We start from the raw sequence: 55,009 nt of genomic DNA on the forward strand, positions 1-55,009 counted from the left end.
AATGGCGGTCCGGTCGCGAAAGAGAGCATCCTCGATTCGATGTTCGAGCGGGTAATCGTCACGACGAACCGGGCTTGCACGGCGAACGACCCGCAGGGCACGGGCGGTGGGATTCCCGTGAAGGCAGGCGACCTGATGGGCCACCTGGGCCGCTATGACTCGCTCAACGAGTGTTCGGGCGGAACCCGGATGGCGCACATCGAGGTGTTCTGCGGCGAGGACATCAAACCGTTCATCAAGGCGGGACGCGCCTGGGTTGACACACACGTCGAGGAAACGCCCACCATCACGAATCAGTGGAATGACCTGGGCGTGTCGCAGGATCCGACCATTCTGCGCGTGGGCCGTGGAACGACGCTCTACCAGACCCACGCCAACGGGCAACCGGGCACGGACCCGAAACAGACCGATGTGATTCAGGTTTACCAGTTCGCCGCGCTGCCCCAGGACGATGTGCATATGTTCATGGAAAAGAACAACGGCAACGACGGGCACACACGGCGCTGGTGGAAGATGGCCGGTGCGGACGCGCTACGCAACCCGATTAGCGGATGGGTGCGCGAACAGAGCTTCGAGGGCGGTCGTGTGACCCGCGAGTCTGCGCAAAGCTGGACTGACTTCGAGTGCTACGACGAGGACCACGACCCGACACACACCATTTTCGCGACCACTGCGGACTATGTGGACTATGCGCTCGGCGGCGATACGCCCGGCGCGGGTTCACTTGGCAAGCTCAGCCCGCTGATGGCCGCGATCTACCGTGCGCTCTATCCGACGGGCGACGGCAGTCACGCGGCGGACGACCTTTGCAGCCTGGGACAGAGCGCCCAGGGCGGGTTTCCGTGGGCGGCGTTTCGCGCGTCGCGTCTTATTCCGAAACACGAAAGCGAATGGGCCAACCCGGCGAAGTGGCAGGCGCTTGTCGATGCCATCGAAGAGCGTACCGGGCCGAAGCCGGAACACGAAGAGGAAAAAAAGCGGATCGCCAACCTTGTGTGGTGGGACGAGGTAGCGGCTGGAATTCCCGGCTTCCCCGGTTCCGATGTGTATCACATCAATCCGATCGGGTTGGTGGGCAATTTTATTGCAGTCTCTACCGTCAATGCAGAGGATTTGGATTACTTGGCTCGCACCTTGTATGGCGAGGCCAGAGGCGAGAGCTATCAATCAAAACTCGCAGTGGCGTGGATAATTCGCAATCGAGTCCAAAGGGGACATAAAACGTATAAGCAGATAGTCACTGCACCATATCAATTCACTTGTTGGAGCGCCACAATCGACCCGGTGAACTACCACGCCATACATAATCCCACCGGCCCAGCCTGGGCTGACGCTCAGCGAGCGGCCGAAGAGGTGCTAAGTGCGCCCGATACCGCCAATATCATTCCTGGCGCAACGAACTACTATAGCCCCGGCGCACAAGCAGCGCTACACGCGACAAACCCAGCGCAATACCCCGCCGTGCCGCCGTTTGCCGCCCCCGAAAAGCGAGTCCAGAATCCCGAAGGAGTTAGCGAGCATGCGTATCGCTTTTATCGCCCGTAATATTGGTGCATTGTTGGTTGTCGCCGCAATTTGTAGTACAGTTTTTGCAAATCAAATTCATGAAATTACCAATTTCGCGAACAGCGACGCACAAATCGAAACAACTTGCTCGGAGAAAGATACCCCGACGGATAAATGCACCATCGCGCTGAAGAAAGGCGGGCACAGTAAAACATTAATGCACTATCCATTTCCGCCGTCGAATGTCGGGCTGAGCGATGGTGTATTTTCTATCTTGGTCCCATGCGGAACGGGGTGCGCTGCGACTTTCTTCTATAGTGAAAAATTTGGCCTCAGTAAACCGTTTTCATTTGTTCTCGCCGTCAATGCAAAGAATGACCTGGTGCTAAGCGCGTCCAATAATTCAATCTACGTATATAAGATATTTCAGGGCGGGTATGCCGCTGTGCCCGTTGCACGTATAAACCTAGGTCTCAAATCGGATACTGACGTTATGCAGTCCATAACCGACGCAGCAGCGGAAGGGAATGGCTTCGTGATTCACTACACCACGGAAGATGGAGAAGAAAAAATATTTCGCTGGGAAAACAAGAGTCCAGAACTGAACCGTAAATGATAAAACACTGGATATCAAATATCCGGCATATGTTCGTCGCTGAACTGCTCGTCGTCCGGTTGTAGCTTTACTGGCATCCGGATGTAACCCGAGTCAATCGGCGCAACCATAAACATGCGCCGCCCACTGTTGCATCATCGGGCGGCGCAGTTCGCACAAATCTGTGCGGTGATAGCTCGCTTCAACCTTGTTTGCGATGGTATGCGCGAGCGCCCGCTCGGCAAGGTCGCGTGCGTAGCCGTTTTCGCTGCACCAATCGCGAAAACTTGACCTATAACCGTGCGCAGTCGCGACGCGGCCCGGCGTATCGCTTTTCGCCTTCACCCGGCGCAATAGCGCCCTCAAGGTCATATCGGATAGCACCTTACCGCGCACCGAAGGAAACACAAACGTCTCGTGCTGCTTTTGTTCCTTCAACGTCTTGACGATATCGAGCGCCGCTGACGAAAGCGGAACGCGATGCGGTTCTCCCGCTTTCATTCTTGAAGCGGGAACCGTCCAGATACCGCCGTCGAGGTCGAACTCGCTCCACGTCGCTCCGCGTACTTCGCCGCTACGCGCCGCCATGAGAATCAGGAACAGTAAAGCCGCTCGCGTGTTGTCGCCGGGTTCGATATCAGACAATTGAGCCCTCACGAATGCCGGGATATCGCGCCAGGGCATCGCGGGTTGATGCTCTTTCTTCGCGTTCTGCTTCGGCAAAAGATGGTCTACCACGCTAACCGGGTTCGCCGAGATATGGCCGTGCGCCCAGCACCATTGCAAAGTCGCATGCATCCTTTGGCGGACGCGGCTGGCGGTCTCGGCTTTCTCCAACCAGATAGGCCGCAACACGTCCGCGCAGTCGGCGGGCATGATTGCATCGAGCGGTTTTCCGCCGAGCTTCGGGAACACGTAAGTCTCAAGCGTGCCAATCCATTGGGCGGCGTGCTTCTCGTTCTTCCATCCGGGTTTAAGTTCTTCGTGGACCTTACGCGCCGCTTTCTCGAAGGTGAGTGCGGCGGCGACGACGCTGGCGGCTTGCTGTTCGCGGTCGCGTTCTTCGATGGGGTCTTTCCCCGCGTCGAGTTGGGTGCGCATCGCGAGCGCCTTGTTGCGCGCGTCCAATATCGAGATTTCAGGAAAGACACCCAAGCCCGCGTCGCGGCGCTTGCCCGTTACCGGGCTGGTGAAGCGCAATATCCATTTACTTCCCGATTTGCCGGGAACGAGTAACAGCCCCGTTACCTTGCCGTCGAATACCGGCTATGTTGACTTCGTTGATCGCACCAGGTCCCCAAAATCATCCATCGCCCATTCCCTACCCCTGTGGCCGCTTGCTAGCTTGACAGTACCAACAGCTACAGAGGAGTTCGGAATGTCGTATCAGCAGGATTCGGACGGCATGCGCGTGGTACTGAGCACCCCGCAACTGGCAGCCGTACTGGGCCGCCAGTCGATCAGCCAGACAGAAATGCTTTCCAATCGTCTATGGGGCGGTTTGCAGGTCAGGTCTGGACAGGCCGGGATACCGTCACGCTGACCCAGCAGGGCACTACGAAGTTGGCCGACGCGATGAAGGCCAGTCCCGACATGGCGAACTGTATCGGCCTGTCGCTTTCGGCGGGCACACGATACTGAAGCATGTGGGGCGTACTGAAGCACAGTTGCGTGAGCGACTGGCACGCGAAAATGACTGATGAAAAATATGAAAACCTGGAGCAGTTAATCTTTGGGCGTTTTCACGAAGATTTTGACCTGTTCGGAGACACAATACAGGAGCTGGTATTGTCATACAAAGAAGGACGGTCAAAGGATGAGGTTGATGCAACAATATCCGAGATAGATGCGTTCAAAATCCATAATCCAGATGATCTGGACGCAGCGTTTAAAGATGAATTTGGTTACCAGTGTAATCCCCGTTTGTGGGGGCATACGGCTGCTTCCTTCCTTGATGAACTCAAGCGCCTCTTAAGCGAATAGTTCGCCTGTCGCCGCGCACCTATGCACCGCATCGAACCACCAGGAGGGTAATATGAAATGGAAAATTACTACGTGATAGAACCTGAAGTGGCGGGCGGTTTTGGGGAGCGCACGATAATCAACCGATCATCGGGAAAAATGGTGGTTACCCGGTTGCACTATGAACTTGAAGGATGGCTTGGCGATCCTCTATTGGAGAGCACACCTTGCTACATTGCCACAAAGGATCTGGCTCGCGAAATCGAAAATCGGCAATTATCGGGTGTCGAATTTGATTTCGTCGAAATAACATTGTCGGATCAATTCGAGAAAATCCATGCAAACAAGGCGGTCCCGGATTTTGTCTGGTTGAAAGCCGTTGGTGAACCGGGTAAGGATGACTTTGGCATTGGATCTGGATTGCGACTCGTTGTATCGGAGCGTGTGCTCGATATTTTGAAGCAATACGGGGTATCGCACGCCGCATCCATTACCTCTTATTGATTTACCTCCCCCCGTTGCAATGCAAGGACATGCGCCGCCCAGGCGTTCATCGCCCGGGCTCCATCTGCGGTAATGATATGGATTGCGAATTATTTACCCCGGTCCGGTCAGGCACCCGATTCGCCGCACGCACGGCAACGAACAGAAGCGCAACACCCCATCCCCGATCTGGCATTCGCCGTCGAGCGTTGTAAGATGACTCTTGTTCTCGAGGGCAACATGCGCCCGGACAATCGGGCGTATCCGAATCCGGTGGCTGGCGGGCGCGCTCGCCCCCGGTACAATCGCTTCTTTGATCTGGCGGCGCGGCTTCGCGAGCGGCGTCGCGCCCACTTCGGTTCACAGATGGCTATTTCCTACAAGTCCGCCGCCGACATCGAGCGTCTGCGCATTGCCGGCCGGCTCGCCGCCGACGTGCTCGCGATGATCGGCGAACACGTCAAGTCCGGCGTCTCCACCGACGACCTCGACGCGATCTGCAACGATTTCATCGTCAACACGCTGAAGGCGGTGCCGGCCAACGTCGGCTACCTGGGCTTTCCGAAAACGATCTGCGCGTCGGTCAACCAGGTGGTCTGCCACGGCATTCCGAGCCGCAACGAGATCCTCAAGGACGGCGACATCATCAACATCGACGTCGCCGTGATCAAGGACGGCTATTTCGGGGACACGAGCCGCATGTACACCGTGGGCACGCCGAGCCCGGTCGGGCGCCAGCTCATCGACACGACTTACGAGGCCATGCTGGCCGGCATCCGCGAGGTCAAGCCCGGGGCGACGCTCGGCGACGTGGGCCATGCGATCCAGCGCCGCGCCCAGGCCGACGGCTTTTCGATCGTGCGCGAGTACTGCGGCCACGGCATCGGCAAGGTCTATCACGAGGAACCGCAGGTGCTGCACTACGGCCAGCCGGGGCAGGGCCTGCGCCTGAAGCCGGGCATGGTCTTCACGATCGAGCCGATGGTGAATGCCGGCCGCGCGGGCACGTCCGTGCTGCGCGACGGCTGGACGGTGGTGACCAGGGACCGCTCGCTCTCGGCACAGTGGGAGCACATGGTGGCCGTCACCGACGACGGCTACGAGCTGCTCACGCCCTGGCCGGACGGCACCGGCGGCTACGAGTCGCCCTGACCCCGTCGGCCAGATGAGTGCATGACGGCTGCGCGGCCATCTGTAAAGGGCTGCGTGCACGCCGGGGCGGCCGTGAAGCGCCCGCGCGACGATCCGCCAGTTTTGTCAAATAAGGATTTGACTCCGGGGCGAGTTCGGTTAAAGCTACGTTTTACTGGTTTATAGGGGTTTACGACTGCATGAGTCCGTCACTGACCGTTCGCCGTATCGCTGCCGATCAGGGTGCCGTGCTCCGCGAGCTACGAACTGCGTCGTTGCGCGATGCGCCGTACGCGTTCGGCGATGCCACGCTCGAAGACGCACTCTCTGCGGATGCAGCGCTATTCGATGCGGCGGCGGCCCGGTACGCGGAGTCGCACTCCGGCACGTCGTTCATCCTGTACACCGAGGGCCATCCCGCCGGCCTCATCGGCGCGAGTTTCGAGAGCGCGCCGGCGCGCCGCGCGTTCGTTTCGGCGCTGTGGGTCGCTCCGGCCGTTCGGCATCTGCGCGGCGGCGAGCTGCTGCTCAATGCCGCCATCGACTGGCTCGTGGCCGAGGGCGCGACCCAGGCCTACGCCTGGATCACCGACAACAACACCACGGCCATGCGCTTTTACGAGCGTTTCGGCTTTGTTTCCACCGGCGACCACGCGCGCAGCAAGCAGTCCCCCGAGCAGTGGGAAACGCTGCTCATGCGCGATATCGCGAGCCGCTCGCTGAGCGCGGCGTCGCATTAGCGGCACGGGGGCCAGGGGCGCGCCGCTGCGTGGGCGCGCGCCCGGTTTCATCGTTCCCTTGTCGAAATGCCGCGTGCCCGTGCGCCTGATCGGGCGGCTCCGGTAGCGGATTGTCCGATCGATCCGCTAAAAATGATGGCCGTGCGCGTCGGCGCCTGTAAAATACGCAAAATTTTTCGCCGAAAGCCATGTCGCCCAGGAAATCGCCATATTTTGAACTGAAGAGCGGTTCAGTCGATACGCTGCTGTTCGTGGTCAAGACGACCGAGCTGGATGCCATGCGCGCCGAACTCACGCGGCGCTTCGAGGCTACGCCCGAATTCTTCGCGAACGATACGGTCGCCATCGACCTGCGGCGCCTGGCCGACGGCGAGCAGGTGGCGCTCGGCGACATCGCGCGCCTGCTCGAAAGCGTGCGCATGCGCCCGATTGGCGTCGTCGCCCAGCCTGCGCAGCATGGCTGGGCTGCCGAGGCGGGCCTGCCGTTTCTCGAGGCGCGCGACCGCCGCGGCGCCGGCGCGAAAGCGGCGGCAGACGAAGCCGGTGCTGCCGATGGCGCAACCGTCGCCGCAGCCGCCGCCGCCGCCGAAACTTCCGCTATGGCGCAGCCGCAGGCCGCGTCCGCAGCACTGGCGCAGCCCGAGCTCTTTTCCTCTCCCGACGAAACCCCCGCGGACGAAGCAAACGGGGCGGCGGCCGACGCCGGCGCATCGCGAGCGGCGCGCACGGAGCCGACGCTCGTGATCGACCGTCCGCTGCGCTCGGGCCAGCGTATCTACGCAAAGGGCGACGTGGTCGTGCTCGGCCTCGTCTCGAACGGTGCGGAAGTGATTGCCGAGGGCAACATCCACATCTACGCGCCGCTGCGCGGCCGGGCGCTGGCGGGCGTGCACGGCAATCACGACGCGCGCATTTTCTGCACGTGTCTCGAAGCGGAACTGATTTCGATTGCGGGTATCTACCGTACGACCGAAGTCCCGCTCTCCGGCGAGGTGGCCGGCAAGCCGGTGCAGATCCGGCTGGATGCGGAAAAACTGTTGATCGAACCGTTGAGGCTCACCTGACGCGCCGGCACAAACCGGAAGCACGGCGCGCGATGGGACCAAACTGAAGAAACTGACGAACACAAGGTTAAGGGAATGGCAAAAATCATTGTGGTGACTTCGGGCAAGGGCGGCGTGGGCAAGACGACCACGAGCGCGAGCTTCGCATCGGGCCTCGCGCTGCGCGGCCACAAGACCGCGGTCATCGATTTCGACGTGGGCCTGCGCAATCTCGACCTCATCATGGGTTGCGAGCGCCGTGTGGTGTACGACCTCATCAACGTGATCCAGGGTGAAGCGAACCTGAACCAGGCGCTCATCAAGGACAAGAAGTGCGAGAACCTCTTCATCCTGCCGGCCTCGCAGACGCGCGACAAGGACGCGCTCACGAAGGAAGGCGTGGAGAAGGTCATCAACGATCTCGTGGCGATGGACTTCGAGTACATCGTGTGCGATTCGCCCGCGGGCATCGAGTCGGGCGCGCTGCTTGCGATGCATTTCGCCGACGAAGCGCTCATCGTGACGAACCCGGAAGTCTCGTCGGTGCGCGACTCGGACCGCATCCTCGGCATTCTCTCCTCGAAGACGAAGCGCGCGATCGAAGGCAAGGATCCCATCAAGGAGCACTTGCTCATCACGCGCTACAACCCGAAGCGCGTGAGCGAAGGCGAAATGCTTTCGCTCACCGACATTCAGGAAATCCTGCGCATCGAGCTGATCGGCGTGGTTCCCGAATCGGAGGCCGTGCTGCATGCCTCGAACCAGGGCCTGCCGGCCGTGCACCTCGACGGCACCGATGTCGCCGAGTCGTACAAGGACGTCGTTTCGCGTTTCCTCGGCGAAGACAAGTCGCTCCGTTTCACCGATTACCAGAAGCCGGGCCTCTTTCAGCGCCTCTTCGGCAACAAGTAAGGGAGGCGCACGTCATGTCGTTTCTTTCGTTTTTTCTCGGCGAGAAGAAGAAGTCCGCCTCGGTAGCGAAGGAACGCCTGCAGCTCATCATCGCTCACGAGCGGGCAGGCGGCCATCCGCCCGCCGATTATCTGCCGGCGTTGCAGCGCGAACTGGTTGCGGTGATCTCGAAGTACGTGAAGATCTCCGATGAGGATATACGCGTGAGTCTCGAACGTCAGGACGACCTCGAAGTGCTCGAGGTCAAGATCGAGATTCCGCAGGCTTGATGACGCCCACCTGATGGTGTAGCGAGGCGTGACGGCCTCGTGATCCGCTTCGCCGTCGCCCGGTTCTTCGCTGGGCGGCGGCTTTCTCGCTTCGGTCATGCACGCCGCTTCGCGGCGCGGGCCGCGGCCGCTTTGTCCGCGGCCGCGCCCTCCGTCCTGCATCGTCCATCCCTCGCCGCCCTGCGTTCGCCTTGCGCGAAACATTCGGTTTCACTTCACCCCAAGTCGTAATACGCCCGCTGTCAGCGAAAACGCGTCCTCGCGCATTGATCGGGTAGCGCCAATCTCGGCGTCGAAAAACTCCAAGGGGTGATCCATATGAACAAGTCTGTCCGCCTGATGCTTGCGAAGGCTGCGTTCCTCGCGGCCGGCGTTTGCGCCGTTGCCGCGCCGGCTTTTGCTGAGGTTGTCGTCGTCGAGCCGAACATTGCGCCGCCCGCAGAGCGCATCGAAGTGGTGCCCGCGCCGCGCGTCGGCTATGTCTGGGACAAGGGCCACTGGAAGTGGGATCACGGCCAGTACGTGTGGATCACCGGTCACTGGCAGCGCGAGCGCGTGGGCTACCACTGGGTGCCGGGCCACTGGGTCGCGCATGGCCCGAACTACCACTGGGTGGATGGCCACTGGGCTGCTTGATCGTTGCTTGATCGTTGCCTGAGGGCTGTCTGAGGGTTGACCTGATGGTCGCCCGAAGGCTGCCCGAAGGTCGCACGAAGGTTACACGAAGGTTGCACTACAGGCAGGCAGAATCAGGGAAGGAGAACAACATCATGAGCAAGAAACTGCTGGCGGTGGCGGCGCTCGCCGTCATTCTGGCCGGCTGCGTGGTCGTGCCGGCGAGGCCGGTCTATTACCGGCCTGCGCCTGTCGTCATCTACTAGGCCGGCTGCTTGACCCCGATGTCAACGGCCTGGCCCGGGCCCGCGGCGCATCAGCGATTGGCGTTCTCGTCCGCTGCTGCGTTGTCGGGCTCGTTTCGTCTGAGCGGCTCGGGCACCTCGGGTGCCGCGTCCGCGTGGGGCGCGCCGGCGGCTTCCGCGGCTGAGGCCGCTTCGCCCGATTCCGCCTGGGGTGCCGCCGCTGGTGCCGGCTGCGGCGCCATATAGCGCAGCGACAGCGTTTCATAGAGCGGCGGCGCGAAGAGGCGCGAAACGCGGCTTGCGATCAGCGCGGTTGCCATCAGCGAGATCACGAGCGCGTGGCCGTTGATCATCTCCATCACGATGACGAACGACGTGATGGGCGACTGCGTGACCGCCGCGAGATAACCCACCATGGCCAGCGCGATCAGCATTTGCAGCTCTAGGCTGCCGAATACCATGTGCAGCGCGTTGCCGAAGCCCGCGCCGATCGATAGCGACGGCGCGAAGATGCCGCCCGGAATCCCGGGCAGGTAGGACCCCACCATCGACGCCATCTTGAGGAACGGATACGCGAGCGAAAGATGCTCGTGTCCGTCGAGCAGGCCGCGCGCTTCGGCGTAGCCGCTGCCGAACGTGGTGCCGCCCGAAACCAGCCCGATGAGCGCAATGGCGAGTCCGCAGAGCGCGCCGAACGCGACCGGCCGCTCGCTATGCAGTTTGCGCAGCGGCGTGGGAATCCAGCGCGCGGTGTTGAGCAGCAGCCAGCAGAACACGCCGCCGGCGATGCCGGTGACGACGGCGGTGAGCACGACGGCCACGGCGAGCAGGTCGGGGAAGTGCGCGCCGATCTGGATCGTGCCGAAGTACGTGTAGTTGCCGTTCACGCCCAGCGCGATCACGCCCGCGATGATGATGGTGGTGATCACCACGCCGCTTGCGCGCGCCTCGAAGCTGCGCGTGAGTTCCTCGATGGCGAACACGATGCCGGCGAGCGGCGTGTTGAACGCGGCGGAGAGTCCGGCGGCCGCGCCGGCCAGCACGAGCTTGCGTTCGATGAGCACGTTCGAGCGCGGATAGAACCGCCGCATGTTGAACATGAGCGCGGCGCCGACCTGCACCGTCGGTCCTTCGCGGCCGATCGTGAAGCCGCCGAGTATGCCGAGAAACGACACGGCGATCTTGCCGGCCAGAATGCGCAGGGTGAGGAGCCGCGCGCCGGATTCGCCGGGCCGCGCGTGGAGCGTGGCGATGACCTGAGGAATACCGCTGCCTTCGGAGCCGCGAAAGAAGGTGCGCGTGAGCCAGACCGAGGCGGCCGCGACGGCCGGCGTCACGATGAGCGGTAGCCAGACGTGCTCGCGCTGCATGTGCAGGAAGGCGTTGTAGCCCCAGTCGATCAGGCGGGCGTAGAACACCGCCACGAGCCCGACCGCGATCGCCCCGAGCCACAGGACGCCGTATTGCCGCCAGAGGCGCCGTGCGCGCCGCACGACGGTCGGAAAGAGTTCGGGGCTAGCCGTTTGCATGGGTTTTTCGGGGCGCAAAGACGAAATTATAGCGGCGCTCCTGCATATGGCGGTTTTCAACCGGACAGCAGCGCTTTCCGGCGGGGACATTTATGTGCGGTAAACAAGGGCCCGATTGAGCGATGGAGCCGCGCGAGGACGGGGCGCCTTCGGGCACCGCCATTCCGTTAAAATCTCGGGAAAACACATGGAATGCGAGCCGTCAGGACAATGAAACGGTTTTTGATTATCAAGGTGACCTCGCTGGGCGACATCGTCGAGGCGTTGCCGGTCGTGGCCGACATACAGCGTGAATTCCCGGGCGCCAAGGTGGACTGGGCCTCGGACGAGCTGTTTGCCGATATCGTGCGCTGGAATGGCGGCGTCGATCGTGTGCTCTATGCGCCGCTGCGCCGCTTCAAGAAAACCCGCAGCTGGGCCGACCTGAAGGCGATTGCCGCGTCGATCGGCGAACTGCGCGCCGAACGCTACGACGCCGTGATCGACATTCACGGGGTGTATAAAAGCGCGATCATCGCGTGGCTTGCGCGCTCGAAGCGGCGCTTCGGCTATCTCGCCCAGGATCTCGGCGAACGCGGTGCCGCATTCGCGTACAACGGCCGCTTCGGACCGCGTCCGAAGTGCGACGCGTGGCTCGGCATGCGCATCAGCACGGGCGAGGCGCTCGGCTACGCGGTCGATACGCCGCCCGACTTCAACATGAAGATTCCGCGCGACGGGACGGCCTTGCCCGCTCCGCAGGCGCCGACCGCGCTGATCTTCCATGCGACGTCCAAGGACGACAAGAAGTGGCCCGTCGAGCACTGGGGCGAACTGTGCCGCGATCTGCAGACGCGCGGCCTGCGCATCGAACTGCCGTGGGGCTCGGATGCCGAACGCGACACGGCCAATGAAATCGCCGCGCTCGTGCCGGGAGCGGTGGTGCTGCCGCGCCTCACCGTTGCGCAGGTGGCGCAGCGCATCGAAGACGTTGCGCTCGTGGTCGGCACCGATACGGGCTTCGTCCATCTGGCTCACGCGCTGCTCAAGCCGACCGTGATGATCTTCGTCGCCACGCCCGCTGTGCACCTCGGCGTGCGGGCGCCGGGGCGCTCGATATCGGTGGGCGACGGGCAGCACGTGCCCCCTGTGCAAGTCGCAATCGATGCGGTCAGCGCCGTTTATCCGCCGCGCACGGGGGCCGCGTCGCAAGACGCGGCAACTTCGGCTGCCTGACCGGCAGCCGGTTCATCTATCTGAACGAACGAGGGCTTCGCGCGCAGGCGGCAGGCGCCGCACGCGTGCGAAGCCACTTCGGACCTCCCTTGCTGGTCGATACCCGACCGACACCCCGCGCACATTTTTCCGTCACGTCTGCGCCACGTCCGTTTACACGTTTGTTAAAAGTGTCGCCGCGAGTTGGCTCGTTGTTGAGCCGTTGTTGACGCATTCGCCACGGGCGCGGCGGCGCGGCACGGAAAGGCCCGTTGCGTGTAACACGTGCCACACCGCTACTTACAAATTGCAACGCCTCGCACAGACGCCGTCGTGTTCAATCTGAATCGTCAGGACGCCGCACAGGGACGAGCCCAAAGCGCACCGGACAACAGACATTGACTCGACGGGAGAATGAAGTGAAACGACTGACGCTTACCCTCATTGCAGGTGCACTGCTCGCGGCGGCGCTGGGCGGATGCGTCGTGGTGCCGGCCGGAGGCTACTACGGCGGCGGCTACCATCACGGCTACTACTACTAACCGGTCGGGAGAGTGAAGGCGGCATGTGCGCCGCCAGCAGAAAGCCGTTCAGGCAAAGAGTATTTCGAGGGCGACCACCGCCGCGATGGCAGCGGCATTCGCGGCAACCGCCTCGATCAGGACGGCACGCCAGCTCGCTGTGCGCAGGCGAAAGGCCAGCAGCAGCGCAATGCCCAGCGCGAGGGCGATCATCAGGACGACATCGGCGTTGCTCAGATGAAGGTTCATCGTTGGCTCCGTGGATGGGCAGAGCAATCGGGCAGAGCAGTGGGGCTGACCGGAAATGCTGACCTGGTGCTTCGAGTATAGTCAGGTGCCGCTTGCGCTCAAAGTGGACAAAAAAAGCGGAGACCGCGTCGCGGCCTCCGCTTTTTTCATGGGCCGAAGCCGCGCGTTTTACATCAGCTTGGTGTGGCGCGTCTCGCGCATGCACAGGACACCGAACAGGCTGACCGCGGCCGCAATCGACACATAGGCGCCCACCCACGACAGGCCGCCGCGCGCTGCGAGCACCTGGGCGATATACGGCGCCACCGAAGCGCCGAGGATGCCGCCCAGGTTGTACGCCACGCCGGCGCCGGTATAGCGCACGCTGGTGGGGAAGAGTTCGGGCAGGAGCGCGCCCATCGGCGCGAAGGTGGCGCCCATCAGGAACAGTTCGATCACGAGGAAGAGCAGCACGAGCGGCAGTGAGCCGCTGCCGAGCAGCGGCTCCATCGTGAAGCCCGAAGCGATGGCGGCGATGCAGCCGACGATCAGCACGGGCTTGCGTCCGAAGCGGTCGCTCGCCCAGGCCGAGAGCGGCGTGGCGAGGCCCATGAACACCACCGCGATGCACAGCATGCCGAGGAAGGTCGGACGCGCAATGTGCAGCGCCGTCACGCCGTGCGAGAGCGAGAACACCGTGGCGTTGTAGAAGAGCGTGTAGCAGACCACCATCGCGAGCGCGCCGAGCAGCGTCGGCTGCCAGTGCTTCGCGAGGAGCGTCGCGACCGGCACGCGCACGCGTTCTTCGCGTTCGACGGCGGCCTTGAACGCGGGCGTTTCGGCGATCTTCAGGCGCACGTAAAGACCCAGTGCGACGAGCACCGCCGAGACGATGAACGGTACGCGCCAGCCCCAGTCGCGGAACTGCTGGTCGGAGAGCGTCGAAGCGAGACCGAAGAAGAGGCCGTTCGAAGCGAGGAAGCCTACCGACGGGCCGAGTTGCGGGAACATCCCGAACCAGCCGCGCTTGCCCTCTGGCGCGTATTCGGTGGCGAGCAGCGCGGCGCCGCCCCATTCTCCGCCCAGACCGATCCCCTGGCCGAAGCGCAGGACGCACAGCAGGATCGGCGCGAGGCTGCCGATCGCGTCGTAGCCGGGCACGAAGCCGATCAGCGTGGTCGAGAGCCCCATCACGAGCAGCGACGCGACGAGCGTCGATTTGCGGCCGATGCGGTCGCCGAAGTGGCCGAACAGGAACGAGCCGATGGGCCGCGCGACGAACGCCAGGCCAAACGTGACGAACGCCGAAAGCGCCTGGGCCGTGGCCGAGCCGTGCGGAAAGAATACCGGGCCGATCACGAGCGCGGCGGCCGTTGCGTACACATAGAAGTCGTAGAACTCGATCGCGGTGCCGATGAAGCTCGCGAAGATCACGCGTGAGGTGCGCGTTGGCGCCGCGTCGGACTGATCGGCGCGCGCGGGCGAAATCGGGGAGGTGGACATCGTCGGGTCTCCAGTCGTTGTGACGCGCGTCGTCGCCCAGGGGCGTCGCGCGGGTCTTTGTACGGGGTGCGGGCGAGAGCCGGGCATCCCGATGTCTGTTGGCGGTTTTTTGCTGGCCGCGGCCGGCGGACCGGCCACGATGCATCAGTATGCATCGCGCGGGCCCGGCCTGGGCGGGTGCGATTCGACCGGCGCGGCTGCGCGAGGATGGGCGCAGCGGCGTGCCGAACGGTCCCGAGCGGTGCTGAACGGTGCCGTGGGGCAGGCGCGGTCGGTATCCGTCGAGGCGGGCGGGTGGCGCGCATCGGCGGACGAAGCCGGGCGGAGCCGGCAGGGGATAGCGGAAAATTATAACGACCGTGCGGCGTGCGCAGCAAGGCAGTGGAAAGCTCGGCCAGGGCGGCCTGTTAGCTGTTCAGCCGGTTGGCCAGCCGAGGTGCCGGATCGACGGGCTCAGTCGAAGTTTTGCGCCTGCGGCGAAGCGAGCGTGCGCAACTGGAATTTGCCGTTGTCGTTGAAGAGCCAGTCTTCGAACAATTCGAGCTGGCCCGCCGAATTGAGCAGCCGCGAGGGCGGGGGAGGCAGCGGCGCCGCGCGGCGCAGCGTCGAGAGCGCGGTGGCTTCGGCTTCGTCGTCGCCGTTGGTGCGATAGACCGACGACTTCACGACCTGCCCGCGGCGATCCACGACGAAGGACACGACGACGAGCGAGCGCAGCATCGCCTGCGGCGTGCCATGCAGGATATACGAGGGATTGCGCTCGACAATGCGCTGCGCCACGGAGGTCCGGTACTGGTCGAGCGTGTTGCTGTTGATCGCTTCGGAAGGGATGATCAGGAGCGGGCGCTGCGGCGGCGTGATCGTGCAGGCGCTTGCGAACAACAGGGGCAAAGCGAAACCCAGGCGCCGCAGCACGACGGCGCACGACGCGACAGGACCGCTCGGCAGGCAGGCGCGGATGAGCATGGTCGAACAAGCCCGGAGGCGAGACCAGATTCGAGCTTAGTCGAAACGCTCGCGGATGCAATCCAAAGAGACCCGCGCCGTGCGGGGAAGGCGTAACCGGAACGGCTTACGGCTTACTCAACCGGGAATTGCGCGCACGGATCGGCGGCAACGGTTGCGCAGGCATACGAGTATTCGCCGCTCTTCAGGAACAGGTCCTTGCCCACCTGGAAGTTTTGACGAAAATCGGGCGAGCTTTCCCAGGCGATGTAGCCCGAGCACATCACGGCAGACAGAACGACCAGCGAAAAGGCGATTTTTTCGAGAACTTGGTAACGGTGCGGCATGGTGGCGATTTCCCTCAACAACCGGGATTTTATCGCAATACTAGGGTTTTTACCTAGTTATCTGGCGCCTCGCTGTTTTTATATGGCCCTGTTTCGCTTGAGGGTGCGCGGTTGAGGCGGGAATGCGGGCTTTCTCGGCGTTCCACGAAAGCCCGCACTGGGTCGCGAGGCGTCAGAACATCGGGTGGGTATCCGGATAGAGCGCCGTGCGCAGCGCGAAGCCGCCCAGCACGACGAAGATGACGGCGGCGAGGATATGCACGGCTTTGGTCGGCAGACGGTCGGCGAACTTGTGCCCGAGGTAAATGACGGGGACGTTGGCGAGCATCATGCCGAGCGTGGTGCCCGCCACCACGCCGAAGAACTCGTGAAAGCGCGCGGCGAGGGCAACGGTCACGACCTGCGTCTTGTCGCCCATTTCGGCGAGGAAGAAGGTCAGCACGGTGGTGCCGAACACCCCCATCGGACGTTGGGTCGCGACGGCATCGGCTTCGTCGAGCTTGTCGGGAATGAGAATCCAGACCGCCATCAGCGCGAACGAGGCCACCACAGCCCAGTTCATGACCTTGGGATCGATCACGCCCGCGAGCCAGGCGCCCAACGCACCCGAGCAGGCGTGATTGACCAGCGTGGCGACGAACACGCCGAGCACGATGGGAATGGGCTTGCGGTAACGGGCTGCGAGTACGAGCGAGAGCAACTGCGTCTTGTCGCCGATTTCGGCCAGGCCGACGACGCTGGTCGAGACGAGAAAGGATTCCATGGGGTTTTCTTGTAACCGGGCCGCACAGTCAGCACGCGATGACACACAACCCCGCGACCCGGCCAGGTGGGGATGTACGTCATCGGTCTTGCCAGGCTTGTGCTGCGCACGCCATGCCGCCCGAAGGCCGGCAAGTATGTTGACGTGCGCCTCCGGACCTTGCGTCCGGAGCGGCTACTCCCCGAAGATTGGGGCGATTATAAAAGCATTGCAGCGGGGGAGGCAACCCTTCGGGGGAGCCGGCGTGCTTGCGGCGTGCCGGGGCGCCGCGCGTTGAATTCCGTGCTGCGGGCGTTTGACTGTCCGGAGAACACGACATATGTCGTCCATGTGAAGGGAAAACCGATATGAGTGCAACGGCCGTTTGCACTGCTGCGGTTATTGCTCTTGCCGTATTGACGGCGGCAGTGGGCATTTACGCCGCCCGGTTATGGCACCTCGCGAGCATGATGGCGGTGCGTTCTCTGTATGTGGACGTGGGAACCATCGAGCCTCCCGGCGACGAAGGCGCTCAGGCGACATTGTGGCCAGACAGAATGATCTTTCGGGCACAGATGAAGCAGCGAACCGCACAGCGGAGAGCATGCACGCCCTACTGGTGACGTCCGGCCCAGCCAGAGTCGAGCGCGTAGTCGCGAGCGAGTTGGGCGGCGCAACGATTTAATGTCGAACGATCTGCGTCTCGTTATTGTGCCGGCGGGGGTGCCGGATGATGAAGACTGGCGCTTGTTCGAGCCAGGCTCCGATCTCCCGACTCCAGTGCGTCGCTTTGGCATAGAGCTTGCAAGAGGAACGCGTCGTCCCCTCTGGAGTTCGTCGATGTCTCAAACCCGTATTGCCTTTCACATGATCGCCGGCGGTCCCACTCCGGTTGCGCCTTTCAGCCACGCGACGGAAGCCGACGGCTTCGTGTTTGTGACGGGGCAGATGCCCGACAGTCCCGGCACGCCCGGCGTGCTGCCCGAAGGGATTGAAGCTCAGACCGCCAACGTGATGGCCAACCTGCGCACCGTTCTCGCGGGACTCGGTCTCGATTTCGGCGACGTGGTGGTCGCGCGCGCGTATCTTACGCGGTTCCGCGAAGACTACGCCGCCTTCAACGCGGCTTATCAAGGCTATTTCGAACCCGGCCGACTGCCTGCACGTACCTGCGTCGGCGTGACCGGCCTTGCTTACGACGCACTCGTCGAAATCGACTTCGTCGCCCTTCGTCGTGGGGGCGCCACTCGCTGATTCAAGGACAGTTGCATGTTGCACAGGGCCAATTTCGGGACTGCGATACATGCACTCTCCGACAAGCTCGCGTCATCGGCAAAACGTTTCAAGGCTTTTACGGAGGACGGGGGAGCATGATCCTTCAAGCGCGCGGCGCTCGATGGTTGTTTCCATGAGCAAATTCCGGCAGTAGCCCTGGCGTGGCCGCGACCGATGCGTCGCGGCCTGTTTGTCGGGTCCGCGAGTCGCGCGACGGTCACTCGAACAGTTCCTTGCGCACGATTGCATGCACCCCCCAGTTGCCGTCCACCACCTGCGTGATGCCGAAGTCGATGGCCACTGAAATCAGCGAGATCGCTTCGTCTTCGGTAAGGCCCTTGGTGGTCATCAGGAAGCGTCGCGTTTTGATGAACGCGTCGCGCATCGCCTGATCGAGCGTCGACTTTTCGTACACCTTGCTTTGTGCCTGCGAACCGAATTCCGCGAGGTAATTCGCGTGGCTGAACCCGTGCAGCACCCATTCGTCGGCGGTTTCGACAAGCGGGTATGAGAGATCCGCATACGGCTTGCCTTCCAGCGCATCCTGCTTATGGAGAATCAACTGGAAGTCGCCGGTCAGCGAACATTCGATGGCGGTTCCGCACAACTCAGAATCGCCTTGCGAGGCGTGCGGATCGCCGACCGACAGCAATGCGCCCGCCACGCCAACCGGCAGAAACACGCTTGCGCCGCGCGCCACGCGCCAGTTGTCCAGATTCCCGCCGAACGCGGACGGCGGAATCGAATCGATGAGTCCGTTCTGCTGCGGCGCGACCGCGATCAGCCCAAAATGCGGCCGCACCGGAATGCGCACATCCTTGAGGATGCCGAATTGTTTTTTCACCGTCGCATGATCGACGGGCACGCCCGGATAGTCGATCGTCTCGTGCACGACACCGAACGGATCCCGCTGCGGCGTCCAGCGGTAGTTATAGACCGCGCGCGCGAACGTGCGCGAACGGTCTTCCTCGTCGAGTTCATAGATCGTCACGACTTCGCGCGGCTTCGGTTCGGTCAACAGCTCGCGATAGTGGAAGCCCCACCATGCGGCGGCGTTGCTGCCGAACACCTTGCCCTCGAAATGAGGATTTGCGCAGCGGCGCGGATGCACGTCGAGAATGCGGACTTCGAGAACGTCGCCGGGCTCGGCGCCACGCACGGCGACCGGCCCGGTGCAGATATGCACGCCGAAGCCTTCGCCCGCACCGCGTCCGTAGATCGACGCGTCGATCGGTCCGGCGCCGCGGCGATTGACGTTCTTGCGCTCGTCGGTCCAGTGGAACACGCTCTCCGCGCCCGGATCGCCGGCGATCATGCGCGACCAGTCGTCCGCGGCATGTTGCGTGAGCGTTTCGATCGTTACCGTGTCGCCGCTGTTCACTTCGAGTACGGGTTTCAGATCGTGCGAGAAGTAGCCCCAGTGCACGGTATTTGCGTTCACACGCAGCAAGTGATGACGCGACCGGCCACGTGCCGCCGTGCGACGCGTACGTGGCTGCGCAGCTTCGAGCGCGCCGGCCTCGTCGTCCGCATACGATGCGCCGGACACTACCGCTTCGGGCAAAACCGCGCCGCTGCGAGCAGGGAGCGTCGCATTGAGCGGCAACCCGCGCGACACCGCGCGTACCAGACTGCGCGCGCGTTCGAGGCTGGCTTCATGGCGAAACGCGCGTGGCGTCGTCTGATACTGCTCGCGGAATGTGCGGCTGAAGTGCGCGGGATCGTTGAATCCCCAGCGAAAGCAGATGTCGGAAATCGACATCTTCTCGTACAGCGGATCCACCAGTTCGGCCCGGCAGCGTTCGAGCCGTCGCAGCCGGAGATAGGAGGAGAAGCTTTGCCCGACAGTTTCGAACAGTTTCTGCAGGTAGCGCGCTGACACACGCTCTTCGCGCGCGATCGTCGCGAGGCTGAGATCGGGTGTGCCGAGACGCGCATCGATCTCCCGGCAGATCCGCACGAAGATCGCCGATTGGGCGGGCGTCAGCGCACTCAAACTCTCATCGCCCTGATGCGACGGATGACTTGCCACCAGAAACTCCGCGAGCGCGAGTTCGAGCGGACGCAATTCGCTGATGGCGAGCGTGTCGAGGCTTTCGGCGATCGACGCAAGAAAGCCCGCGAAGACATGGCCGATTCCGCTGTTGCCCGCGATGCGCCCAAATCGCAACGAGGCGGGCGCAAGCAGGCGCGCGCCCGCCGCCGCACGCGGCACCCGCACGACGAACGCGCGAAAATCCGTTTCGAAGGTCGCCGAAGCACGTTCGCGCGACGGCAGATAGACGAGGTCGTGAACGGCAAGCGGCAGCGCTCCACGATCCGTCTGCAACGCAGCTGTACCTTCGAGACTCAGCATCACAAAGAGGCTGTCGCACGCATGCACGTTCAGTTCGACGGTTTGCGCAACGGATGTCACGAGCGTCAGTTCGTAACCGCCGATCGAGGTCCGCGTTTTCAGCGTGCCACGCAGACCATGCCGGTCGCGCGTTGCCGCCATTCCCAGCCCAAGACGCGCCAACGCCTCGCGCCACGCGCGAGGCCGTTCGGCTTCTGGATACGACTCGGTCGTAAAACGTAGCTGGTCCAACGCGGTCCCCGTCACGTCGCACGCGCCTGTGCGTATGCGTTCTGTGTCGTCGGGGAGAACGCAAAGCAAGCTTTGCGCCACCATTGCGTCATCGCAATCGCATCAGCGGGACGGCGCAATCTGCATACGCCGCACACGGCACGGCGGGTTGCGGTGCATGCACGCCGTCGAGGCACGCGCGCACCATTGTGGCGTGCGGGCGTGCAATCCACGGCGCTTATGCGCCGAACATCGACTTGCGAATCGAGCCGTGCACACCCCAGTTGCCGTCCACGACCTGCGTCACGCCGAAGTCCGCGGCGACCGACATCAGCGCAATCGCCTCGTCCTCGCTCATTTTGTGGACCGTCATCAGAAACCGGCGCAGCTTGCGGAAAGCGTCGCGCATGGCCTTGTCGAGGCTGGCATGTCGAGCGACTTCGAGTTGCGCGTTCGGTCCCAGTTCGGCGAGGTAGTTGGGGAACGTGAAGCCGTACATGGACCATTGCTCGTCGGTTTCGAGCATCGGATGCGTGAGGCCTTCGAGTATCGTGCCGCCCAGATCGGCCGCCTTGTGGAGAACGAACTCGAAGTCTCCGGTGAGCGACGTTTCGATCGCTGTGCCGCCCAGTTCGCTGTCGCCCTGCGCGGCGTGCGGATCGCCCACCGAGAAGTACGCGCCTTCCACCGCCACCGGGTAATACATGCGCGCGCCCTTGCCGACGCGCCAGTCGTCGATATTGCCGCCGGTATAGCTCGGCGGAATCGAGCTGACGAACTCGGACTCGGCGGGCGCGACACCCATCGTGCCAAAGTGCAGGCGCGCCGGCACCTTCACGTTGGGCAACACCGATTCGCGCTTTTTCACGAGCGTATGATCGACGCGCACGCCAGGATAGTCGATCGTCGGATGTACCACGCCATCGGGATCGGTCTGCGGCGTCCACACATAGTTGTACACGGCGCGCGCATACGGCTCGCCGCGGGTGTCCAGTTCGAAAATCGTCACGACTTCGCGCGGCTTCGGTTCCTCGATCAGATCGTGATACTGGAAGCCCCACGACGCCGCGACATTCGACCCGAAGCAGCGACCCCGATAGCAGGCGTTGCAGCTCGGGCGAGGGCGTACGTCGAGAATCCGCACTTCGAGCACGTCTCCTGGTTCGGCGTTTTCGATCACGATCGGGCCGGTCAGCAGGTGCACGCCCACGCCTTCGCCCGAGCCGAGTTTGAACGGGCCGGCCTCCGGTCCCGCGCCGCGACGGGGCACTGCCTTGTGTTCGCGCGTCCAGTGGAACACGCTTTCCGCGCCGGGGTCGCCCGCGATCATGCGCTCGTGGTCGTCGTTGGCATGATGCGTGAGCGTTTCGATGGTCGCGCGGTCGCCCGAACGCAGCGTGAGGGCCGGTGCAACGGCCTTGCTGAAGTAGCCCCAGTGCACGGTGTCCGGCGATACGGCAAGCGTGTGATGCTTCATGAAATGTGCACCTTTCCAGTGATGAGTTCGTGCTACGACGCGAGTTCGAGACGACTGTCGGCGCCCATCACCGACAGGAATCGCCGTGTCAAAGGATGCTGCGGCGCCGTGAGCATCGCGTGAGCGGGTCCTTCCTCGACGACCTTGCCGCCGCTCATGAATACGACGCGATCCGCCACCTGATCGGCGAAGCGCAACTGATGCGTGGAGATGATCATCGTCAGTCCGTCTTCGATCGCGAGCCGCTGGATCACATCGAGCACTTCGCCTACCAGTTCGGGGTCGAGTGCGGACGTGGGTTCGTCGAGCAACAGCACGCGCGGATTCGGCGCGAGCGCGCGCGCGATCGCGACGCGCTGTTGCTGGCCGCCCGACAGATGGCGCGGCAAGGCGTTCGCGCGATGGCTCAAACCGACGCGCGCCAGCAGCGCGCGCGCACGGCGGTCCGCTTCGGCGCGCTCGACGCCATGCACCCAGCGCAGCGGCCCCGCGACGTTCTCCAGCGCGCTCAGGTGGGCGAACAGGTTGAAGTGCTGGAACACCATGCCGACACCGGCGCTCGCGCGTTCGGCGGCGAGCTCGCCTGGGGTCATCAGATTGCCGTCAATGCGATAGCCGATGCGCTTGTCGTCGATGCGGATCCTGCCTTCGTCCCACGACTCGAGATGGTTGATACACCGCAGCAGCGTGCTCTTGCCCGAGCCACTCGGACCCAGCACGACGACGACTTCGCCCGTGCGTACCGATAGATCGAAGCCGGCGAGCACGATCTGCGCGCCGTAGCGTTTCCCGAGGCCGCTCACTTGCACTGCCGGGCGTAGCGTCGCGAACGACGCGTAGCGTGCCGCGCGATCTTCTTCGCTGCGCACGAGGCGACGCGGCGGCGGCTCAGGCGTGTCGAGCGTCGCGGCGATATCGGCCTGGGTGGCGGCTGGCTCCGGTGCCCCGCTGACCGGCACGACTGCGCCGCGCCGCCACGGTAGCCAGCGCGAGCGTCCACTATGAGCGTTGACCGCCGCCGCACCGCGATCGAGATCCAGCGCCCGCTCGGCGGCGAGCTGCAGCGCTGCAATCAGGCCGGTCAGCACCAGATACATCAGCCCGGACGAGAAGAAGATCGAGAAGAAGTCGAACGTCGATGAAGCAAGCTGCGTGCTGCGCAGGGTCAGCTCGTCGACCGCGATCACCGACGCCAGCGACGAGTTCTTCAGCGCGCTGACCGACTCGTTGCCGAGCGCAGGCACGATCGAACGGATTGCCTGCGGTGCGATGATCCGGTGCATCAGCACGAGCGGCCCCATGCCGAGCGCCTGACCCGCGAGCACCTGGCCGCGTTCCACGCCGAGCACGCCTGCCCGCAGGATCTCGGCGATGAACGGCCCTTCGTTCGCGGCCAGCGCGAGACCCGCCGCGCCGATTGCCGACAGCTTCAGCCCGATGTGCGGCAGCGCATCGTACGCGAACACGAGTTGCAGAATCAGCGGGGTACCGCGAAAAATCACCGTATAGGCGCGTGCGATGGCGGCGAGCGGGCCGACGCGCGACAGTTGCATCGCTGCGAGCACCAGTCCGACTACGAGGCCGCCGGCCAGTCCCAGTACCGTGACCGCAATCGTGAAGCCGATGCCCTTCAGCAGATAGGGCAGCGTCAGGTAATGCAGGAAGAGTTCCATCGCGAGCGCGTGTCCCGTCGATATCGCTTACTTCGAGACGATCAACTGCGGCGGCGCTTCGTTTTCGACGCCCAGCGACCACTTCTTCAGCAGTTCCTTCTCGGTGCCGGCTTTCTGGATTGCGACCAGCGCTGCCATCACAGCGGTGCGGAACTCCGGCTTGTCCTTCGGCACACCGATGCCGACGAAGTACGGCAGCGTCACCGCGGTCGCCTTTTCGAGCTTATCCGGATACGCCTTCACTGCCTGATCGACCGTGTTCACGTCGTTGATGTAGGTGTCGGCGCGGCCCGCGAGAATCGCCTGAATGCAGTTCGCGTTGTTGTCGTATAGCTGCACGGCTGCTTCGGGCTTGCCCTGCGCCTTGCACGTGGGCGCGAGCGCCTGGATCAGCGGCACCTCCACGTAGCCGGTGTTTTCCGCCGCCGTCGTGCCGCACAGCGATGCGTTGATGCCGCTGATCTTCTTCGGATTGCCCTTCGCGACGAGCACGCCGTCGAACACCTTCGAGTAGGTGATGAAGTCGGCCGCCTTCGCCCGGTCTTCCGTCGCATAGATATCGGAGATGACGATGTCGGCCTGCCCGCTTTGCAGCGTGGTGAGCAGTGCGGCGAACGTCACCGGCTTGTAGGCCATCGTAAAGCCGAGGCACGAGCCGATCGTTTCACCGAGGTCGATGTCGAAGCCGACGTACTTGCCTGGATCGTTCGGGTCGAGCGCTTCGTAGCCCGGCGTGTGCGGGTTGATCGCGTTGGTCAGCGTCTTGCCCTTGAACTGCGGATATTTCGCCTGCAATGCCTTGCATTCGGCGGGTACGGCAGCCGAGGCCGCATGCGCGTGCTCGGGCAAGACGATTGCCAGCAGGCACGCCGCGGCGGCGGCCAGTGCGCGCCACCGGCGCATGGTTGCGATGATCGAGGTCAGCATCCCGGAACTCCTGTCCAGTGTGGCGCGCGTGGACGGCGACCCCATGTACGCCGTGCTGCACCGCTCGATACGAAGCGTACGCAGTCGAAATTTTGGGGACTTGCACGATTGCGTACAAAGACTTGCATGGCCACGAAGTTGCGAAGGCGGGTCGATTCGCCGTGCGTAACGGGGAAGAGGACTGGCAGATGACGCTCGTGGAAGAGGCGGGCGTGTCGGACCACGACGTGCGACGTCGTGGGGTATCGCATCGGCCAGGGGCCTGTCATTAATTTCGTGTTGCGAGGTACTGGCCGGGCGAAAATCGCGAGTCTGCCGCAACCGCGTGGAGAAACATGAATGAGCGGATTCTGGCGGACTGTCGCGGCACCGGTACAGGACGCGCAGATGTCTGAAACGCGCAGGAAGGCGGCGAGTTTGTGCGCGATGATGGGCTGGAAAAGCAAAAACCCCGCAAATATCTGAATTTGCGGGGTTTTTGCTTTAGTGTCTGGCGGAGGCGGTGTCCGCCATGAATCCTTTTCTGTAGGGCGTTGTGTGGATTTATTTATTTCTACCCGCCAAAGAACCCACCAAAAGTTAACTCTCGGAACTGCGCTAGGACAGCAGCCGCAGGTGCCACCGATGGCTAAGGTAGGCAAAAGCTGGTTCGGCAAAATAGGCTTAGATTGTCTGAACGCATCGGAAACGCTACGATCCGCCGCACGGTGAGTAGCTCGTGGTACGAAATCACACTTTCGTGATTGGTTGCTCGCTGCATCAAATCAATCAAAGATCGGCTAGGCGAGGGAAGAATGAGTAGCCAACAGCGACAGCGGGTCCTCCGTCAGATAGATCTGATGGAGCAGGCAGGGGCACCTATGCAGCATCAGTGCGTATGCGGGAAGGCGCACGCAATAACCCTCAAGGACTTTGATCTTGATGCTGATCCGCCGACACCGTCCAGAATGACGAGGTTCGAGTGCCAGGCGAACTATGAGTACCTACGATCCATCATTGAGGGTGATAGCCGTGTCTCAATAGAGATCGAAGGTTCCGGCGGCCCCATCTCGCGTGCGCTAGCGAAGATATTGACCAAACTCTACGCAATTTGGCTGAATCGCTAAGGCACAAGGGGGGAATGTATGACGCTTATCGATGAAACGGTACCAGTACCGCCGATGTCTCCGATCGAGTACGAGCGGACGGTTCGCGCTTGGGTGGACGCCGCCGCTGGGCACGAGCTGGTCGACTACCACTCTTCGCATCAAGAGGTCATGACCGGTTCAGATGGGCAATATGAAATTGACGTAGTCGCACGTTTCTCAGCGTTTGGAGGCGCTCAATTTGTCGTTCTCATTGAATGCAAGCGCTATAACGTCAAAGTGAAGCGCGAGGTTGTGCAAACCCTAATCGCAAAACTGCAATCGACGGGCGCACACAAGGGCATGATCTTCTCGACGTCGGGTTTTCAGTCCGGCGCTATCGAGGTAGCGCAGGCCCACGGGATTGCGCTAATTCAGTTGGCCAGCGGCCGAACAAGCTGGTTGGCTAAGTCGCGCGCGCGTGACAGCGCGCCGCTGCCGGACGATATCGATTCCGTTGTCGGATGGCTTTTATCAAAGGACTCTGCCTCGCTTGTTTCTAGTAGTGCCGCCGATTCCCTCAGAGCCGCATTGAGCTTTACCACCGACGATTGATGATGCCGTTACGACGGGGGGGCTTGATCCACGTGCTCTCAATTGGCTGGTCCGAGCCTAAGATGCCGCCGACACAGATAAAGGCGCACCCGACTCGCTACATGTTTCACATTGAAACGCCCGCGAATCCCCGCCGCTCTTGGGCTTTTGCCGACTGGCGACAATTTCGCAGCGGAGGCTCGCATTTCCGTTGTGACGCGGATACGGCAATATAGGCGCCGGTTTGCGGGCTTTTCGCACGTGATCTGTTACGTGCGTAATGTCTGTGCCAAAAAGGGGGCGTCGTTATGGCGAGCGTTCATGGACGGATTCTGAGGTTTCGCGCGCCGTCGGTTCGAGTGCCCTGTGTTTGGCGGCGGCAATAGATCGGATATCGGTCGCGATTCGGCCCATTCCTCGACCTCACGCGTCAGCCATGCAACGCGCCTGTCGGAGAGTTGGCGCGGCTTGGGGAATCGGTTCTCGCGCACGAGCTTCTGCACCGTGGCCGGCGCGAGGGCAATCACATAAGTCACGCTTTCCAGATCCAGGAAGAGTGGTTTCATTGTCATCCTTCCCACCTCGCGCCGGCGCGACGCCGCGCGGGGGCGAAATCAGGTGATGCGGCAGTGCGAAGCTGTTCGCACTCTTTGAGTGCCGCGGCTCGACGAGCGTCAATGTAGTTCGCCAAGTCCTGAACGTGAACGCCTTGGGCACTCTTTTGCGAGCCTGCTTCCATACGTACGAGTGGCAAATCAATATCGCCCGTAGCGATCTTCCGCCGTAGACTCGGGAGAGTGAGCGGAGCGAAATAGTCCCGGCAAACGGCGTCGATCGGAATAACCGCGGTCGCGCCGTACTGCGCTAGTAGAAGAAAAACGGTATTCATCTGTCCGTGTGGAAACTTGGTATTGGGTGGCGAATTTGGTTTGCTCGCGTTCCAAATGCGGGCAAGACGAACCGGGTTGACCGCTCCGGCAGCGCAATGGTGCCGGAGCGGTCCAAGTGAAATTCCAAATTCTATTATTCCGGTTGGGAGGCGAATGACGGCGAGTCGTTGCAGCAGATGTCGGTTGTCTCTGAGGTTCCAAAGGGACGCGCGAGCAGCGTCATCGGGTCGTCGCTGTCTTCTACGATCGGATCCTCGTCAAGCCACCATCGCAGCATCTCGAGCGCACAATATGCATTGACCTCGAATCCGTCGCCCACGCTGACGAAGTGAGGCTGGCCGTTGCGCCAGAGCTCAATGTCATCGCCTTGGAATCGCAGCTCAAATCCCAGCGAGCGAGCCGCGCCGCCCACTCGTCGCCGCTGGCCGTCGTGAGAAAAGTCGAAGCTCACTGTGCCGTCCAGATCCGAGAGACGCCGCACAGTCGCAAAATTCTCCGGCGTTCTGTCAACCGCGCCCCTCGTTGTCAACTGACTGTCAACCGCACCAATCGTGTCAACCGGTTGACGACGCAGCGGCGAGCCGCCCTTGTGATATCGCTGCATGTACTCGTCCGTCGCGTCGACATCGACCTGAGTCCCTTGCAGGACAAGACTTCCAGCGGCTTTCCACTTGAGGACCGCCTGGCGCGAGACACCGCACATCCGCGCGAATTCTGACTGGGATACAAGCTTCATAGATTTCTCCTATAGCTTAAAAACGTGAGCATCTGTCAACCAAACTCAAAAACTCTGTAGCTAGACGAGCCTCGCGGCTCGAATTGCCCTTATCGGTTCACCCTCCAAAAGGGACCCGTCCGGGTCGACGGCTCGCCTCGACCATCCTCGGAGGGCCCACGCCGCCGGCGTACACCCATGGCTAACTACTCGGCTTCGTTTTGAAATCAATGAGTTATGCATGGTCCGCGACCCGACGGCGACGGACCGCGAGTTTCGTTGCAGACAACTCTTGATTGTCATGTGTGCCTTATTCCATAAGGGTTTGCGGGGTATCGTTAGCCACTTTCTCGCCACTACGGTTACTAACATTTGAAATCTGGTTATCGGATTGCAGGCCAGTGATGCGTGCGATTGATGCCTGTACCGTCGCTGCAGCGGCGAGGTTGGATTCGAGGTAGCGCATCGTCGTCATCGGGTCCTTGTGCCGCATGACGCGCTGGATCGTCTGGATCGGTAGGCCGTTCTCGCTGAGCAGAGTCGCGAACGTGCCGCGCAGGCGGTGCGGGGTGAGCCCCTTGATCTCGCAGGCGGCGTTGGCGGCTCGCATAGCCGACCGAAGGAAACCCGCCGCACACGGCTGGCCACCGTGATGGACAATCAGGCCGGCGGCCTGCCGTCCCGGTTGCAGGTATTCAAGCAGCCAGTCCGGCATGGGGATTGGATCGGCTTCGCGGCCTTTGGTAATGCCGGGCGTGTAGGTCATACGATCCGAGTCGACCCATTCCCAGCGGGCCGTGATGACCTCGGACTCACGCAGCCCGAGCCCGAACATCAGGCGCACGGCGATGGAGAGGGCCGGCCGCTCGCGCGCGTAGTCGTCAACGGCCGCAAGCCAGTCGGTTGCGCGCGAGACGGGTAGCGTCGCGCGCGGCTTCTTCTGCACCTTCAGCAACTTTACCGACCACGGAATATCCGGCATTACCTTGCGTCGGACAGCCCATTTGCAGACGACCTTGAGAATCTTCAGCCAGTGATTGACGGATGCTGACGCATGCGTGCGCCGATGCTCGAGCAGGGCTGTTTCGACGAGCGACGTCGCGAGTTCATCCACCATGACGTCGGCGAGTCCGTACAGGTGCAGCCGGCGGAACGTCGCGACGTTCTTGATGTAGGACCGGCTGACGATCGCTTCATGCGCGTCGAGCCATTGGCCCGCCAGTTCGCGCAGCGTCGGCACCGGCTCGTCACCGCGCGCCCACATGCGGGCTTTCCGGTACGCGCGCTCGGCAATCGTTTCGGCCTCCCGCTTGACCGTCTCGCGCGTCGACCTGCTCACGCGCACGCCGTTGATCTGGAAGCGGTAATGCCAGATCTTACCGACACGAAAGAGGTGAACGCTCATTTTGCTGTTGCGATCGCCCTGTCGAGCCGGCGGCGCATGTTCGCGTCGAAGTTCTTCCGCACGCTCTTCTCGACGATCCTCTCGAACGGTAACCGCACGCTGTAGCTCGACGCACGGACAAACAGGATCACCGGCATGACAGAAACACCGTGCGTACCTGTTTTCCGATAGATTCCACGGGCGAGATGGGCGGTGCGGCCGCGACGGTTCGCCACGAAATACGCCACGCCGCCGATGGTCTTGTAGCCTTGCGCGGTGCGGCCAATCTTGTGGAGACGTCGCATGCCTTTGTCGGACATGTTCGCGCGATAACCCTGCTCGCCGAACGCCTGCAGATAACTCAGCAGCTGCACGATGAAGCTTCCGGGGATGTTTCCGTTGCCATCCCTTGGGCATCCCGAAGCCGGCACCGCATACATTCCGCGCGGCATTAGGCCCCGAGACTGCAGCGCCTTCTCGAAGCGCTTGCTGCGACGCACACCTCCCTCGATTTCGGCGGAAAGGTAACGCGCCGGTGGGATCCCCTTGTTCGGCTCATCGTCGATCCAGATGGTGGCCTCAGGATTCGCTTTCGTACCGGTCTTGATCCGGACGCTGTTGATCGTCCGCGGCACCGGCCCCTCGAACACCTTGCGCATTTCCTGCTGCACGTCGGCCTTCGCCTGGCGAACAGTGTCGTTGACAGCCATCGCAGTAGCGAATGGCAGTTGCTTGCGCACAAGGGCATCCAGTGCCCGCGCGACGCCCTTCGTGTCGATTTTGACGTCGAGCTTGATCATTGCAGCACCGTGTGAGGTTGGCGCCACGCAAATGCGTTGAGCGTCATGGGCTCTTCGGTGTCGGGATCATGGACGCTGGCGAGTGCGAGGCCAGTCTGGTGCAGAGCCTCTTCGCGTGAGTTGACGAGAATGCCGTACATCCCTGCGTACATAAAAATATTGCCGCCGGACGTACGGGCGAGCACCAGAACGGGATCGGAGGGCTTGAGATCGTGGAAGCTTTCGAGAAAGCCTCGATAGGCGATCCAGCCATCCGAAGATTCGTCGAGGCCATTGAGCATGATTTCGGCGAGGGGTGCGCTAATGCCGAGACTATCGATCCAGTCATGGTCGCTCGCGAACTCGGCAAGGAGAACTGCTGGAAAGAATTTTCCATCCATGGCGAATTTCCTTGAAGATAGGGAAAGAGTGTCGCGTGCCCGTTGTGGACAGGGCCGGCGGAGCTGGGCGCCGGAGAGACCCGCCACTTACATTTCGTCACGCGGCTGCTGACGTTTCTGCCCACCTTCAGCTGGGGCCCTTGCGTTAATCGATCGGATCGGTATCGCTGCCGCAGGCATCCCCGGCGCACTCTTCGGCGAAGCCTGCACGGACCAGTCCCGCCGCCGTGAACGCGTCCACATCGAGCATTTCACCGGGGTAGTAGATGCGCTCCTGCCCGGCCATACGCACCTCATGCCTGGGCAACACGACAATTCGAGTCATATTCATGCCCTCCCTACATCAGTCCGGGTAATTGCTCAGGCCGTAGTCTTCACCATAAAAACCGCTGTAGTTGGCAGTCATTGACTGGCGGCGGTGAATAGGCCCGTGAGGGTTCTGCGGTTTCATTTCGACACGCAACGGCTCCTCTTTGAGCCTGACGGAGCGCTCTGGCAGCGGCCCTTCTCCGTGGATCACAACAACACCGGATGCGGCAAGTTGTCGAGCAAACTTCTCGGGCAGCTCAACGTCGGAGTATGGCCCGTGCTGCAGCGAGCGGCGCTGCGCTACTCCGTGAGTCAGCGGGTCCAGCCTTATTTCGCTTGTGCTGATCGTTCCGCGGTTTACTCGAACCATCACCATGGGGTCCGGGACGGGCGCTTTGGCGCCAACGTATTCCCGGCAGTCATGCCCGGCATCGCGTGCGTCATTAACGAGCTTCGCTGCCGTGCTATCACCGAAGCCAATGCTTTTGCTGTCAGCCCACGCTGGCACATACCAGAAGTTGCGGAAGTTGTCGGTGTACTGTGCGGCAACCGCAGGATCTTTCAGCCGTGAGAGATTCCACGGAACACGCAAGCCCTCACTACGCAGATCCTCAAGTACCTTGCGACCGCGGCAGGGGAATTCGCTGGCGTTGCCGTTTCGGCACATCAATTCCCATGCCGCGTGCGCGCCTACCATTTCCTCCACTGCAGACTCCATAGAGGCAATCGCCTGCAGGTAGCGCTCCTGCGCAGCGTCGTGGCGTGCAACGATGTGTGCTTCGACCGCCTCCCGGCGCTGCAACTCGATAGCAGCTACGTCCTCTCGTGCCTGTTGTACGGCTTGTTCATAGATCGGCAGAGCATCGCGGGCGACAGAGACGGCTGCCAGTTGCGCTTCAGCCGTGGCAATGTCGCTGTCGATCTTCGCCGTGTCGGCCGTTTTTTTTGCGACCAAGGCACGCACGAGAATTGTCTGGCGCTCCGTAAGCAGGTCAGCGAGTTTGCTTTCGTGCTGTTCGGCGCTACCAGCGGTCTCGCGTACCTGCTGCAATTCGGTGCCGACTCGTTGCAGGGCCAAGCGGGCGCCGTCGAGCTTCTTGCTCAGGGATTTCACGTCGTTCATGGGTAGCCTTTTATGTTAGGTCGGGTCGGCCGCCGACACGACCGATTTAATGAAAATTTGGGATTTGCTCAGGGCGAATTTCAGCGAGCCAAGATTCCAGGAGGGGTCATAGTTGATGGCGTTCTGATTGAATTCGCCCATCAGATAGACGGCGGTTGTGACAGGGCCCGCACTGGCGTCGGCATAGTCGGCGAGAATCGCCGACGGTACCTGGCTGCCATCCGTTGCCGTCGCGACAGACAGGTTGTACGTGCCAGCCGTTTCCTCGACCGCGAGTGCGAACGAATCCCCCGCAACGAAGGCCGTCGTGCCGGCAGCGATCGTGAAGCCGATGCCCTCGTCGGAATACGTCGAGCCGACCGTTGCTTGCGGCAGGGTATTGCCTTCCGGATCGGTGACAGAGAATTCCGTCGCGCTCGTCGCCGTCAGCTGATACGTACCGAACAGGGCGCCGGCACCTGATGTCACAGAGCTGACGGTGCCATTGCCAGTGTTGCTTGCGCCGGCGACAGCTATGACATTGTTCGTGGTCGACAGGCCGAGCACCGAACCGCGCGGCAACGTGCCGGTCGCGAGGATGATTGACGAAGTGACGAGCTTCAGATTTCCTGCGATCAGCTGGTCCGGAATGTAGGCCGAAGCCCAGATTCCGGGCTGCTCCTGGTTCTCTCCGATAACGGGGTTGACGTTGAGCGTCATGATTTCTCCTGGTGGGGTTACTTTTCGCCGCGCGCTTTTCGGCCAGCGGTGACGATTTGAGTGGCCGCTTCGCCATGAGAGAGGAAGGGCGACGTCGAAGCGCTGCTTGTGCGTCGATCGCGATAGGCCGTGACGATGCACTGAACACTTCGCAGGGAGTCGAGCAATTCGATTGCGGCGCGCGACGACATTCCACTCTCGAACGCAAGATGAACCGCTATTGAGGTCTGGTCGTGCGCCGCGCCGTGCTCCATGATCCGCTTGCAGCGCGAGCGTTCGCGGCCTTGCACATGCTCCAGCTCGGAGGCAGACGGTACGGTGACGGCAAGCGCATCAGCGAAGTTGAATGGCTTCGGCACCGATTCGGGGCGTGCTGCGATTCGCGTGAACCGGGCGATGGCCGCCAAAACTTTTCGGTTGATTTTCTCGGCCGCCACGCGCGTCTTGCGCGCCGCGCGCAGCGAAAGGCCATGCGGCCCAATCAGGTGCGCCCATGGCGAGAGGGGAGCGAAGATACGCGAGGGCAGTGGCGCGTGCGCAGTCTTCTTGGCGTGGTGTTTTGCAGCGAGCGCGAACGCGGCGCGGTCGAATGCCATGAGCGACCACTTACGCGAGGGCGCGACGGAGATCGCCGACGCGCCAGACGAGGACGCCGCCTTGTTTGTGCGGCTTGGGAATTACGCCAGCGTCGACCCGGCGCCGCACAGTCCGCGGAGCGCACGAGAGTAGGGCTGCTACGACCGGCAGGCGAACCACGGCGATATCCGGAAGGTCGTTCCACGCCGCTAGTGCTTGCTGTCGAGTTTTTGCCTGCGTTGTCATCAAAATCACCGGTTTGGGCTTCGATGGACGCACTTTGCACAGGCTTTCCCGCATAATCACTACGGACAAATCAGAACAATTTCCCGGACTTACCGCGGCGGCCAACCATGACTCTCAAAGAGACCTTTGCTCAACGCTTTGCCGAACTGCATGACATGTACAAGTCCATGCCATTCAAAGATTCACCGTATAGCGGTCGTTACGTTCCGAACGGCTTCTGGCGCAAGTGGGCGACAAGCGCACAGAATCTAATCAAAGCAGCGTTCGGCGAAGGGTCTCCTCATTACAAGAATTTTTCTCACCTGTACGCCAAAACTAATGAACGAGAGGACGAGATTGGCGGCTTGCATGCCGTCTTCGCATCTGCAAAAGAGGATTTCGAGGGTGGCTTCGTTTTCGATGTTGAATTGAGAGTATCGGGAGAGGTGTTTGGCGATTTCGTCGGTCTCGCGCGCCAGTCGCTGACGGAGGGGCACAAACATGTAGCCGCCGTGCTCGCCAGCGCCGCGCTGGAGGACGCTTTGAAGAGGTTTGCTATTGCGAACGGTCTGGATGTTGACGGCAGGGATATGCAGAACGTCGTGAATGCGTTGAAGGGTGCAGGTCTAGTTTCAGGCGCACAGAAGTCGTTGCTCGACACGATGCCGAAGCTTCGCAATGCGGCGATGCATGCTGAATGGGAAAAGCTTGGTGAGTCCGAGGTTGGGAGTATCTTGGGATACGTCGAGCAGTTCCTGCTGACGAAATTTAGCGGCTAACGCGACCGTCGGACGGCGCCTTCAGCCAATCAAAGATCGCGGCGAGGCGCCCCCGCTGTTCGGCGTCTTGAATGTCGATGCCGCCAATTTTGGTGTCCTGCAATGCGTTCAGCGCTTTGACTCCATGTTCAGCGAACGCATCGCAAACGACCGTACGGCTCGTGTGACAGCTTTCGGCGGTATTCTCTGCCGCGGTGTCGAACGACTCTCCGAGCACAACTCTTCTCCGCAGGAATTCGGTCGCATATTCCAGGTGCTTCTTCTCTGCCGCGCGAGGGCGTCCACGCCGGCCCTTTTTCAGGCGGAAGGCTGATTCGAGAGACTTTCCTGTTTCGAGGTACTCGGCGAGGGCATCCCGCACGAAAACCAGAAGCTCATTCGATGGTCCGATCGGCGAGTACGAGGCGAGGACGAACTGCGCAATGAGTGCGCGAGCTTGTTCCGGGGAACCTCGATCAGCACGAAGTTCGCCAACAAGGCTGAACACCTCGTGATCGGTAAGAGACCGATCAACCGGCGGGAAGTAGTATTCGCCTTTGCTGCCTTGCACTGCCTCAGGAGAATTCTTGCGACGAGCCATGGTGGTTGATCCGCTGGTCTATGTTTTCGTCGGTCGTGACTCGGATGACGTGGCCGCCTGCTGTCACGCACCGTGACGAAAGTAACACGGTGCGTGACTGGATGAGCTACCGGCCGTACTTCTATGGCCGCAGGCCCGCCGCCAGCCGCCCGGTCTCTTCGGCGCAAGTGACGCGCAAACGCTCTAGGAAGTGGACAAGATCCGAGCGGAGCGTGCTGTTCGGCTGTCGCTCCAGGCAGTACGCCACATGATCGAAATGGGCATCGGGCCAGCGCTCGAGGCGCGCGAGTTCTTCGACCGCGGCGAATAACTCGCGCTGCATGACTGCCAACCGCTCCGGATCGACACAGGTTTCCCATGGCAAATATGGACCGCCATCCGCATGCTTCGGTGCTCCCTTGCGGTCATCCGGCATCCCCTCGCCGGTAGGGGCCGCAGACGGACGGTGGTCATTGAATCGGGGTATGTAGAGGTTCATTTGTGTCTTCTCTCCTTCGATGCTGACGCCCGCACATGCGTATGGCGGCAGGCAACAGCGGCAACTACGGCAACGGCCTTGTAGGGCGGGGCTTGCCGTCGTTGCCGCGAGGCGCACGTGCAGGCAACAGAGGCAACGGCGACGGAAATGGCGCTTTTCCTGCTGGTGTTGCCTACTGTTGCCGCTAGTTGCCTGATCTGGCAACAGATCAAATCCTTTCCTGATGGGCTTGTTGCCTGTGTTGCCGATGTTGCCACTTTAAAATCACATGCCAGCTTCAAAAATGCTCCGAAGCAAGCTTGTCCGGGTCGAGGTGATACAGGCGCGGAGTTCGCCCGTCTGGCGTTCTGGTGGTCTTCGAGCGCCTTCCCGGATCGGTCGCTGCGATAGCTCCGGCTGTTTCGAGCGCTTTCAGTGTTCTCTCGAGGTCGTGCCCCTTGATTGCCTCGCGCAAGCCGCCGGACGTGAACAGAAACAGGCGCCGGCCGCCGTCTGACTTCCAGTACCCGGCACGCTCGCGAATGACATCGGCACTCCCTTCGATGTTCGAAAAGCGGCTGTCAGCGTGTCGGTCGATGAAGTCCGAGACTGTGCGAAGGATCGACGCGTGCTCTGCGCTTTCGCCATTGCTGCCGCGCCGCTTTCGCCAAAGGTTGAAGGCATGCGCGGCCGCTTGCGTCGAAAAGCCACTATCCCAACGCACCACGGACCATCGCGTTGCCAATTCGCCGGCGAGCGCACATAGTGCGAATGTGCGCGCCGCGCGGCGCTCCTGGCCTTCTGCGGCGCCAAGCTGATTCGTGATCGCCTGCAGTTCGTCGGACAGCGCAAGGCCGCCGCGGAGCGCCTTTACCAGCGCCTCAACGAACATCGGGCCGGCATGGCCGTAGTGCTGGGCAGACTGATTGCGGATTTCATCTGAGAGCGCACTGCCGGAGGCGCGACCGTGCAACTCTTCGAAGAGGCCGTGCCGACCCTGCACCGGCACATCGAGAATGCGAAGCTCCTGTCCGGCCTTTGCTTCGAATCCGCCGGCGCTCATCCGTGCCGCGATCGTGAGTTCGCCCGTGGAGAGAAGGAAGACTCGCCAGCGAGCCGCCTGCCGTGCCTCGCCGTGCCGGTTCGCACGCGTCTTGCCAGTGCCATTGATGAGCGCATACGCGGCCTCATAGAGGCTTTTCGGATCGATTTCGCCCAGTTCATCAAGCGCTAGCAGCGTGTCAGAATGGAGCGTGCCGGCGCCTTCTAGGCCGTTTGCCGTTGCACGCCACGTGCGCTTGAACTGCGGACCACCCCAGACACTGACAGCCGCGGTCTCCGCCGTTGTTTTCCCAGTCGACGAGTCGCCATATATGTGCGCGCCGGCGCCGTCGATATTGAGAGGGCCGAGCAGTGGCCCGGCCATCGCTGCGGATATGGCCAGCATCAGAAGCGGATTGCCGAGCGCGAGTGCCGCCAGATCCTTCCAGCCTTCGAAAGTGCCCGCCGTTGCGTAGGGCGCGGTGCGGCCTGACGCCTGAAACCAGATGTCATTGGCGCCGATCACCGTATGCGGTAGCACGAACGCATCTCCGCTCCAGCCGGTCACGCTTGCGGCCCGCATACGCGTTGCCGGCACCTGCGCCGCAACGTACCGAAGCACGGCATTTCTGTCGCCCAGATCAAACGTGAGCCCTTCGCTGAGCAACACGCTACGGGCCTCGCTGCCATCGCCTGCGAGCATCGACATCGGCATGGCCCACTTCTTCCATTTACCGGCGGGTGAGCGAATCTCGAGCAGCCGTCCGTATTCCGCATCCTCGCCGTTGCTGGTCGTGGCGAGCACGCGGAGGGGCGTCGAGACCCATTTATCGATCGGCACGGGCGGCGCGTCGTTCTTTTCGGCTTTGGAGCCATGCCAGTACACGCCGGGCTTCGCAGTGCGGCCGCCGATTTCCAGACCGGTCTCGTAGACGCGGTAGCAGGGACGATCTTCAAGGCTAGGGAAACCGAGCTGCTGGGCGCTTTCGATCTGCTGACGGACTGCCGAAGCCCCGGCGGTGTGGTGCAAATCGTTGAAATCGGTCTGGTCTTCAGCCGGCTCAGCGCCGAAGTTGGGAACGGCAAGCGCCGCGCCAACTGCATCTGCCGCCTTGCGTGCGTCGTCGGCGCCATTGCCGATGTCCGACAGGACGGTCAGCGCAGCGCTTGGATGCGCTCGCGCCAACACGACGGCGACGTGGCGCAGGTTGAAGCACGTAAGTGCCGCTACCGTCGGCACGCCGGTGCACGTATAAGCTGACAACGCCGTCGCGACGCCCTCGGCGATCAGGATGCGGGTCGCGCGTTCCAGCGGCGCCGCACTCCAGTACCCGGCCAACTTGACGCCTCCATACAATGCAGTCTTCCGGCCCACTTCATCGATCATCTCGATTGTCGAAAGTTGGCCGTCCACGTACACGGGCACGATCAGGATGCGGCCGCACAGCCGCTCACCGCTCGTCGCCGGTGAGTAGCCAATCAATTTCGAGAGGTTTCGCACCGACATCTCATAAAGCGGACCGGCCGGCGCAATACCCTTTCTCTCAAGGTACGGGTGATCAGCGCCAGCAGGCGCGGCCTTCGAGATGACTGCCGCCGCAGTGGTGGCCGCCTTCCGGCCGTCAAGCAATCGTTTCTCTGCCTCCGCCTTAGCCTGTTGCTCGCGGACGGATCGCCGCTTCTGGAGTTCCACACGGTCGACGACAACGCGGGGCGTAGTGCGTTCATAGCCGTGCTCGCGTGCGATAGCGAATAAAGTGCCGAGGGTGATTCCTTTGTTGGCGCTGAGCGACTTCCACGTGTCACGCGCGGACGCCTCGTCGAAACTGTCGGCGCCGATGCTCCAGCGCAGAAACATCGACCAACCGTCGTCGCCAAGCGCGTGCTTCAGAGCGGCCGCGATGCGCCACCAGACCTCGCGTGGTACGGACGGCGGAATGCATTGCAATGCGGCCTCGACCTCGGCACGCTCGTCCATTACAGCACTCATTCCCCCTCCGTAGATGATGAGGAGTGCTCAGTGCTTGGGGAACGCCGAAACGCTCGTTCAGACATGAACTCAATTTCGCTGGCTATTACGGCGGAAATCTCGACTCCAAGCCCGAGCAATACATCAACTGTGTATGCGCCGAACGGCGGTTCGGCGCCATCGGTAGCGGATCCCGTCTGAAACTCTTCCGCTTTGACCTCGTTGTTCTTCAATATCCGCAGCACCTCGGTCAGCCCGAGTGCGAGTGCTTTCATGCGATCCATGCTGGATTCCGGAAGTATCGGGGAAAGCCCGAAGGTAGAGAAACTCTCGATTTCAGGAAATGAAATGCGCTCACCCACGACGCGGCCCTCCTGCCTTCTCGAGCAATCGAGCATAGTCATCTCCAGCTGCCTCCGCAGCGCTGGCGAACTCTTCCGCGATATCAGCACCGACCTTGGCCAAGGCCGCGGTTGTCGAGTCGGCATCCGTGGTCAGGCGCTCGATCGCGTTGAAGACAGCGAGTACGCGCCGGAAACCCGTCCACGCCACGGCTTGGTCGTTGACCACGCCGGCGAGCATGATCTTTTTGTTTGTCGCATCAGACATGAAGGTTCTCCGCGCTGGCTTCGACTGCCAAGTGCGCCAGATTGGCGACGCTATTGACCAGATCGTTAACTAGAAGCATCAGGGGGTCCCTCAACTCCTCGTTGAGTCCCGTGAAACCATCCATGAACATGAGGGTCGTCAGGGCAAGCAACTTATCCGCCTGCGTTGCACACGCACTGGCCGGCGATTCGCATACCATTGTTCTTGTGACTTCCACGTCACCATTGATCGCGCGAGCGGAAAGTCCAAACCTCTGGAACTCGATAGGGGCGATTGCACGCTTAGCCATGACGCACCTCCGCATTCGCAATGGCTTCGGCGACGCGGCGCGCGAAGGCGTCGTTGAACGCTTCGTGGCGCTGTTCGTCCCCGGGCATCTGGGCAATACCCGCGATCAGGTTGCGGTACCGCAAGTCACGGAACTCGCCCAAAGAAAGCGGCGCTCCTGACAGCCAGAGCTCGGCTGCATGACGTCCGGCGCGGACAAAGCGGGGGAACCCGTTAATCATGGGTCGCCTCCCGATCCGCCAGTTCGATGGCGCCTGCAGCAGAATCGATCAGTGCCTTGGCGACCGCCGCGGCGGTGAGGACGGCATAAATTCCAATGTCGGGGTTACCGGCCGCGATTTCGCTCAACACGCTGAGCGCCTCGCCGAGATGGCACGACGCATCCGAAATGGCGCCGAAGATAGGCAACCCCGGTCTGATCGACAGACCGCGAAGTGTCGGGCTGAATTCCTCGACGTCTTGGCCGATGGTCGTGAGCGTGCGCGTATCAGCCAAGGCGCACCTCCGCCAGCTGCTGGACTTGCGTATCAAGCTTGAGCAACTCAGCGTTCAATCGAACGACTCGTGCGCTGGCTGTCTCGTATTCGAAAGTGCCCGTGGTGAGCGTCGATCGAAACATCTCAGTCGCACGGAGCGCGCTGATCAGGCATTCGCGCTGATGTGTGAGTGCAACCGTTGTGGGACGGTCGATTTTTTCGTGAGAGAGTTCGATGATGCTGCGCAGAGCAGCCCCGCAGATATCGAGGGCGTCGATATACGTCGGCGCGAGCGCGGCGGCGCGCAGCGCTTCACGGACGATGAAGGTAAGGTCTTCGGCGAGAGCGGCGCTGGAGACTATTCGCCGCCGAGCTCGATCGTTGCGCCCATGGCGCGCATCCGGTTCAAGATTCGTTCGATCGTGTCCGCATCGAGCTCGAGTCGAGCCATCGCGAAGAACAGGATGTGCGGACTGATTTCGCGCGGTGTTTCCCCCCCCGTGTATTTGCGCCACTGTCGGCCGCCCTGTACGCCGAACAGATCCGCCATCTGAGCACTGCTCAACTTGAGGGCTTGCTTCAACTGCTCCAGGTCGCTGGGAGTCGGTGGGATATATCGCATGGGAGATAGGGCGGCCAGAAGCCTCCCGGAACGGGTGCATCATCTTTCGGATCCTCTCGGCTGTAGTGGGTCGCGCATTTACGCAACCGCTAAGGCGTAAGATAGGACCAAAAGCCCTATGCGTCAAGTAGGCATGCTCAATCATCCCCATCAGTTCGCCCCCTTCGGATCGGCAGCCTGGGCGGCGAGCCGAAGAGCTTGCATGAGTTCGCCGACCTGCTCGGGGCGAATCGATACGCCGGCGCGCCCAGGCCTCCATTCACCCGATTCGGTCGAATACCACACGCGCAGATCCACGAGCGTACGACCGCGATACTCGCCGACCGTGACGCGCAGCCGCTCCGAGTCGGAACGGCGGAGATCGAGAAATTCGGTCAGATGGCTCATCAGATGCCCCCGAGGAGAAAGAACTGGTCGTGTGACTGCTTCCCAGACTTCCGGGTAAACTGGCGCTGTTCGACGGCGCTCGATTCGGCTTTGCTGGGTCGGGCGTTTTCTTTTTTCATTACGCGCCCTCTGGCATGAGGCATTTGCGGAGCTCGCCGACATTCCATCGGGTCGAACCGCCTATCTTGATCGGTTTCGGGAGGTCGCCACGCTTGGCGCGGTCCCAAACCGTAGAGACGTTGCAGCCGCATAGAGCGGCGACGACCGCATCGCTGACACCAGCAGCGTTCGGTAGGCGGTCGAAATTTTGAAGGGCCTGAGTATCTGACTTTTTCATCGCGTCGACTTGGAAGCGCCCGGAATTGGGCGGGTCGGTGCGTATTAAATAAGCGATCTCAGACGTGCGCGAGTAACGCTAAGAGCAGAATCGAAGTCCGGAATAGCTTTGAGCGTGGATGAATCCGGATCGGAAAATCGAGATTATCGATCCGGATTCTGGGATTGGAGGCGCAATGCCCTGATTGTTCGGCTATCGAGCAATTTTCGCGCGTCGCGGGCGATCACTTTTCGTACGCGATCTTCAAGCCCTATTGCAAATTCATCGGGGAAGAGCGCACGTCCCATTATCGGAAGGGGGATCTTCACTCCCCTAGCAGCGGCCCAAAGCGAGAGATCGAGATAGGCAAGTACGCGCATCTCGGCCCATTTCAGAAAGTCGGACGAGTCAAACGCGTCGACCGAAGCGGGAATTTCACGGTTGCGGCGCGCAGTAGTGAGCCACTGGCGAAAGTCTGCTACGAGAACATCGTCTGGTGCATCGAGATCTATGGCTGCAACAGCGCTACGCGAAGACGGTGGAATACCGAATAAGTTCCAGTGCGGTGTATTTGAGAGCAGGTCACGAGCCGCATCAGCCTCGGGGTTGTACTCCCCATCTCGATAGGGAGACTTCCCCGCGAGTTCGTACCGCTGCAAGAATGGCTGCGCTGCGACTGACTTGTCGAGATGCGTCGCTAGGTCCAGGAATTCCATCGCGGAATAGTCGGAAACGGTTGATTTTGCGAACTCATCGTGGATTGAAGGGCGCCATCCATCCAACATATCAGCCATCGGTGCATCAATTAGCAACTGGGTAACGTGCAGGGCATGGTTGCGGTATTTGGCATACTCGTCCGCTATCGTAATTTGGCCCTTGCATCCGACGCGCAAAACGAGCGCATTTGCCCATCCCGCAGCGTCGAGCTGCTTCGTGAAGAGATATTTCTCAACCGAAAAACCGGACGGCAGCTCACTGCTGGTCAGCTTCTTTGCCATTGTCGTTCGCCTTGTGGCAACACCCCATCGGGGAATCGCATCAGAAGGATAGGGGCCCCGATGACGCTTTGCAGCACTAGGTGCGTGAAAACTGTCATGCCGCCGTGTCGCTCGGCGTCGCTTCGCTGCGCTCGCGTGCCACGGCAAGGAATTCGGCCCAGTCGGCCATCATCCTGCGGCGCTTTTCCAATACGTCGCCGCGCCAGTAAGCAGCTTCCGTCGCATCGCCCTTGATATGGGCCAGTGCAACCTCTGCCAGCTCGCGCGGATAGTTCGTGTGCTCGCCTGCCCAGTCCCGAAACGTCGAGCGGAATCCGTGCGGCGTGGCGTGGAGGTCTTGGCGGCGCATTAATTCCAGCATCGACATATCGCTCAACACACCGCCCGTCCGCGGGCTCGGAAACACGAGATCCTGCTTTTCATTGCGTTCGATCGCCGTCAGCAACTCGACGGCGGCCGGCGAGAGCGGGACACGATGCTCTTTCTTCGCCTTCATCCTCTCCGGCGGCACCGCCCATATGCCGCGCTCCAAGTCGATCTCACTCCAGCGCGCGCCGCGCGACTCGCCGGAGCGAGCCGCCGTCAGGATCGTGAATTCGAGACATCGCGCGCTCACGCCATCGGTGGCACGCAGCGTCACCATGAAGGCGCCCATCTGGTCGATCGGCAGAGCGGGGTGATTGCGCACGCGCTTGGTCTTCTTCGGCGCCGGCAGCAGTTTGTCGAGGTTTCCGCGCCACGCGGCCGGATTGATGCCGTCGTCGCGGTAGCCCTTAACGCGGGCCCAATCGAGAATGGCTTCGACGCGGCCGCGGAGGCGTGATGCTGTTTCCGTCTTCGTCGTCCAGATTGGCTCCAGCACTTCCGTGACGTGCGAGCGCGTGATATGCCGCACCATCAGGTTTCCGATTTTGGGGTAGGCGTACTCGGCGAGCGTATTGCGCCATTGGTCGCCGTGCTTCGCGTTCTTCCACTCGGGCGCCTTGGCCTTAATGAACCGCTTCGCTGCATCCTCGAACGTCACTTCGAGCGCCTGACTGGCTCGCAGACGGCTTGCCGCCTCCTTTCGAGCCAGTACAGGGTCTATGCCTGAGGCGATCTCGTCGCGCGTCGCCTGCGCCTTTTCGTGTGCTTCCTTCAACGAGACGCTGGGGTAGGCGCCGAGGCCGATCTCTCTGCGACGATTGCCGACCATGACGCGCAATACCCACGAGCGCGCACCCGTGGGCGTGATCTGTAGTGCGAGACCAGCCACATGGCCAACGGCGTGAGTGCCTGGGGTCGACAGCCGCGAGACGGCTAGCGGACCCAATTCTTTCGCCTTTCGGGGCATCTGGGTTTTTGAATCAACCGGATGGGCCGCCCACCGGGCGGGGCGCATTGAGCCGGCGAAAATCTACCCACCAACCGACCCGCCAAAGAATTTACGATCTTTTCAGACTTCAGGCAATCGATTCAGATGGAATGCGCTTGAAATAAATCTCGGAAAGGCTTGCTGGATGGGCGTTTTGCCGATTGAATCCGACCGATTCGGATAAATGGGGGATGATGATCTGGCGGAGGCGGTGAGATTCGAACTCACGGAAGGGTTACCCCTTCGCCGGTTTTCAAGACCGGTGCATTCAACCACTCTGCCACACCTCCGGAGCCGCGCATTGTAACCCAAAAGGTTCACGCGCCGGCAGCGCTTCACTCCGCTTCCTTGAGAAACATCGCCTGCAAATCGTTCAGAAACCGCTGCCCCAGTTCGGTCGGTGCAATGGTCTCGTGAGTGCGCGTAATCATTCCGCGGCGCTCAGCTTCCTGGAGTGCCGGCTCGATCGATGTCATCGGCAGGCCGGTGCGCTCGATGAAGCGATGCACCGGGAAGCCCTCCACGAGCCGCAGCGCGTTGAGCATGAACTCGAACGGCAGATCGCGCGGCCCGACCTCGCGTTCCTCCTGCACCGGCGAGCCCGTGCGCGCCTGCTCGATAAACGTCGCCGGATGCTTGTAGCGCGCCTGGCGCACGATGCGATTGGGAAACGAGAGCTTGGTATGCGCGCCCGCGCCGATGCCAAGGTAATCGCCGAAGCGCCAGTAGTTCAGGTTATGGCGGCTTTGCCGGCCCGGCTGCGCATAGGCCGATACCTCGTAGCGCCCGTACCCCGCGGCGGCCGTGCGCGCGTGGATCCAGTCCTGCATATCCGCCGACGAATCGTCATCGGGCAGCGCGGGCGGGAACTTCGCGAACAGCGTGTTCGGCTCCAGCGTCAGGTGATAGAGCGACAGATGCGGCGGCGCGTACGAAAGCGCTGTTTCGATGTCGGCCTCGCACTCGGCAAGCGTCTGCTGCGGCAGCGCGAACATCAGGTCGAGGTTGAAGTTGTCGAAGGTTTTCGCCGCGACTTCGACGGCGTGGCGCGCCTGCGCCGCGTCGTGGATGCGGCCGAGCGCCTTCAGATGCGCTTCGTTGAAGCTCTGGATGCCCACCGAAAGCCGGTTCACGCCGCTCGCCCGGAATTGCGCGAATTTCGCCGCCTCGAACGTGCCGGGGTTGGCCTCCAGCGTGATCTCCGCGTCGGCGTCGAGCGGCAGGAGTGCGCGCACGTCCGAAAGCAGGCGGTCGAGTCCCGCCGCCGAGAGCAGGCTGGGCGTTCCTCCGCCGATGAACACCGTGTGCACCTGGCGGCCCCAGACGAGCGGCAGGGACTGTTCGAGATCGGCGCGCAGCGCATCGAGGTAATCGTCCTCGGGAAAGCGCTCGCCTTTCCATTCGTGCGAGTTGAAGTCGCAATACGGGCATTTGCGCACGCACCACGGGAAGTGCACGTACAGCGCGAGCGGCGGCAGCGAAGTGAGGCGGATGTGGCCGGGCGTCGAAAACGCCTGGATCACGCGCTGGCCGGTTTGATGCGCGTCGCTCACGCGTCCTCCTTCAGGCGCGTGAGCAGGTGCTTGAGCGCCATCGCGCGATGGCTCGATGCGTTCTTCACGGCCGGGTCGAGTTCGGCGGCCGTGGCGTTGCGCTCGGGCAGGAAAAAGTACGGGTCGTAGCCGAAGCCGTTCGCCCCGCGCGGCGCGTCGAGCACGACGCCGTGCCAGCGGCCTTCGGCGATGAGCGGCTCGGGGTCGTCGGCGTGCCGCACGAGGACGAGCACGCAGTAGTAGTACGCGCGCCGGTCCGTCTGATCTTTCAGGCGTTCGACGAGCAGCGCGTTATTCGCGGCGTCGCTCTTCTCGCCGCCCGCAAGCTGCGCGAAGCGTGCCGAGTACACGCCCGGCGCGCCGCGCAGCGCGCGCACGCACAGGCCGGAGTCGTCGGCGAGCGCGGGCAGGCCCGTGAGTTTCGCCGCATGACGCGCCTTGGCGAGCGCGTTTTCGACGAAGGTCGGGTGCGGCTCTTCCGCCTCCGGCACGTGGAACTGGCCCTGCGGCAGCAGTTCGATGCCGGCGGTGCTGAAGAGCGCCGCGAATTCGCGCAGCTTGCCCGCGTTGTTCGACGCGAGCACCACGCGCGGGAGCGCGCTCGCGGCCGTCGTGCCGGAGGCGTTCGTCGCGTCAGCCATGCGCGATCTCCAGCGCCGCCTTCTGCTTTTCGACGAGCGTGCGGATGCCGTCCTGTGCGAGGTCGAGCAGGGCGTTCATCTCGTCGCGCGAGAAGGGCGCGCCTTCGGCCGTGCCCTGGACTTCCACGAGGCCGCCCGCGCCCGTCATCACGATGTTCATGTCGGTATCGCACTGCGAGTCTTCGGCGTAGTCGAGGTCGAGCACGGGCACGCCTTCGTACACGCCCACCGAAATGGCCGCCACGTAGTCGGTGATCGGCGAGCGTTCGAGGCGGCCGGTGGCGAGCAGTTTCGACACTGCGTCGTGAGCCGCGACGAAAGCGCCGGTGATGCTGGCCGTGCGCGTGCCGCCGTCCGCCTGGATCACGTCGCAGTCGAGGTTGATCGTGCGCGCGCCGAGCACTTCGAGGTCGAACACCGAGCGCAGCGCGCGGCCGATCAGGCGCTGGATTTCCTGGGTGCGCCCCGTCTGCTTGCCGCGTGCGGCTTCGCGGTCGCTGCGCGTGTGCGTGGCGCGCGGCAGCATGCCGTACTCGGCCGTGAGCCAGCCCTGGCCCTTGTCGCGCAGGAACGGCGGCACGCTTTCGGAGATGCTCGCCGTGCACAGCACCTTCGTGTCGCCGAATTCCACGAGCACCGACCCTTCGGCGTACTTCGTATAGTGGCGGGTGATGCGGACGTCGCGAAGCTGGTTGGCGGGGCGGCCGCTCGGGCGCTGGATCGATTGGGTCATCGTGAATGCGTGCGCGCGGGCACGGTAAGGAGGGGAAACCGTAATTTTACCGCTTGCGGGCGGCGCGCGAGGCGCGGCGCTCCCGCCCGCGCCAGGCGGCCCCGCGCTGCCGGGCGCGCGTGTCGTGCCCCCAAAAATGGGATAATACGGTTTCTCCGCCCCGCGTCCTTTCGAATACGCCGGGCGCCTCGATCCCTCCGCCGTGTCCCGCGTCCAGTCCGGCGCGCCACCACGGCCCATTCGCGAGACGAACCATGATTTACAGCATGACCGGCTACGCAAGCGTCACGCGCGAGCTTGCTGCGGCTTCGGGCACGGGCGGCGCCAGTGTGTCCGTCGAACTGCGCACCGTGAACTCGCGCTTTCTCGACCTGAACTTCCGCATGCCGGAAGACGTGCGCGTGTGCGAGCCGACGCTGCGCGAAATGCTGATGACGAAGCTCTCGCGCGGCAAGGTGGATATCCGCATCAATGTGCAGCGCAGCGAGCAGGCCGCGAACGCGGGCGCGCTCAACCGCGACGCGCTCGATCAGCTTGCGGCGCTCGAGCGCGCGGTGCTGGAAGCATTCCCGGAATCGGGGCGTCTGCGCACCGGCGAGATCCTGCGCTGGCCGGGCGTGCTCGCCGAAAGCGGCGTGGCGCCCGAGGTGCTGCGCGATGCGGTGCTGGGCTGCGGCAAGCAGGCCATCGCCGAGCTCATCGACGTGCGCGCGCGCGAAGGCGCGCAACTCGCGAACATGCTGCTCACCAACGTCGCCGGGATGGAGGCGATCGTCGCGAAGATCACGCCGCTCGTGCCCGAGCTGATCGTGAAGCAGCAGCAGAAGATCGCCGAGCGGCTGCAGGAGGCGCTCGGCGTCGCCGCGCCCGAAGCGGGCGGCAACGGCACGATCGGCACGGTGTCGCGCGAGGAAGTCGCCGAGCGCATCCGCCAGGAAGTCACGATGTACGGCATCCGCATCGACATCGCCGAAGAGCTCTCGCGCCTCACCGCCCACCTGAACGAAACGCGTCACGTGATCGAGAAGGGCGGCAAGGTGGGCAAGCGCCTCGACTTCATGATGCAGGAGCTCAACCGCGAGGCGAACACGCTCGGTTCGAAGGCCGCAGCGAAGGAGCTGGCGGACGCGTCGATGACGCTCAAGCTCCTCATCGAGCAGATGCGCGAGCAGGTCCAGAATCTCGAGTAAAGGAAGCAACGAACATGACCGACCAGACCAGCGAAAAGAAGCCGCGCAATCCGTACGCAGGCGTCTATCCCGGCAACCTCTTCATGGTGGTGGCGCCTTCGGGCGCGGGCAAATCGACGCTCGTGAACGCGCTGCTCGCGCAGGACAGCGCGATCCGCCTGTCGATTTCGTACACCACGCGCGCGCCGCGCTCGAAAGAGCGCGACGGCGAGCATTACCACTTCACGACCGTCGACGATTTTCTCGCGCGCCACGCCACCGGCGAGTTCCTCGAAAGCGCGGAGGTGCATGGCAACTACTACGCCACGTCGCGCGTGTGGATCGAAGAGCAGATGAAGATCGGCAACGACGTGCTGCTCGAAATCGACTGGCAGGGTGCGCAGCAGGTGAAGAAGCAGTTCCGCAACGCGGTGGAAATTTTCATCCTGCCGCCTTCGCTCGACGCGCTGGCCGAGCGCCTCAGAAAGCGCGGCGAAGACGAGCCGAACGTCATCACGCGGCGCCTGCTTGCAGCCGGCAGCGAGATGGCGCACGCGAGCGAAGCGGAGTACGTGGTGATCAACGAGAACTTCGACCGCGCGCTGCAGGAACTGCGCAATCTGGTCGCCGCCACGCGTCTGCGCTTTACGTCGCAATACGCGCGGCACACGGAGCTCTTCGTGCAGCTCGGCATCCATCAGCCGCAGTCCGGGTCGTCGAGCACATAAGGTAGAATAAGAACCTGCCGAGAATGAGAAGGAAACCGACATGGCCCGCATCACCGTCGAAGATTGTCTGAAACAGATTCCGAACCGCTTCGAACTGGCACTCGCCGCGACGTATCGCGCGCGCCAGCTCGCACAAGGTCACACGCCGAAGATCGAGAGCCGCGACAAGCCGACCGTGGTCGCGCTGCGCGAGATCGCGGCTGGCCAGGTGGGCCTGGAAATGCTGAAAAAGGTGCCCGTTTAACGGCGCCTCGCAGGCATTCCTGTCGCCATGCAAGTCGTCGCGCGCGAGCCGCTTTAACGTCAACGCCAACCTGATACGGAGGGGAACATGAGTACGACGCCCTCGCCGGCCACCGAGGTGGACCAGGAAGCCGAGACTGCGAATCCCGCGCGCAACTATATCGACGCGGTCCTCGAACAGTCGTTTCGCCATCTGTTCGGACCGACCGCGACGCCGGAGCAGCCCCGCAAGCACGGGGTCGTCTCCATCGCCAATCTGACTGCCGCGCTGGCTGCCTACCTCACGCCCGAGGAAATCAAGGAAGTCAAAGCGGCATTCCACTTCAGCGACGAAGCCCACCTCGGGCAATATCGCCAGAGCGGCGAACCCTATATCACCCATCCTGTCGCCGTCGCGGAGATTTGCGCCGGCTGGAAGCTCGACGCCCAGTCGATCATGGCCGCGCTGCTGCACGACGTGATCGAGGACCAGGGCGTGACCAAGGCGGAGATCGCCGAGCGCTTCGGCGCGAAGGTCGCGGAACTGGTCGACGGGCTTTCCAAGCTCGACAAGATGGAGTTCCGCAATCGCGAGGAAGCGCAGGCGGAGAACTTCCGCAAGATGCTGCTCGCGATGGCGCGCGACGTGCGCGTGATCCTCGTGAAGCTCGCGGACCGGCTTCACAACATGCGTACGCTCGGCGCGGTGCCGCCGGCCAAGCGCCGGCGCGTCGCGCGCGAGACGCTCGACATCTACGCGCCGATCGCGCACCGCCTCGGGCTGAACAACACCTATCGCGAGCTCCAGGACCTGAGCTTCGCGAACTTCAATCCGAACCGCTACGCCACGCTCGAAAAGGCCGTGAAGGCGGCGCGCGGCAATCGCCGCGAAGTGGTGAGCAAGATCCTCGAATCGGTGCAGCGCGCCCTTGCCGAAGCGAAGCTCAGCGCCGAAGTCACCGGGCGCGAGAAAACCATCTTCAGCATCTACAAGAAGATGCGCGACAAGCAACTGTCGTTCTCGCAGGTGCTCGACGTGTACGGCTTCCGGGTCGTGGTGGAGTCGGCGCTGGAGTGCTACACCTGCATCGGCGCGCTCCACGCGCTCTACAAGCCGGTGCCGGGCAAGTTCAAGGACTACATCGCCATTCCGAAGGTGAACGGCTATCAGTCCCTGCATACGACGCTCGTGGGTCCGTTCGGTGCGCCCATCGAGTTCCAGGTGCGCACGCGCAAGATGCACGAGATCGCCGAAGCGGGCGTGGCGGCGCACTGGCTCTACAAGAACGGCGGCGCCGATCTGAACGACGTCCAGAAGCGCGCGCACCAGTGGCTCAAGTCGCTGCTCGACATCCAGAGCGAAGCGGGCGACTCGAGCGAGTTCCTCGAACACGTCAAGATCGACCTGTTCCCGGACGCCGTCTACGTGTTCACGCCGAAGTCGAAGATCATGGCGCTGCCGCGCGGCGCCACGGCGCTCGACTTCGCGTATTCGATCCACAGCGACCTCGGCAACCAGTGCGTCGCGGTGAAGATCAACAACGAACTGCTGCCGCTGCGCACCGAGCTCAAGAGCGGCGACATCGTCGAGGTGATTACCGCGCCGTATTCCAAGCCGAATCCCGCGTGGCTCGGCTTCGTGCGCACCGGCAAGGCGCGCTCGGCGATCCGTCACTATCTGAAGACGATGCGCCTCACGGAATCGGTGCAGCTGGGCGAACGGCTCGTCGATCAGGCGCTCAAGGGCTATGGCTACCAGCTTTCGGACGTCACGCCGGAAGTGTGGGAAAAGCTCGTGCAGTGGACCGGCAACAAGGACCGCCAGGAAATTTTCGCGGACATCGGCCTCGGCCGGCGCGTGGCGGCGGTCATGGCCAAGCGCATCGAGGTGCTCATCAACGGCCAGGAAGCCGACGACGACGAGCATCACCACCATCCGCCGCGCGATCCGAACGCGCCGCATGCGCCGCCCGTGGTCATTACGGGCACCGAGGGCATGTCGGTGCAGCTCTCGGCCTGCTGCCGCCCGATTCCGGGCGACGACATCATGGGCTATATCGGCATCGGGCTCGGCATGGCGATCCATACCACCGACTGCCGCGTTGCGCAGCGCATCCACAAGCGCGACCCGGGCCGCTGGATCGACGTGGCCTGGGCGCCGCAGCCGGGGCGTCTCTTCGACGTCGCCGTGAAGGTGCTCGTGAAGAACACCAAGGGTGTGTTCGCGCGCGTGGCGGCGGACATCACCTCGGCCGATGCCAATATCGTGCATATCGCCATGGACGACGATCTCGCCCAGGAGTCGAACCTCCTGCGCTTCGTGATCCAGGTGAGCGACCGCGTGCATCTTGCGAACGTGATGCGCCGCGTGCGCACGAATCCCGACGTGATGCGCATTGCGCGCGAGCGGCCGAGCGACGAAGGGCACCACCGCCACGACGGCGGCATGCGGATCGACCGCGAGCGCGCCGATTATTGAGCAGTTGCTGGGTCGCGGTTAGGCCTTGTACCGTGGGCGGGGCGTTATTAGGTAAGCACTCGCGCCTGTCGCGCAATCCGCAAGGCAATCATCCTCTCTGGCCGGACTTTCAGCGGCCCGTCAGCCGGTGCATGACACGGCGCAATGCCGTCTCGTGCCGGCCGCTCCTTTCCCGATTCGATGCGAGGGCGTTGCGATGAACGTAGCTGATCTGACCGGCATGACGCTCGACTACTGGGTGGCCCGCAGCCTGCACGATTTCGTCCGGGAGATCTATTTCACCGACAGCGGCACCAAGGTTGCCGTGCGCGGCAACGACCGCGGGCGGCCCTGGGACGGGCGCTTCACGCCCTCCACGTCATGGCAGGCCGCGGGCGTGGTGCTGGACCGTGCGCAGCGTTTCGAGCTGCGTGAGCGCCGCGAAGGGGAGGGGGCATTCTGCGTGGCCGAATTCCACGGCGGCTACCGCACGGTCGAGGCGCATGGGGATTCGGTGCGCGTCGCGTTGCTGCGCGCATTCGTGATGAGCCGCTTCGGCGACACGGTGGGCGAGATGCTGCAGCAGCCGCAGGCGCTCGACGGGGCGATTGCCGAGCAGGTCGGCGTGCCGGGCGATATTGGCGATGTGGAAGATCTGCCGCGCCCGGATGCCCAGATCGGCGATATCGGCACGGCGCCGCGTTAGGCCGCTTGCGGGCGTCGCGGCGAGAAGGACAGGCAGGGTCGCGGGCCCCGGAACGAAAAAGGGCCTTCCTGACTCATCAGGAAGGCCCTTCGAAAGGTGGCGCGGCTGGCAGGATTCGAACCCACGACCCCTTGGTTCGTAGCCAAGTACTCTATCCAACTGAGCTACAGCCGCACGCTAAAACAATACTCCTTGCAGCTTTCAAACGCAGCCACCGAAAAAACGGAAAAGGCGCTTCTGAAAACTAAGGGCCTTCGTGTGAGGAAGGCCCCCTGAATAAATGGCGCGGCTGGCAGGATTCGAACCCACGACCCCTTGGTTCGTAGCCAAGTACTCTATCCAACTGAGCTACAGCCGCACGCAGAAGTGAGATTATAGCAAAGGTTCGAAAAAAGGGAAGACCCTTATCGCGATTTGTCCGCAGGCACGCATCGTGTAACCTGTGCAAAGAGTGTACATACAGCACTGATCCATCATGAACAAGGCATTTGTCAAAGAATCGACCGATAGCGACGACGACGATCTCGAAGGCGGTCTGCCCGAGATTCCGCCGGGCGCAAAAAACTACATTACGCCGGCCGGCTACCAGCGCATGCGCAGCGAACTGCTGCACCTGATCGACGAAGCCCGCCCGGAAGTGGTGAAGCTCGTCTCGTGGGCGGCCTCGAATGGCGACCGCTCCGAGAATGGGGATTACATCTACGGCAAGCGCCGCCTGCGCGAAATCGACCGGCGCATCCGCTTTCTTACCAAACGGCTGGATCTGGCCGAGGTGGTGGACAGCAGCCGCCAGGAGAGCACCGACCAGGTGTTCTTCGGCGCGACGGTGGAGTACGGCACGGAGGACGGCGAAGCGCATACGGTGACCATTGTCGGCATCGACGAGGTCGATCTGGACCGCGGCCATGTGAGCTGGGTTTCGCCGGTTGCGCGGGCGCTCATCAAGGCGAAGATCGGCGATCAGGTGACGCTCTATACGCCGGCGGGCCCCGAGCCGATCGATGTGCTCGACGTGCGTTATCCTGCGGCGGGCGAGGACTGAGCGGTGCGCTCTTCGGCGCTTTTGGGGTGCCGCCAGAGCCGGCCGGGCACTTCACCCGGCTCGAAATAAAAAAGGCGCCGCAAGGGCGCCTTTTTAGACTGCAGGACTGGCCAGGACAGCGCCAGCCGGGTGCTTCTTAGAAGCGGTGACGGATACCAACCGTCACAGCAACCTGGTCTTGCGTCTTCGAAGCGGACGACAGACCGTTCAGGTATGCACCGATGTTGGCGTCGTTCGACGACGCGTGTTGCCAGTCGCCCTGGAGGTACACGTCCGTACGCTTCGAGAGCAGGTAGTCCGACTGCAGGGCCACCGTGTTGTAGTTCGGGTTCACGCCGCCGCCGAAGTTCGCGCGGGTGTACGTGTACATGCCAGCCAGGCTCAGGGCCGGGGTCAGAGCGTAGTGAACGTTGCCTTCAAAGTTCTGGAAGCGTGCGCTGTTGGCGCCGAAGCCGAGGCCGGCCTGCGTGCCCGATTGCGACGGCGAGATGCCGATTGCGTCGCTCAGGTTCGTCTGCGTGTACACGAAGCCAGCCGTTGCCGGGCCGAACGCGTAGCTCACGCCGCCGCCGAACGTGCGTTGACGGCCTGCTGCGAACGTGTAGTCGCCAGCCTGCGCGCCCGAATCCGAGATCGCGCTCATCGACAGGTTGTTGACGTCGTTGTTGGCTTGCAGGTAGCCGGCAGCGAAGTTCAGGCCAGCGTAGTTATACGATGCGCCGAAGCTGTAAGCACGGTTGTTGGCGAACTGGGCGCTGTTCGAGAACGAGTACGTTGCGCCGAACTTGAAGCCAGCGTAGTTCACGCTCGAGTACTTGATCGTGTTGTTGAAACGGACCGAGTTGTCGAGGTTGTCGTTGTCGTACGGGTGAGCAGCGATCGTGCCGCCGTATTGCGATCCGGTTGCCGACAGCGGTCCCAGGTAGTCGACCACGGAGTCGTACTGGCGGCCGAGCGTGACGGCGCCGTACTGGTCGCTTGCCAGACCGACGAACGCCTGGCGGCCGAACATGCGGCCCTTCTGACCCAGCGAGCCGTTGTCGATGTTAAAGCCGTTTTCCAACGTGAAGATGGCCTTCAGACCGCCGCCGAGGTCTTCCGAACCGCGCAGGCCCCAACGGCTGCCGTTGACCGTGCCGCTCGTGGCTTGCCAGGCGCTGTGGCCGCCCTGGTTGTTCGTGTAGGTGATGCCGGCGTCGATCAGGCCGTACAGCGTAACGCTGCTTTGTGCGTGGGCTGCCGTTGCAAAAACGCCCGACAGGGCGGCGACCATGAGAGTCTTTTTCATCTTTGTAAACTCCGAGAACAGTATGGGTTTCGGGGAACCCAGGCTTGTGGAAACCGCCCACGCGAGAGGCAGCGAGAGGCAAAACACACGCGTGGTACGCATTAATCCGACGAAGTCGGTTTCCGGACAGGCAGAGTGTAGAGAGAGTGCTCGGAATCGGCATATTCCGATTTTCGCAATAAAGTATTGCGCCATCGGAAATGATTTTTTAGATCCCGTTAAGCCTTACTGGCTGGGGCTTTACGCGATATTCGCGGGAGCGGGGGGAGGGGTGTCAACCGGGTAGCGTTGTGCGATCGCTACAGCAATTGATTGCGGAAAGCGGAATAAACCAGGCCCAAAGCGATTGTTGCGATCCAGGTAACAGATGGTTGTGTTCCGTATGCTTAATACGCTGCACTGTCAGCCGCTATACTGAGATGGCTGCTTTTCGAAGCAGACTTTTTCGTTGACGAAAAAGATCTCCAAACCTTTGTCAGCGCGGCCCCAAGCCGCGCTTTTTTTTGCCCTCGCGCGAACCTACCTGGGTTGCTCCGTCAGCGGTTCAGTCTGCAGGCTCCAGTCTTCCATTACATAGTGGCGGGCGTCCATAGGGGAACACAGCAGGTTATGCCAGTGATCCCCGTGCCACGGGCCATACGCATCGAATTCACCCGACACGCGCGGCGCCGCACCTTCCATCTGCACAAGCCACTTCAATCCTTGTCGCAGGATCGTCAGCATGATGACCTCCCAAAGCGCGCCAACAATATTGATATTGGTTTGAATGCTTTACTTGAACAACCGGGAAAAACACTTACGTTTGATACGTATTGTTACATTTCGGGAAAACTTTCTCTGACGGAATTTCCCTGGAAATGAATCGGGTAAAAATGACGCAGCATGAAGTCATTCTCCTGTTGCGCATTTTTTTGAACGGATTTTGATGCACACTGGTTTTATCGCGAGAATGGGAAAGCTGCTATAAAAAATTCGCTTGACTGGCGATTGGCGTTCCCCGTATAACGGCAATGCTGATTTTCCTGTCGAGCGCAATACCCAGGCAGTGGGATGAGATTGTGATGAAGCGGGGATCGGTTGGCTTTCGGCGTCAGGGTTAATGCCCGCGTCATCAAAATTTCGAGGGAAACTGAAACATGGAAACCGGTATCGTTAAATGGTTCAACGATGCGAAGGGCTTTGGTTTTATCACGTCTGACGCTGGCGGCGACGATCTGTTCGCCCACTTCTCGGAGATCCGCGCAGACGGCTTCAAGTCGCTGAAAGAGAACCAGCGCGTCTCGTTCGAGGTGAAGATTGGCCCGAAGGGCAAGCAGGCCGCAAACATCCAGCCGCTGTAATGCGGCGTGCGCGGGCGCCATGGCGCCTGAGCCGCGATGACAAGAGCCCTGATGATTACCAGGGCT

General features: G+C 62.2%; 60 protein-coding genes, 3 tRNA genes, 2 pseudogenes and 1 riboswitch. Of the genes and pseudogenes, 24 read left to right on the forward strand and 41 right to left on the reverse strand.

Translation table 11 applies throughout. The annotated features are described in order from the left end of the window. Positions 1-1,545: cell wall hydrolase (locus tag BFE01S_RS45065; RefSeq protein WP_218002916.1), on the forward strand; the 1,545-nt coding region annotated here is incomplete at its 5' end. Beyond that, the gene (locus BFE01S_RS44380) at positions 1,520-2,122 is read left to right on the forward strand and encodes a hypothetical protein (protein ID WP_156967063.1); all 603 of its coding nucleotides are present in this window, start codon (positions 1,520-1,522) and stop codon (positions 2,120-2,122) included. The genes BFE01S_RS45065 and BFE01S_RS44380, both read left to right, overlap by 26 nt. Before the next feature lie 93 nt (positions 2,123-2,215). Here BFE01S_RS44380 and BFE01S_RS39180 read toward each other — a convergent pair whose 3' ends face one another. Then, a complete protein-coding gene (locus tag BFE01S_RS39180) occupies positions 2,216-3,340 on the reverse strand; it encodes a tyrosine-type recombinase/integrase (RefSeq protein ID WP_084170024.1) in 1,125 nt (374 codons plus the stop codon). A gap of 139 nt (positions 3,341-3,479) precedes the next feature. Here BFE01S_RS39180 and BFE01S_RS43170 point away from each other — a divergent pair. From BFE01S_RS43170 to BFE01S_RS18015, 9 genes and pseudogenes are all read left to right on the forward strand, one after another. Then, positions 3,480-3,792 (forward strand): annotated as a pseudogene (locus tag BFE01S_RS43170) (RNase A-like domain-containing protein); the annotation flags it as partial. Beyond that, positions 3,773-4,084: a contact-dependent growth inhibition system immunity protein gene (locus BFE01S_RS17975; RefSeq protein ID WP_245621134.1), complete on the forward strand. Its 312-nt coding sequence runs from the start codon at positions 3,773-3,775 to the stop codon at positions 4,082-4,084. The pseudogene BFE01S_RS43170 and the gene BFE01S_RS17975, both read left to right, overlap by 20 nt. 57 nt (positions 4,085-4,141) lie before the next feature. Next, the gene (locus BFE01S_RS17980; protein ID WP_028226702.1) at positions 4,142-4,567 is read left to right on the forward strand and encodes a hypothetical protein; all 426 of its coding nucleotides are present in this window, start codon (positions 4,142-4,144) and stop codon (positions 4,565-4,567) included. Positions 4,568-4,912: 345 nt separating this feature from the next. Further along, positions 4,913-5,698: a type I methionyl aminopeptidase gene (map, locus tag BFE01S_RS17985; protein WP_028226703.1), complete on the forward strand. Its 786-nt coding sequence runs from the start codon at positions 4,913-4,915 to the stop codon at positions 5,696-5,698. Positions 5,699-5,877: 179 nt separating this feature from the next. Further along, on the forward strand, positions 5,878-6,417 hold the full coding sequence (locus tag BFE01S_RS17990) for a GNAT family N-acetyltransferase (RefSeq protein ID WP_028226704.1): 540 nt from the start codon (positions 5,878-5,880) through the stop codon (positions 6,415-6,417). 188 nt (positions 6,418-6,605) lie between these two features. After that, the gene (gene minC / locus BFE01S_RS17995) at positions 6,606-7,481 is read left to right on the forward strand and encodes a septum site-determining protein MinC (RefSeq protein ID WP_028226705.1); all 876 of its coding nucleotides are present in this window, start codon (positions 6,606-6,608) and stop codon (positions 7,479-7,481) included. A gap of 75 nt (positions 7,482-7,556) precedes the next feature. Continuing rightward, complete coding sequence (gene minD, locus BFE01S_RS18000) at positions 7,557-8,372, forward strand: septum site-determining protein MinD (RefSeq protein WP_028226706.1); 816 nt, start codon at positions 7,557-7,559, stop codon at positions 8,370-8,372. Between the two features lie 14 nt (positions 8,373-8,386). Further along, positions 8,387-8,641: a cell division topological specificity factor MinE gene (gene minE, locus BFE01S_RS18005; protein ID WP_027795398.1), complete on the forward strand. Its 255-nt coding sequence runs from the start codon at positions 8,387-8,389 to the stop codon at positions 8,639-8,641. A gap of 318 nt (positions 8,642-8,959) precedes the next feature. Beyond that, complete coding sequence (locus tag BFE01S_RS18015; protein WP_028226707.1) at positions 8,960-9,277, forward strand: YXWGXW repeat-containing protein; 318 nt, start codon at positions 8,960-8,962, stop codon at positions 9,275-9,277. Positions 9,278-9,572: 295 nt separating this feature from the next. On the opposite strand, the gene BFE01S_RS39185 is transcribed toward BFE01S_RS18015, so the two are convergent. After that, positions 9,573-11,030: a chloride channel protein gene (locus BFE01S_RS39185; RefSeq protein WP_042337915.1), complete on the reverse strand. Its 1,458-nt coding sequence runs from the start codon at positions 11,028-11,030 to the stop codon at positions 9,573-9,575. Between the two features lie 210 nt (positions 11,031-11,240). On the opposite strand from BFE01S_RS39185, the gene waaC reads away from it, so the two are divergent. Continuing rightward, positions 11,241-12,245, forward strand: a complete 1,005-nt coding sequence (waaC, locus tag BFE01S_RS18030) for a lipopolysaccharide heptosyltransferase I (protein ID WP_028226709.1) — start codon at positions 11,241-11,243, stop codon at positions 12,243-12,245. A 398-nt stretch (positions 12,246-12,643) separates the two neighbouring features. Further along, a complete protein-coding gene (locus BFE01S_RS46260; RefSeq protein WP_281177403.1) occupies positions 12,644-12,766 on the forward strand; it encodes a hypothetical protein in 123 nt (40 codons plus the stop codon). A 48-nt stretch (positions 12,767-12,814) separates the two neighbouring features. Here BFE01S_RS46260 and BFE01S_RS39190 read toward each other — a convergent pair whose 3' ends face one another. From BFE01S_RS39190 to BFE01S_RS18060, 5 genes are all read right to left on the reverse strand, one after another. Beyond that, a complete protein-coding gene (locus BFE01S_RS39190; RefSeq protein WP_042337917.1) occupies positions 12,815-12,994 on the reverse strand; it encodes a hypothetical protein in 180 nt (59 codons plus the stop codon). Positions 12,995-13,162: 168 nt separating this feature from the next. Continuing rightward, complete coding sequence (locus tag BFE01S_RS18045) at positions 13,163-14,476, reverse strand: MFS transporter (RefSeq protein WP_028226710.1); 1,314 nt, start codon at positions 14,474-14,476, stop codon at positions 13,163-13,165. Positions 14,477-14,929: 453 nt separating this feature from the next. Next, on the reverse strand, positions 14,930-15,442 hold the full coding sequence (locus BFE01S_RS18050; RefSeq protein WP_084170026.1) for a TonB family protein: 513 nt from the start codon (positions 15,440-15,442) through the stop codon (positions 14,930-14,932). 113 nt (positions 15,443-15,555) lie between these two features. Next, positions 15,556-15,768, reverse strand: coding sequence for a hypothetical protein (locus BFE01S_RS18055; RefSeq protein WP_028226712.1), 213 nt, complete (start codon positions 15,766-15,768; stop codon positions 15,556-15,558). Positions 15,769-15,940: 172 nt separating this feature from the next. Continuing rightward, the gene (locus BFE01S_RS18060; protein WP_028226713.1) at positions 15,941-16,531 is read right to left on the reverse strand and encodes a TMEM165/GDT1 family protein; all 591 of its coding nucleotides are present in this window, start codon (positions 16,529-16,531) and stop codon (positions 15,941-15,943) included. 22 nt (positions 16,532-16,553) lie between these two features. After that, positions 16,554-16,726: riboswitch (yybP-ykoY riboswitch) on the reverse strand. Positions 16,727-17,350: 624 nt separating this feature from the next. Between BFE01S_RS18060 and BFE01S_RS18070 the strand changes: the two genes are divergently transcribed. After that, complete coding sequence (locus BFE01S_RS18070; protein ID WP_156967075.1) at positions 17,351-17,764, forward strand: RidA family protein; 414 nt, start codon at positions 17,351-17,353, stop codon at positions 17,762-17,764. Between the two features lie 238 nt (positions 17,765-18,002). Here the strand turns inward: BFE01S_RS18070 and BFE01S_RS18075 are convergent, their stop codons facing one another. The 4 genes and pseudogenes from BFE01S_RS18075 to BFE01S_RS18090 all read right to left on the reverse strand — a co-directional run bounded on the left by BFE01S_RS18075 (position 18,003) and on the right by BFE01S_RS18090 (position 24,428). Further along, a complete protein-coding gene (locus BFE01S_RS18075) occupies positions 18,003-20,372 on the reverse strand; it encodes an acetamidase/formamidase family protein (protein ID WP_028226716.1) in 2,370 nt (789 codons plus the stop codon). A gap of 217 nt (positions 20,373-20,589) precedes the next feature. Further along, a pseudogene (locus BFE01S_RS18080) lies at positions 20,590-21,825 on the reverse strand (acetamidase/formamidase family protein); the annotation flags it as partial. Between the two features lie 35 nt (positions 21,826-21,860). Next, positions 21,861-23,501 carry an amino acid ABC transporter permease/ATP-binding protein gene (locus tag BFE01S_RS18085; protein WP_028226718.1) on the reverse strand — a complete coding sequence of 547 codons (1,641 nt, stop codon included), beginning with the start codon at positions 23,499-23,501 and terminating at the stop codon, positions 21,861-21,863. A gap of 27 nt (positions 23,502-23,528) precedes the next feature. Further along, on the reverse strand, positions 23,529-24,428 hold the full coding sequence (locus BFE01S_RS18090; protein ID WP_028226719.1) for an ABC transporter substrate-binding protein: 900 nt from the start codon (positions 24,426-24,428) through the stop codon (positions 23,529-23,531). Positions 24,429-24,767: 339 nt separating this feature from the next. Between BFE01S_RS18090 and BFE01S_RS46265 the strand changes: the two genes are divergently transcribed. Beyond that, a complete protein-coding gene (locus BFE01S_RS46265; protein WP_281177404.1) occupies positions 24,768-24,893 on the forward strand; it encodes a hypothetical protein in 126 nt (41 codons plus the stop codon). 659 nt (positions 24,894-25,552) lie between these two features. After that, positions 25,553-26,107, forward strand: coding sequence for a restriction endonuclease (locus tag BFE01S_RS39200; RefSeq protein WP_084170028.1), 555 nt, complete (start codon positions 25,553-25,555; stop codon positions 26,105-26,107). A gap of 248 nt (positions 26,108-26,355) precedes the next feature. Here BFE01S_RS39200 and BFE01S_RS43175 read toward each other — a convergent pair whose 3' ends face one another. The 10 genes from BFE01S_RS43175 to BFE01S_RS18145 form a co-directional block, all read right to left on the reverse strand. Continuing rightward, entirely contained in the window at positions 26,356-26,652 is a 297-nt protein-coding gene (locus BFE01S_RS43175; RefSeq protein WP_084170030.1) for a helix-turn-helix transcriptional regulator, read from the reverse strand. A gap of 2 nt (positions 26,653-26,654) precedes the next feature. Continuing rightward, positions 26,655-26,975, reverse strand: coding sequence for a pyocin activator PrtN family protein (locus BFE01S_RS43180; RefSeq protein ID WP_084170032.1), 321 nt, complete (start codon positions 26,973-26,975; stop codon positions 26,655-26,657). A 134-nt stretch (positions 26,976-27,109) separates the two neighbouring features. After that, positions 27,110-27,712: a hypothetical protein gene (locus tag BFE01S_RS45870; RefSeq protein ID WP_245621135.1), complete on the reverse strand. Its 603-nt coding sequence runs from the start codon at positions 27,710-27,712 to the stop codon at positions 27,110-27,112. Positions 27,713-28,001: 289 nt separating this feature from the next. Next, complete coding sequence (locus BFE01S_RS39210; protein WP_042337920.1) at positions 28,002-29,096, reverse strand: tyrosine-type recombinase/integrase; 1,095 nt, start codon at positions 29,094-29,096, stop codon at positions 28,002-28,004. Continuing rightward, positions 29,093-29,875, reverse strand: a complete 783-nt coding sequence (locus BFE01S_RS18115) for a phage tail protein (protein WP_042337921.1) — start codon at positions 29,873-29,875, stop codon at positions 29,093-29,095. Before BFE01S_RS18115 ends, BFE01S_RS39210 begins: the two co-directional genes overlap by 4 nt. Then, positions 29,872-30,255 (reverse strand): hypothetical protein, encoded by a 384-nt coding sequence (locus tag BFE01S_RS18120; RefSeq protein WP_028226722.1) that lies wholly within the window; start codon positions 30,253-30,255, stop codon positions 29,872-29,874. The genes BFE01S_RS18115 and BFE01S_RS18120 overlap by 4 nt, the downstream gene beginning before the upstream one ends. Positions 30,256-30,400: 145 nt before the next feature. After that, entirely contained in the window at positions 30,401-30,580 is a 180-nt protein-coding gene (locus BFE01S_RS44385; protein WP_156967064.1) for a hypothetical protein, read from the reverse strand. Positions 30,581-30,598: 18 nt separating this feature from the next. After that, on the reverse strand, positions 30,599-31,687 hold the full coding sequence (locus tag BFE01S_RS18130; RefSeq protein WP_028226723.1) for a hypothetical protein: 1,089 nt from the start codon (positions 31,685-31,687) through the stop codon (positions 30,599-30,601). A gap of 15 nt (positions 31,688-31,702) precedes the next feature. Next, entirely contained in the window at positions 31,703-32,386 is a 684-nt protein-coding gene (locus BFE01S_RS45450) for a head decoration protein (RefSeq protein WP_052420923.1), read from the reverse strand. 17 nt (positions 32,387-32,403) lie between these two features. After that, positions 32,404-32,982 carry a hypothetical protein gene (locus BFE01S_RS18145; protein ID WP_028226724.1) on the reverse strand — a complete coding sequence of 193 codons (579 nt, stop codon included), beginning with the start codon at positions 32,980-32,982 and terminating at the stop codon, positions 32,404-32,406. A gap of 333 nt (positions 32,983-33,315) precedes the next feature. Between BFE01S_RS18145 and BFE01S_RS18155 the strand changes: the two genes are divergently transcribed. Then, positions 33,316-33,966 carry a DUF4145 domain-containing protein gene (locus tag BFE01S_RS18155; RefSeq protein WP_028226725.1) on the forward strand — a complete coding sequence of 217 codons (651 nt, stop codon included), beginning with the start codon at positions 33,316-33,318 and terminating at the stop codon, positions 33,964-33,966. On the opposite strand, the gene BFE01S_RS18160 is transcribed toward BFE01S_RS18155, so the two are convergent. The 16 genes from BFE01S_RS18160 to rph all read right to left on the reverse strand — a co-directional run bounded on the left by BFE01S_RS18160 (position 33,956) and on the right by rph (position 45,990). After that, positions 33,956-34,546 carry a hypothetical protein gene (locus tag BFE01S_RS18160; protein ID WP_028226726.1) on the reverse strand — a complete coding sequence of 197 codons (591 nt, stop codon included), beginning with the start codon at positions 34,544-34,546 and terminating at the stop codon, positions 33,956-33,958. The genes BFE01S_RS18155 and BFE01S_RS18160 overlap by 11 nt on opposite strands. Positions 34,547-34,667: 121 nt before the next feature. Then, a complete protein-coding gene (locus BFE01S_RS39225; RefSeq protein WP_052420924.1) occupies positions 34,668-35,024 on the reverse strand; it encodes a hypothetical protein in 357 nt (118 codons plus the stop codon). Between the two features lie 277 nt (positions 35,025-35,301). Next, entirely contained in the window at positions 35,302-38,022 is a 2,721-nt protein-coding gene (locus BFE01S_RS18170; protein WP_245621136.1) for a DUF927 domain-containing protein, read from the reverse strand. A gap of 8 nt (positions 38,023-38,030) precedes the next feature. Next, positions 38,031-38,375 carry a hypothetical protein gene (locus tag BFE01S_RS18175; RefSeq protein WP_156967065.1) on the reverse strand — a complete coding sequence of 115 codons (345 nt, stop codon included), beginning with the start codon at positions 38,373-38,375 and terminating at the stop codon, positions 38,031-38,033. Continuing rightward, a complete protein-coding gene (locus tag BFE01S_RS18180; protein WP_028226729.1) occupies positions 38,368-38,622 on the reverse strand; it encodes a hypothetical protein in 255 nt (84 codons plus the stop codon). The genes BFE01S_RS18175 and BFE01S_RS18180 overlap by 8 nt, the downstream gene beginning before the upstream one ends. Then, positions 38,615-38,911 (reverse strand): hypothetical protein, encoded by a 297-nt coding sequence (locus BFE01S_RS18185; RefSeq protein ID WP_028226730.1) that lies wholly within the window; start codon positions 38,909-38,911, stop codon positions 38,615-38,617. The genes BFE01S_RS18180 and BFE01S_RS18185 overlap by 8 nt, the downstream gene beginning before the upstream one ends. Continuing rightward, a complete protein-coding gene (locus BFE01S_RS44395) occupies positions 38,904-39,131 on the reverse strand; it encodes a hypothetical protein (RefSeq protein WP_156967066.1) in 228 nt (75 codons plus the stop codon). The genes BFE01S_RS18185 and BFE01S_RS44395 overlap by 8 nt, the downstream gene beginning before the upstream one ends. Further along, entirely contained in the window at positions 39,124-39,405 is a 282-nt protein-coding gene (locus BFE01S_RS18195; protein WP_028226731.1) for a hypothetical protein, read from the reverse strand. The genes BFE01S_RS44395 and BFE01S_RS18195 overlap by 8 nt, the downstream gene beginning before the upstream one ends. Before the next feature lie 339 nt (positions 39,406-39,744). After that, entirely contained in the window at positions 39,745-40,008 is a 264-nt protein-coding gene (locus BFE01S_RS18205) for a hypothetical protein (RefSeq protein WP_028226732.1), read from the reverse strand. A gap of 150 nt (positions 40,009-40,158) precedes the next feature. Further along, on the reverse strand, positions 40,159-40,395 hold the full coding sequence (locus BFE01S_RS18210; protein WP_028226733.1) for a transcriptional coactivator p15/PC4 family protein: 237 nt from the start codon (positions 40,393-40,395) through the stop codon (positions 40,159-40,161). 480 nt (positions 40,396-40,875) lie between these two features. Then, entirely contained in the window at positions 40,876-41,709 is an 834-nt protein-coding gene (locus BFE01S_RS18220; protein ID WP_028226734.1) for a DUF6387 family protein, read from the reverse strand. 94 nt (positions 41,710-41,803) lie between these two features. Further along, on the reverse strand, positions 41,804-43,042 hold the full coding sequence (locus BFE01S_RS39230; RefSeq protein ID WP_042337923.1) for a tyrosine-type recombinase/integrase: 1,239 nt from the start codon (positions 43,040-43,042) through the stop codon (positions 41,804-41,806). 221 nt (positions 43,043-43,263) lie between these two features. Next, positions 43,264-43,353: transfer RNA gene (locus tag BFE01S_RS18230), tRNA-Ser, on the reverse strand. A gap of 45 nt (positions 43,354-43,398) precedes the next feature. Next, positions 43,399-44,616: a radical SAM family heme chaperone HemW gene (gene hemW, locus BFE01S_RS18235; protein WP_028226735.1), complete on the reverse strand. Its 1,218-nt coding sequence runs from the start codon at positions 44,614-44,616 to the stop codon at positions 43,399-43,401. Beyond that, positions 44,613-45,257 carry an RdgB/HAM1 family non-canonical purine NTP pyrophosphatase gene (rdgB, locus tag BFE01S_RS18240; protein ID WP_028226736.1) on the reverse strand — a complete coding sequence of 215 codons (645 nt, stop codon included), beginning with the start codon at positions 45,255-45,257 and terminating at the stop codon, positions 44,613-44,615. Before rdgB ends, hemW begins: the two co-directional genes overlap by 4 nt. Continuing rightward, positions 45,250-45,990: a ribonuclease PH gene (rph, locus tag BFE01S_RS18245; RefSeq protein ID WP_028226737.1), complete on the reverse strand. Its 741-nt coding sequence runs from the start codon at positions 45,988-45,990 to the stop codon at positions 45,250-45,252. Before rph ends, rdgB begins: the two co-directional genes overlap by 8 nt. A 254-nt stretch (positions 45,991-46,244) precedes the next feature. Here rph and BFE01S_RS18250 point away from each other — a divergent pair, with 254 nt between their 5' ends. From BFE01S_RS18250 to BFE01S_RS18270, 5 genes are all read left to right on the forward strand, one after another. Continuing rightward, the gene (locus BFE01S_RS18250) at positions 46,245-47,180 is read left to right on the forward strand and encodes a YicC/YloC family endoribonuclease (RefSeq protein WP_028226738.1); all 936 of its coding nucleotides are present in this window, start codon (positions 46,245-46,247) and stop codon (positions 47,178-47,180) included. Between the two features lie 14 nt (positions 47,181-47,194). Beyond that, entirely contained in the window at positions 47,195-47,887 is a 693-nt protein-coding gene (gene gmk / locus BFE01S_RS18255) for a guanylate kinase (RefSeq protein WP_028226739.1), read from the forward strand. A 40-nt stretch (positions 47,888-47,927) separates the two neighbouring features. Further along, positions 47,928-48,131, forward strand: a complete 204-nt coding sequence (gene rpoZ, locus BFE01S_RS18260) for a DNA-directed RNA polymerase subunit omega (RefSeq protein WP_006400783.1) — start codon at positions 47,928-47,930, stop codon at positions 48,129-48,131. 87 nt (positions 48,132-48,218) lie between these two features. Next, positions 48,219-50,588, forward strand: coding sequence for a RelA/SpoT family protein (locus tag BFE01S_RS18265; protein ID WP_028226740.1), 2,370 nt, complete (start codon positions 48,219-48,221; stop codon positions 50,586-50,588). Between the two features lie 196 nt (positions 50,589-50,784). Beyond that, positions 50,785-51,273: a phage protein NinX family protein gene (locus tag BFE01S_RS18270; RefSeq protein WP_028226741.1), complete on the forward strand. Its 489-nt coding sequence runs from the start codon at positions 50,785-50,787 to the stop codon at positions 51,271-51,273. Positions 51,274-51,370: 97 nt separating this feature from the next. On the opposite strand, the gene BFE01S_RS18275 is transcribed toward BFE01S_RS18270, so the two are convergent. Beyond that, positions 51,371-51,447 (reverse strand) — tRNA-Arg (locus tag BFE01S_RS18275). Positions 51,448-51,554: 107 nt separating this feature from the next. After that, a tRNA-Arg gene (locus tag BFE01S_RS18280) sits at positions 51,555-51,631 on the reverse strand. A 117-nt stretch (positions 51,632-51,748) separates the two neighbouring features. Between BFE01S_RS18280 and greB the strand changes: the two genes are divergently transcribed. Next, positions 51,749-52,315, forward strand: coding sequence for a transcription elongation factor GreB (greB, locus tag BFE01S_RS18285; protein WP_028226742.1), 567 nt, complete (start codon positions 51,749-51,751; stop codon positions 52,313-52,315). A gap of 136 nt (positions 52,316-52,451) precedes the next feature. Here greB and BFE01S_RS18290 read toward each other — a convergent pair whose 3' ends face one another. Together BFE01S_RS18290 and BFE01S_RS39235 are read right to left on the reverse strand one after the other, a co-directional pair. After that, positions 52,452-53,603 carry a porin gene (locus BFE01S_RS18290; RefSeq protein ID WP_028226743.1) on the reverse strand — a complete coding sequence of 384 codons (1,152 nt, stop codon included), beginning with the start codon at positions 53,601-53,603 and terminating at the stop codon, positions 52,452-52,454. Between the two features lie 519 nt (positions 53,604-54,122). Further along, entirely contained in the window at positions 54,123-54,326 is a 204-nt protein-coding gene (locus tag BFE01S_RS39235) for a hypothetical protein (RefSeq protein WP_062871684.1), read from the reverse strand. 413 nt (positions 54,327-54,739) lie between these two features. Between BFE01S_RS39235 and BFE01S_RS18300 the strand changes: the two genes are divergently transcribed. Next, complete coding sequence (locus BFE01S_RS18300; RefSeq protein WP_028226744.1) at positions 54,740-54,943, forward strand: cold-shock protein; 204 nt, start codon at positions 54,740-54,742, stop codon at positions 54,941-54,943. Positions 54,944-55,009: the final 66 nt, after the last annotated feature.

Origin of the sequence: Paraburkholderia ferrariae NBRC 106233 (assembly GCF_000685035.1) — a bacterium.
GTDB lineage: Bacteria > Pseudomonadota > Gammaproteobacteria > Burkholderiales > Burkholderiaceae > Paraburkholderia > Paraburkholderia ferrariae.

Coding starts and splice junctions, on each gene's coding strand:
- BFE01S_RS39190 (WP_042337917.1), bottom strand. CDS start 12,994: ATGAACCTTCATCTGAGCAACGCCGATGTCGTCCTGATGATCGCCCTC.
- BFE01S_RS17980 (WP_028226702.1), top strand. CDS start 4,142: ATGGAAAATTACTACGTGATAGAACCTGAAGTGGCGGGCGGTTTTGGG.
- BFE01S_RS45870 (WP_245621135.1), bottom strand. CDS start 27,712: ATGAAGCTTGTATCCCAGTCAGAATTCGCGCGGATGTGCGGTGTCTCG.
- BFE01S_RS18045 (WP_028226710.1), bottom strand. CDS start 14,476: ATGTCCACCTCCCCGATTTCGCCCGCGCGCGCCGATCAGTCCGACGCG.
- BFE01S_RS18210 (WP_028226733.1), bottom strand. CDS start 40,395: ATGAGCCATCTGACCGAATTTCTCGATCTCCGCCGTTCCGACTCGGAG.
- map (WP_028226703.1), top strand. CDS start 4,913: ATGGCTATTTCCTACAAGTCCGCCGCCGACATCGAGCGTCTGCGCATT.
- minE (WP_027795398.1), top strand. CDS start 8,387: ATGTCGTTTCTTTCGTTTTTTCTCGGCGAGAAGAAGAAGTCCGCCTCG.
- BFE01S_RS46265 (WP_281177404.1), top strand. CDS start 24,768: ATGAGCGGATTCTGGCGGACTGTCGCGGCACCGGTACAGGACGCGCAG.
- BFE01S_RS18120 (WP_028226722.1), bottom strand. CDS start 30,255: ATGGATGGAAAATTCTTTCCAGCAGTTCTCCTTGCCGAGTTCGCGAGC.
- gmk (WP_028226739.1), top strand. CDS start 47,195: ATGACCGACCAGACCAGCGAAAAGAAGCCGCGCAATCCGTACGCAGGC.
- BFE01S_RS45450 (WP_052420923.1), bottom strand. CDS start 32,386: ATGACGCTCAACGTCAACCCCGTTATCGGAGAGAACCAGGAGCAGCCC.
- BFE01S_RS18070 (WP_156967075.1), top strand. CDS start 17,351: ATGTCTCAAACCCGTATTGCCTTTCACATGATCGCCGGCGGTCCCACT.
- BFE01S_RS39185 (WP_042337915.1), bottom strand. CDS start 11,030: ATGCAAACGGCTAGCCCCGAACTCTTTCCGACCGTCGTGCGGCGCGCA.
- BFE01S_RS44395 (WP_156967066.1), bottom strand. CDS start 39,131: ATGATTAACGGGTTCCCCCGCTTTGTCCGCGCCGGACGTCATGCAGCC.
- greB (WP_028226742.1), top strand. CDS start 51,749: ATGAACAAGGCATTTGTCAAAGAATCGACCGATAGCGACGACGACGAT.
- BFE01S_RS39210 (WP_042337920.1), bottom strand. CDS start 29,096: ATGAGCGTTCACCTCTTTCGTGTCGGTAAGATCTGGCATTACCGCTTC.
- BFE01S_RS18090 (WP_028226719.1), bottom strand. CDS start 24,428: ATGCTGACCTCGATCATCGCAACCATGCGCCGGTGGCGCGCACTGGCC.
- BFE01S_RS18265 (WP_028226740.1), top strand. CDS start 48,219: ATGAGTACGACGCCCTCGCCGGCCACCGAGGTGGACCAGGAAGCCGAG.
- BFE01S_RS18115 (WP_042337921.1), bottom strand. CDS start 29,875: ATGATCAAGCTCGACGTCAAAATCGACACGAAGGGCGTCGCGCGGGCA.
- BFE01S_RS18270 (WP_028226741.1), top strand. CDS start 50,785: ATGAACGTAGCTGATCTGACCGGCATGACGCTCGACTACTGGGTGGCC.
- BFE01S_RS18015 (WP_028226707.1), top strand. CDS start 8,960: ATGAACAAGTCTGTCCGCCTGATGCTTGCGAAGGCTGCGTTCCTCGCG.
- BFE01S_RS18050 (WP_084170026.1), bottom strand. CDS start 15,442: ATGCTCATCCGCGCCTGCCTGCCGAGCGGTCCTGTCGCGTCGTGCGCC.
- BFE01S_RS39230 (WP_042337923.1), bottom strand. CDS start 43,042: ATGCCCCGAAAGGCGAAAGAATTGGGTCCGCTAGCCGTCTCGCGGCTG.
- BFE01S_RS18055 (WP_028226712.1), bottom strand. CDS start 15,768: ATGCCGCACCGTTACCAAGTTCTCGAAAAAATCGCCTTTTCGCTGGTC.
- BFE01S_RS18290 (WP_028226743.1), bottom strand. CDS start 53,603: ATGAAAAAGACTCTCATGGTCGCCGCCCTGTCGGGCGTTTTTGCAACG.
- BFE01S_RS43180 (WP_084170032.1), bottom strand. CDS start 26,975: ATGAATACCGTTTTTCTTCTACTAGCGCAGTACGGCGCGACCGCGGTT.
- BFE01S_RS18160 (WP_028226726.1), bottom strand. CDS start 34,546: ATGGCTCGTCGCAAGAATTCTCCTGAGGCAGTGCAAGGCAGCAAAGGC.
- BFE01S_RS18060 (WP_028226713.1), bottom strand. CDS start 16,531: ATGGAATCCTTTCTCGTCTCGACCAGCGTCGTCGGCCTGGCCGAAATC.
- BFE01S_RS18085 (WP_028226718.1), bottom strand. CDS start 23,501: ATGGAACTCTTCCTGCATTACCTGACGCTGCCCTATCTGCTGAAGGGC.
- rpoZ (WP_006400783.1), top strand. CDS start 47,928: ATGGCCCGCATCACCGTCGAAGATTGTCTGAAACAGATTCCGAACCGC.
- BFE01S_RS18205 (WP_028226732.1), bottom strand. CDS start 40,008: ATGCGATATATCCCACCGACTCCCAGCGACCTGGAGCAGTTGAAGCAA.
- BFE01S_RS17990 (WP_028226704.1), top strand. CDS start 5,878: ATGAGTCCGTCACTGACCGTTCGCCGTATCGCTGCCGATCAGGGTGCC.
- minC (WP_028226705.1), top strand. CDS start 6,606: ATGTCGCCCAGGAAATCGCCATATTTTGAACTGAAGAGCGGTTCAGTC.
- BFE01S_RS43175 (WP_084170030.1), bottom strand. CDS start 26,652: ATGAAACCACTCTTCCTGGATCTGGAAAGCGTGACTTATGTGATTGCC.
- BFE01S_RS18145 (WP_028226724.1), bottom strand. CDS start 32,982: ATGGCATTCGACCGCGCCGCGTTCGCGCTCGCTGCAAAACACCACGCC.
- BFE01S_RS39235 (WP_062871684.1), bottom strand. CDS start 54,326: ATGCTGACGATCCTGCGACAAGGATTGAAGTGGCTTGTGCAGATGGAA.
- minD (WP_028226706.1), top strand. CDS start 7,557: ATGGCAAAAATCATTGTGGTGACTTCGGGCAAGGGCGGCGTGGGCAAG.
- BFE01S_RS18220 (WP_028226734.1), bottom strand. CDS start 41,709: ATGGCAAAGAAGCTGACCAGCAGTGAGCTGCCGTCCGGTTTTTCGGTT.
- BFE01S_RS39200 (WP_084170028.1), top strand. CDS start 25,553: ATGACGCTTATCGATGAAACGGTACCAGTACCGCCGATGTCTCCGATC.
- BFE01S_RS44385 (WP_156967064.1), bottom strand. CDS start 30,580: ATGACTCGAATTGTCGTGTTGCCCAGGCATGAGGTGCGTATGGCCGGG.
- BFE01S_RS18155 (WP_028226725.1), top strand. CDS start 33,316: ATGACTCTCAAAGAGACCTTTGCTCAACGCTTTGCCGAACTGCATGAC.
- rdgB (WP_028226736.1), bottom strand. CDS start 45,257: ATGGCTGACGCGACGAACGCCTCCGGCACGACGGCCGCGAGCGCGCTC.
- rph (WP_028226737.1), bottom strand. CDS start 45,990: ATGACCCAATCGATCCAGCGCCCGAGCGGCCGCCCCGCCAACCAGCTT.
- BFE01S_RS18130 (WP_028226723.1), bottom strand. CDS start 31,687: ATGAACGACGTGAAATCCCTGAGCAAGAAGCTCGACGGCGCCCGCTTG.
- BFE01S_RS18170 (WP_245621136.1), bottom strand. CDS start 38,022: ATGGACGAGCGTGCCGAGGTCGAGGCCGCATTGCAATGCATTCCGCCG.
- BFE01S_RS44380 (WP_156967063.1), top strand. CDS start 1,520: ATGCGTATCGCTTTTATCGCCCGTAATATTGGTGCATTGTTGGTTGTC.
- BFE01S_RS18185 (WP_028226730.1), bottom strand. CDS start 38,911: ATGGCTAAGCGTGCAATCGCCCCTATCGAGTTCCAGAGGTTTGGACTT.
- BFE01S_RS18300 (WP_028226744.1), top strand. CDS start 54,740: ATGGAAACCGGTATCGTTAAATGGTTCAACGATGCGAAGGGCTTTGGT.
- BFE01S_RS18180 (WP_028226729.1), bottom strand. CDS start 38,622: ATGTCTGATGCGACAAACAAAAAGATCATGCTCGCCGGCGTGGTCAAC.
- waaC (WP_028226709.1), top strand. CDS start 11,241: ATGAAACGGTTTTTGATTATCAAGGTGACCTCGCTGGGCGACATCGTC.
- BFE01S_RS18250 (WP_028226738.1), top strand. CDS start 46,245: ATGATTTACAGCATGACCGGCTACGCAAGCGTCACGCGCGAGCTTGCT.
- BFE01S_RS39225 (WP_052420924.1), bottom strand. CDS start 35,024: ATGAACCTCTACATACCCCGATTCAATGACCACCGTCCGTCTGCGGCC.